The organism is Ectopseudomonas guguanensis, from assembly GCF_900104265.1.
GTDB classification, from domain to species: Bacteria; Pseudomonadota; Gammaproteobacteria; order Pseudomonadales; family Pseudomonadaceae; genus Aquipseudomonas; species Aquipseudomonas guguanensis.
In genome coordinates this window covers 265,484-321,997 of record NZ_FNJJ01000003.1, presented here as the reverse complement: position 1 = coordinate 321,997, position 56,514 = coordinate 265,484, and the positions used below count along the sequence as shown (strand labels likewise).

General features: G+C 64.6%; 53 protein-coding genes (2 of these 53 only partly in view). 17 read left to right on the top strand and 36 right to left on the bottom strand.

Features of this window, described 5'->3' with window-relative positions; genetic code table 11:
• A protein-coding gene (gene mnmH / locus BLS61_RS06275; protein ID WP_090428894.1) for a tRNA 2-selenouridine(34) synthase MnmH crosses the window boundary here: on the bottom strand, window positions 1-182 show its 5' end (the start). The gene continues 940 nt to the left of window position 1, outside the view; the window shows 182 of its 1,122 coding nt (coding positions 1-182); its start codon is at window positions 180-182; its stop codon lies beyond the left edge, outside the window.
• Window positions 182-1,216 carry a selenide, water dikinase SelD gene (selD, locus tag BLS61_RS06270; RefSeq protein WP_090428889.1) on the bottom strand — a complete coding sequence of 345 codons (1,035 nt, stop codon included), beginning with the start codon at window positions 1,214-1,216 and terminating at the stop codon, window positions 182-184. The genes mnmH and selD overlap by 1 nt, the downstream gene beginning before the upstream one ends.
• A 102-nt stretch (window positions 1,217-1,318) precedes the next feature.
• On the opposite strand from selD, the gene BLS61_RS06265 reads away from it, so the two are divergent.
• Window positions 1,319-2,329 (top strand): patatin-like phospholipase family protein, encoded by a 1,011-nt coding sequence (locus tag BLS61_RS06265; RefSeq protein ID WP_090428885.1) that lies wholly within the window; start codon window positions 1,319-1,321, stop codon window positions 2,327-2,329.
• Window positions 2,330-2,335: 6 nt separating this feature from the next.
• Here the strand turns inward: BLS61_RS06265 and BLS61_RS06260 are convergent, their stop codons facing one another.
• The 11 genes from BLS61_RS06260 to BLS61_RS06210 all read right to left on the bottom strand — a co-directional run bounded on the left by BLS61_RS06260 (window position 2,336) and on the right by BLS61_RS06210 (window position 12,102).
• Window positions 2,336-3,424 carry an AI-2E family transporter gene (locus BLS61_RS06260; RefSeq protein WP_090428883.1) on the bottom strand — a complete coding sequence of 363 codons (1,089 nt, stop codon included), beginning with the start codon at window positions 3,422-3,424 and terminating at the stop codon, window positions 2,336-2,338.
• 74 nt (window positions 3,425-3,498) lie between these two features.
• Window positions 3,499-4,302, bottom strand: coding sequence for a DUF4892 domain-containing protein (locus BLS61_RS06255; RefSeq protein WP_090428880.1), 804 nt, complete (start codon window positions 4,300-4,302; stop codon window positions 3,499-3,501).
• A 139-nt stretch (window positions 4,303-4,441) separates the two neighbouring features.
• Window positions 4,442-5,305, bottom strand: a complete 864-nt coding sequence (locus BLS61_RS06250; RefSeq protein WP_090428877.1) for an alpha/beta hydrolase — start codon at window positions 5,303-5,305, stop codon at window positions 4,442-4,444.
• Complete coding sequence (locus BLS61_RS06245) at window positions 5,302-6,105, bottom strand: alpha/beta fold hydrolase (protein WP_090428874.1); 804 nt, start codon at window positions 6,103-6,105, stop codon at window positions 5,302-5,304. Before BLS61_RS06245 ends, BLS61_RS06250 begins: the two co-directional genes overlap by 4 nt.
• Window positions 6,106-6,204: 99 nt before the next feature.
• Complete coding sequence (locus BLS61_RS06240) at window positions 6,205-6,837, bottom strand: LysE family translocator (RefSeq protein WP_090428871.1); 633 nt, start codon at window positions 6,835-6,837, stop codon at window positions 6,205-6,207.
• Window positions 6,838-6,880: 43 nt separating this feature from the next.
• The gene (locus BLS61_RS06235) at window positions 6,881-7,684 is read right to left on the bottom strand and encodes an AraC family transcriptional regulator (protein WP_090428868.1); all 804 of its coding nucleotides are present in this window, start codon (window positions 7,682-7,684) and stop codon (window positions 6,881-6,883) included.
• 190 nt (window positions 7,685-7,874) lie between these two features.
• A complete protein-coding gene (locus tag BLS61_RS06230) occupies window positions 7,875-8,318 on the bottom strand; it encodes a hotdog fold thioesterase (RefSeq protein WP_090428864.1) in 444 nt (147 codons plus the stop codon).
• Between the two features lie 56 nt (window positions 8,319-8,374).
• Window positions 8,375-10,042 carry an AMP-binding protein gene (locus BLS61_RS06225; protein ID WP_090428861.1) on the bottom strand — a complete coding sequence of 556 codons (1,668 nt, stop codon included), beginning with the start codon at window positions 10,040-10,042 and terminating at the stop codon, window positions 8,375-8,377.
• 206 nt (window positions 10,043-10,248) lie between these two features.
• Entirely contained in the window at window positions 10,249-10,707 is a 459-nt protein-coding gene (gene sixA, locus BLS61_RS06220) for a phosphohistidine phosphatase SixA (protein WP_090428858.1), read from the bottom strand.
• Complete coding sequence (locus BLS61_RS06215; protein ID WP_090428855.1) at window positions 10,704-11,051, bottom strand: DUF4389 domain-containing protein; 348 nt, start codon at window positions 11,049-11,051, stop codon at window positions 10,704-10,706. The genes sixA and BLS61_RS06215 overlap by 4 nt, the downstream gene beginning before the upstream one ends.
• Window positions 11,052-11,079: 28 nt before the next feature.
• Entirely contained in the window at window positions 11,080-12,102 is a 1,023-nt protein-coding gene (locus BLS61_RS06210) for an NAD(P)H-dependent glycerol-3-phosphate dehydrogenase (RefSeq protein WP_090428853.1), read from the bottom strand.
• A gap of 304 nt (window positions 12,103-12,406) precedes the next feature.
• On the opposite strand from BLS61_RS06210, the gene BLS61_RS06205 reads away from it, so the two are divergent.
• The 3 genes from BLS61_RS06205 to fabB all read left to right on the top strand — a co-directional run bounded on the left by BLS61_RS06205 (window position 12,407) and on the right by fabB (window position 16,433).
• Complete coding sequence (locus BLS61_RS06205; RefSeq protein ID WP_208598779.1) at window positions 12,407-14,278, top strand: response regulator; 1,872 nt, start codon at window positions 12,407-12,409, stop codon at window positions 14,276-14,278.
• Between the two features lie 407 nt (window positions 14,279-14,685).
• Window positions 14,686-15,201, top strand: a complete 516-nt coding sequence (gene fabA, locus BLS61_RS06200; protein WP_090428845.1) for a 3-hydroxyacyl-[acyl-carrier-protein] dehydratase FabA — start codon at window positions 14,686-14,688, stop codon at window positions 15,199-15,201.
• Between the two features lie 11 nt (window positions 15,202-15,212).
• Window positions 15,213-16,433, top strand: coding sequence for a beta-ketoacyl-ACP synthase I (gene fabB, locus BLS61_RS06195; protein ID WP_090428842.1), 1,221 nt, complete (start codon window positions 15,213-15,215; stop codon window positions 16,431-16,433).
• Window positions 16,434-16,491: 58 nt separating this feature from the next.
• On the opposite strand, the gene BLS61_RS06190 is transcribed toward fabB, so the two are convergent.
• The 5 genes from BLS61_RS06190 to BLS61_RS06170 all read right to left on the bottom strand — a co-directional run bounded on the left by BLS61_RS06190 (window position 16,492) and on the right by BLS61_RS06170 (window position 22,468).
• Window positions 16,492-18,120 carry a methyl-accepting chemotaxis protein gene (locus BLS61_RS06190; RefSeq protein ID WP_090428838.1) on the bottom strand — a complete coding sequence of 543 codons (1,629 nt, stop codon included), beginning with the start codon at window positions 18,118-18,120 and terminating at the stop codon, window positions 16,492-16,494.
• 636 nt (window positions 18,121-18,756) lie between these two features.
• Window positions 18,757-19,107: a hypothetical protein gene (locus tag BLS61_RS06185; protein ID WP_090428836.1), complete on the bottom strand. Its 351-nt coding sequence runs from the start codon at window positions 19,105-19,107 to the stop codon at window positions 18,757-18,759.
• Window positions 19,104-19,778: a phosphatase domain-containing protein gene (locus BLS61_RS06180; protein WP_090428833.1), complete on the bottom strand. Its 675-nt coding sequence runs from the start codon at window positions 19,776-19,778 to the stop codon at window positions 19,104-19,106. Before BLS61_RS06180 ends, BLS61_RS06185 begins: the two co-directional genes overlap by 4 nt.
• Window positions 19,775-20,500 carry a phosphatase PAP2 family protein gene (locus tag BLS61_RS06175; RefSeq protein ID WP_090428830.1) on the bottom strand — a complete coding sequence of 242 codons (726 nt, stop codon included), beginning with the start codon at window positions 20,498-20,500 and terminating at the stop codon, window positions 19,775-19,777. The genes BLS61_RS06180 and BLS61_RS06175 overlap by 4 nt, the downstream gene beginning before the upstream one ends.
• Before the next feature lie 9 nt (window positions 20,501-20,509).
• Window positions 20,510-22,468 (bottom strand): LTA synthase family protein, encoded by a 1,959-nt coding sequence (locus BLS61_RS06170; protein ID WP_090428827.1) that lies wholly within the window; start codon window positions 22,466-22,468, stop codon window positions 20,510-20,512.
• Window positions 22,469-22,571: 103 nt separating this feature from the next.
• Here BLS61_RS06170 and BLS61_RS06165 point away from each other — a divergent pair, with 103 nt between their 5' ends.
• The 5 genes from BLS61_RS06165 (at window position 22,572) to BLS61_RS06145 (ending at window position 26,373) form a co-directional block, all read left to right on the top strand.
• The gene (locus BLS61_RS06165; protein ID WP_090428824.1) at window positions 22,572-23,255 is read left to right on the top strand and encodes a response regulator transcription factor; all 684 of its coding nucleotides are present in this window, start codon (window positions 22,572-22,574) and stop codon (window positions 23,253-23,255) included.
• Entirely contained in the window at window positions 23,245-24,513 is a 1,269-nt protein-coding gene (locus BLS61_RS06160; protein WP_090428821.1) for a sensor histidine kinase, read from the top strand. Before BLS61_RS06165 ends, BLS61_RS06160 begins: the two co-directional genes overlap by 11 nt.
• Before the next feature lie 81 nt (window positions 24,514-24,594).
• Window positions 24,595-25,284 (top strand): class I SAM-dependent methyltransferase, encoded by a 690-nt coding sequence (locus BLS61_RS06155; RefSeq protein WP_090428819.1) that lies wholly within the window; start codon window positions 24,595-24,597, stop codon window positions 25,282-25,284.
• 1 nt (window position 25,285) lies between these two features.
• A complete protein-coding gene (locus BLS61_RS06150) occupies window positions 25,286-25,990 on the top strand; it encodes a lipopolysaccharide kinase InaA family protein (RefSeq protein ID WP_012018777.1) in 705 nt (234 codons plus the stop codon).
• A complete protein-coding gene (locus BLS61_RS06145) occupies window positions 25,987-26,373 on the top strand; it encodes a diacylglycerol kinase (protein ID WP_012018778.1) in 387 nt (128 codons plus the stop codon). The genes BLS61_RS06150 and BLS61_RS06145 overlap by 4 nt, the downstream gene beginning before the upstream one ends.
• Here the strand turns inward: BLS61_RS06145 and BLS61_RS06140 are convergent, their stop codons facing one another.
• Both BLS61_RS06140 and BLS61_RS06135 read right to left on the bottom strand, forming a co-directional pair.
• Window positions 26,374-26,838 (bottom strand): DUF3859 domain-containing protein, encoded by a 465-nt coding sequence (locus tag BLS61_RS06140; RefSeq protein WP_090428816.1) that lies wholly within the window; start codon window positions 26,836-26,838, stop codon window positions 26,374-26,376.
• A 66-nt stretch (window positions 26,839-26,904) separates the two neighbouring features.
• Window positions 26,905-27,888: an amidohydrolase family protein gene (locus tag BLS61_RS06135; protein WP_244157915.1), complete on the bottom strand. Its 984-nt coding sequence runs from the start codon at window positions 27,886-27,888 to the stop codon at window positions 26,905-26,907.
• A gap of 259 nt (window positions 27,889-28,147) precedes the next feature.
• Between BLS61_RS06135 and BLS61_RS06130 the strand changes: the two genes are divergently transcribed.
• From BLS61_RS06130 to BLS61_RS06105, 6 genes are all read left to right on the top strand, one after another.
• Window positions 28,148-29,542, top strand: coding sequence for a methyl-accepting chemotaxis protein (locus BLS61_RS06130; protein ID WP_090428813.1), 1,395 nt, complete (start codon window positions 28,148-28,150; stop codon window positions 29,540-29,542).
• 59 nt (window positions 29,543-29,601) lie between these two features.
• Window positions 29,602-30,003 carry an OsmC family protein gene (locus BLS61_RS06125; protein WP_090428811.1) on the top strand — a complete coding sequence of 134 codons (402 nt, stop codon included), beginning with the start codon at window positions 29,602-29,604 and terminating at the stop codon, window positions 30,001-30,003.
• On the top strand, window positions 30,000-30,860 hold the full coding sequence (locus tag BLS61_RS06120) for a pirin family protein (RefSeq protein WP_090428808.1): 861 nt from the start codon (window positions 30,000-30,002) through the stop codon (window positions 30,858-30,860). The genes BLS61_RS06125 and BLS61_RS06120 overlap by 4 nt, the downstream gene beginning before the upstream one ends.
• 245 nt (window positions 30,861-31,105) lie before the next feature.
• Window positions 31,106-31,654 (top strand): sigma-70 family RNA polymerase sigma factor, encoded by a 549-nt coding sequence (locus BLS61_RS06115; protein ID WP_090428803.1) that lies wholly within the window; start codon window positions 31,106-31,108, stop codon window positions 31,652-31,654.
• Entirely contained in the window at window positions 31,651-32,364 is a 714-nt protein-coding gene (locus BLS61_RS06110; RefSeq protein ID WP_090428799.1) for an anti-sigma factor, read from the top strand. The genes BLS61_RS06115 and BLS61_RS06110 overlap by 4 nt, the downstream gene beginning before the upstream one ends.
• Window positions 32,365-32,529: 165 nt before the next feature.
• On the top strand, window positions 32,530-33,309 hold the full coding sequence (locus BLS61_RS06105; protein WP_090428796.1) for a DUF4394 domain-containing protein: 780 nt from the start codon (window positions 32,530-32,532) through the stop codon (window positions 33,307-33,309).
• A 64-nt stretch (window positions 33,310-33,373) separates the two neighbouring features.
• On the opposite strand, the gene BLS61_RS06100 is transcribed toward BLS61_RS06105, so the two are convergent.
• From BLS61_RS06100 to BLS61_RS06070, 7 genes are all read right to left on the bottom strand, one after another.
• Window positions 33,374-34,162: a dienelactone hydrolase family protein gene (locus tag BLS61_RS06100; RefSeq protein ID WP_090428793.1), complete on the bottom strand. Its 789-nt coding sequence runs from the start codon at window positions 34,160-34,162 to the stop codon at window positions 33,374-33,376.
• 95 nt (window positions 34,163-34,257) lie between these two features.
• Complete coding sequence (locus tag BLS61_RS06095) at window positions 34,258-35,262, bottom strand: HD-GYP domain-containing protein (protein WP_090428789.1); 1,005 nt, start codon at window positions 35,260-35,262, stop codon at window positions 34,258-34,260.
• Window positions 35,259-38,951 carry a PAS domain S-box protein gene (locus tag BLS61_RS06090; protein ID WP_090428787.1) on the bottom strand — a complete coding sequence of 1,231 codons (3,693 nt, stop codon included), beginning with the start codon at window positions 38,949-38,951 and terminating at the stop codon, window positions 35,259-35,261. The genes BLS61_RS06095 and BLS61_RS06090 overlap by 4 nt, the downstream gene beginning before the upstream one ends.
• A gap of 136 nt (window positions 38,952-39,087) precedes the next feature.
• Entirely contained in the window at window positions 39,088-40,992 is a 1,905-nt protein-coding gene (gene htpG / locus BLS61_RS06085; RefSeq protein ID WP_090428784.1) for a molecular chaperone HtpG, read from the bottom strand.
• A gap of 229 nt (window positions 40,993-41,221) precedes the next feature.
• Complete coding sequence (locus tag BLS61_RS06080) at window positions 41,222-42,469, bottom strand: MFS transporter (RefSeq protein WP_090428781.1); 1,248 nt, start codon at window positions 42,467-42,469, stop codon at window positions 41,222-41,224.
• A gap of 61 nt (window positions 42,470-42,530) precedes the next feature.
• A complete protein-coding gene (locus BLS61_RS06075; RefSeq protein WP_090428778.1) occupies window positions 42,531-42,977 on the bottom strand; it encodes a PaaI family thioesterase in 447 nt (148 codons plus the stop codon).
• The gene (locus BLS61_RS06070; RefSeq protein ID WP_090428775.1) at window positions 42,974-43,453 is read right to left on the bottom strand and encodes a PaaI family thioesterase; all 480 of its coding nucleotides are present in this window, start codon (window positions 43,451-43,453) and stop codon (window positions 42,974-42,976) included. The genes BLS61_RS06075 and BLS61_RS06070 overlap by 4 nt, the downstream gene beginning before the upstream one ends.
• 147 nt (window positions 43,454-43,600) lie before the next feature.
• On the opposite strand from BLS61_RS06070, the gene BLS61_RS06065 reads away from it, so the two are divergent.
• Together BLS61_RS06065 and BLS61_RS06060 are read left to right on the top strand one after the other, a co-directional pair.
• Window positions 43,601-43,876 carry a hypothetical protein gene (locus tag BLS61_RS06065; RefSeq protein ID WP_090428771.1) on the top strand — a complete coding sequence of 92 codons (276 nt, stop codon included), beginning with the start codon at window positions 43,601-43,603 and terminating at the stop codon, window positions 43,874-43,876.
• A 141-nt stretch (window positions 43,877-44,017) separates the two neighbouring features.
• A complete protein-coding gene (locus BLS61_RS06060) occupies window positions 44,018-44,308 on the top strand; it encodes a hypothetical protein (protein WP_090428768.1) in 291 nt (96 codons plus the stop codon).
• A 61-nt stretch (window positions 44,309-44,369) separates the two neighbouring features.
• Here BLS61_RS06060 and BLS61_RS06055 read toward each other — a convergent pair whose 3' ends face one another.
• From BLS61_RS06055 to BLS61_RS06015, 9 genes are all read right to left on the bottom strand, one after another.
• Window positions 44,370-44,762 carry an MAPEG family protein gene (locus tag BLS61_RS06055; protein ID WP_090428765.1) on the bottom strand — a complete coding sequence of 131 codons (393 nt, stop codon included), beginning with the start codon at window positions 44,760-44,762 and terminating at the stop codon, window positions 44,370-44,372.
• Entirely contained in the window at window positions 44,759-45,493 is a 735-nt protein-coding gene (locus BLS61_RS06050; protein WP_090428762.1) for a DUF599 domain-containing protein, read from the bottom strand. The genes BLS61_RS06055 and BLS61_RS06050 overlap by 4 nt, the downstream gene beginning before the upstream one ends.
• Window positions 45,494-45,598: 105 nt before the next feature.
• A complete protein-coding gene (gene brnQ / locus BLS61_RS06045; protein WP_090428760.1) occupies window positions 45,599-46,912 on the bottom strand; it encodes a branched-chain amino acid transport system II carrier protein in 1,314 nt (437 codons plus the stop codon).
• Between the two features lie 622 nt (window positions 46,913-47,534).
• Window positions 47,535-48,422, bottom strand: coding sequence for a succinate--CoA ligase subunit alpha (gene sucD, locus BLS61_RS06040; protein ID WP_090428757.1), 888 nt, complete (start codon window positions 48,420-48,422; stop codon window positions 47,535-47,537).
• Window positions 48,422-49,588 (bottom strand): ADP-forming succinate--CoA ligase subunit beta, encoded by a 1,167-nt coding sequence (gene sucC / locus BLS61_RS06035; RefSeq protein ID WP_003240844.1) that lies wholly within the window; start codon window positions 49,586-49,588, stop codon window positions 48,422-48,424. Before sucC ends, sucD begins: the two co-directional genes overlap by 1 nt.
• Window positions 49,589-49,972: 384 nt before the next feature.
• Window positions 49,973-51,409 (bottom strand): dihydrolipoyl dehydrogenase, encoded by a 1,437-nt coding sequence (lpdA, locus tag BLS61_RS06030; RefSeq protein WP_090428754.1) that lies wholly within the window; start codon window positions 51,407-51,409, stop codon window positions 49,973-49,975.
• Between the two features lie 66 nt (window positions 51,410-51,475).
• Entirely contained in the window at window positions 51,476-52,705 is a 1,230-nt protein-coding gene (gene odhB, locus BLS61_RS06025) for a 2-oxoglutarate dehydrogenase complex dihydrolipoyllysine-residue succinyltransferase (protein WP_090428751.1), read from the bottom strand.
• A 64-nt stretch (window positions 52,706-52,769) separates the two neighbouring features.
• Window positions 52,770-55,601, bottom strand: a complete 2,832-nt coding sequence (locus BLS61_RS06020) for a 2-oxoglutarate dehydrogenase E1 component (protein ID WP_090428747.1) — start codon at window positions 55,599-55,601, stop codon at window positions 52,770-52,772.
• A gap of 249 nt (window positions 55,602-55,850) precedes the next feature.
• Window positions 55,851-56,514, bottom strand: partial view of a succinate dehydrogenase iron-sulfur subunit gene (locus BLS61_RS06015; RefSeq protein ID WP_003240848.1) — the 3' portion only. It continues 44 nt past the right edge of the window; 664 of the gene's 708 nt are visible here — the last part of the coding sequence; its start codon lies beyond the right edge, outside the window; the stop codon is at window positions 55,851-55,853.

Here is a 56,514-nt window from a genome sequence, read left to right as displayed (position 1 = left end):
GCCGCCTGCTGGCCGTGCTGCTTGTAGCAGGTGCCGATCTTCTGCCGCTCGATGTCGGTCATCAGCGGCAGGTTGGTCACGCCGGGGAAGGCGCCCTTGAGAAATTCCACCGGTGCCCGGGTATCCATCATCGCCCGGTCGTTGAGGAAAAGATCGCGGTAATCGGTGCAGTCGTTGCGCATCAGAGCACCTCGACCGCGTAGCGCTGTCGCTCGACCATTGCGCCGATGGGCGCCAGGTTCAGCCCCAGCTCGGCAGCCACGGCGAGGAACTCGGCCTCGCCTTCCGGCGCCACCGCTATCAGCAGGCCGCCGCTGGTCTGCGGGTCGCACAGCAGCAGCTTGGCCAGCTCCGGCAGCGGCGCGATCTTCTCGCCATAGCTGTCGAAGTTGCGCAAGGTGCCGCCGGGTACGCAGCCCTGCTCCAGGTAATGCTCGACGCTGTCCAGACGCGGCACGCGAGCGAACTCCACGCGCGCGCTGAGGCCGCTGCCATCGGCCATCTCCACCAGGTGGCCGAGCAGGCCGAAACCGGTCACGTCGGTCATCGCCCGCACGCCGGCCAGCTTGCCGAAGCGGCTGCCGGGTTTGTTCAGGGTGCACATCCAGTCACGCGCCAGGCCGACGTCCTCGCCGCGCAGCTTGGCCTTCTTCTCCGCGGTGGTGAGGATGCCGATGCCCAGCGGCTTGGTCAGGTAGAGCTTGCAGCCGGCCGTGGCGGTGTCGTTGCGTTTCATGTTGGCTTTGCTCACCAGGCCGGTGACCGCCAGGCCGAAGATCGGCTCGGGCGCGTCGATGGAATGGCCGCCGGCCAGCGGGATGCCGGCCTCGTCGCATACCGCACGGCCGCCGCGAATCACCTCGCGGGCCACTTCCGGCGCCAGTACGTTGACCGGCCAGCCGAGGATGGCGATGGCCATCAGCGGGTCGCCGCCCATGGCGTAGATGTCGCTGATGGCATTGGTGGCAGCGATACGGCCGAAATCGTAGGGATCATCGACGATGGGCATGAAGAAGTCGGTGGTGGAAACCACCCCGCGTTCCTCGTCGATGGCATAGACCGCCGCGTCGTCGCGCGAGGCGTTGCCCACCCACAGCCGCGGATCGAGGTTCTGCGCGCCGCTGCCGGCGAGGATCACTTCCAGCACCTTGGGGGAAATCTTGCAGCCGCAACCGGCGCCATGGCTGTACTGGGTCAAACGGATTGGCTCGCTCATGTCTCTCTCTTGCATCGACCACTGGCGGCGGATTCTAGCAAAGACCGCCTTGGCGCAGCGCCTTTGCGCGAGTAAGGTCGATGCATCGGGGGGGATTTTCCTATGAGCAAGAGAGTGGCGCTGGTGCTGGGCTCGGGGGGCGCGCGCGGCTACGCCCATATCGGCGTGATCGAGGAGCTGCAGGCGCGCGGCTATGAAATCGGCTGTATCGCCGGCTGCTCCATGGGTGCGGTGGTTGGCGGCATCTTCGCCGCCGGCAAGCTGCGTGAATACCGGGAATGGATAGAAAGTCTGGATTACCTGGACGTGCTGCGGCTGCTCGACGTCAGCTTCCGCCTCGGCGCCATACGCGGCGAGCGGGTGTTCGGGCGGATCCAGGAGATCGTCGGTGAAGTGGATATCGAGAACCTCAGCATCCCCTTCACCGCCGTTGCCACCGATCTGACCAACCAGCAGGAGATCTGGTTTCAGGAAGGCTGCCTGCACCAGGCGATGCGCGCCTCGGCGGCGATTCCCAGCCTGTTCACCCCGGTCGTTCAGGGCAAGCGCATGCTGGTCGACGGCGGCCTGCTAAACCCGCTGCCGATCGTACCGGTGGTGTCCAGCCACTGCGATCTGATCATCGCGGTCAACCTCAACGCCACCAACCAGAATCACTACCAGCTGCCGGTCATCGAGCGCCCTGCCGCGCTCAAGGGCCGCATCGACCAGCTGATGACGTCGCTCGGCTCGCGCCTGCCAAGCTTTCGCCGCAAGAGCGAGGACGAAACGCTGCTGCTGGCCGACGCGCAGCGCGTCGCCGATGAACTCAGCCCGGCGGCGGCGCCCAGCCGCAAGGCCGGCGACGAGGCAGCGCCGAAGTCTGCCAGCGGCTCGCGTGTTGCCGAGCTCAGCGGGCCGGCGTCACTGCTGGAACTGGTCAACCAGAGCTTCGAGGTGATGCAGACCTCGCTGGCCCAGTACAAGATCGCCGGTTACCCGCCGGACGTACTGATCAACGTACCCAAGCGCGCCTGCCGCTTCTTCGAGTTCTACAAGGCGCCGGAGCTGATCATGCTGGGCCGGCAGATCGCCCGCGACACCCTGGACAAGTACGAAAGCGAACGCGGCTGAGCAGCCTCAGCCGCGCGCCTGCTCGCCCGGCAAGGGCTTGTCCACCACCTGTTCGGCCGGCGGCGCCTTGTCCGCCACCCAGTCGCTGAGCAGGCTGTAGGCCACCGCCAGGAGTGTCGGGCCAAGGAACAGGCCCATGAAACCGAACGCCAGCAGGCCGCCGAACACGCCCAGCAGTACCACCACCAGCGGCAGGTTGCCGCCGCGACTGATCAGGTAAGGCTTGAGAATGTTGTCCACGCCACTGATGACGAACATGCCCCAGACGCCGAGGAACAGGGCGAAACCGTAGTCGCCCTGCCACACCAGCCAGGCGGTGGCGGGAATCCACACCAGCGGCGGCCCCATCGGAACCAGGCTGAGGACGAAGGTGAGGATGCCCAGCACTATCGCCCCCGGCACCCCGGCGATCCAGAAACCGATCAGCGCCAGCAGGCCCTGGGCGGCGGCGGTGCCGATCACACCGTTGACCACCCGCTGTACGGTGCCGGCCACCAGTTCCAGATAGTGGTCGGCGCGCTCACCGATCAGGCGCTCCAGCAGGCCGTGGACGAACACCGCCAGACGCGGGCCGTCACGGTAGAAGAAGAACACCAGTACCAGGCTCAGGGCCAGCTCCAGCATGCCGCCCCCGAGCTGCGCGCTGCGCGCCAGCAGCCAGTTGCCGACCTGGCCGAGATAGGGCCTGAGGGAGGCGAAGAAGGCTGCGCCCTGCTGGTCGATGGTCAGCCACAGCGCAGCCAGGCGCTCGCCCACCAGTGGCAGGCCGGCCAGCCAGGCCGGCGGTGGCGGCAAGCCTTCGACCTGCAGGTCCTTGATCAGCGCGTTGGCGTCCTTGATGTGGTCGGCCAGGTTGAAGCCCAGCCAGATCAGTGGGGTGGCCACCAGGATTATCCAGCCGCAGGTGAGAATGCCCGCCGCCAGTGACAGCCGGCCATTGAGCAACTGGGTCAGCAGACGCATCAGCGGCCAGCTGGCGAAAGCCAGCACCGCAGCCCAGAACAGCGCCGACCAGAACGGTGCCAGCACCCAGAGGCTGGCCGCGAGCAGACCGAGCAGAAGAATCTGCACCAGCAGACGATCATTAGTGGCCACGAATCGAAACTCCCTTCGCCAGAACGACAAAGCGCCCATGATGGGCGCTCTGAATAACCGCTTCGTATCACAGCTTAGCGCAATAGACGCACCGTCAGCGCTTCGTCCGAGCCTTCAGCCAGTTCCAGACGCGCTTCGCGCACGCGCTGCTCGATCAGCGCCCCACGCCAGTCCTGCGCCTGGCTGCCGGCGAGGCTGACACGCAGGGTGCTGTCGAGGTTCAGGCTGCGTGCCAGCACCTCCACCCAGGCGCTGTCGGCCTTGGCCTCGCCGGGCAGCCTCAGCTGGCCATCGGTACGCAGTTGCCGCAGCAGGGTCGCAGGCGTAGGCAGAAGTTCGCCCAGCGGCGTGCCGGCATCCAGTTGCTCGGCGTGCAGATAGGCGCGGCGGTTGCCGCGGGTGATGCTGTACAGGGCCAGCAGGCTCTCGTGATTCGGCTCGGCCAGGCGCAGCAGCGCGTAGGCCTGCTGATCGTCCGAGCCGTACAGCGTGGCATTGCCGAACACCGCGTTGGCCCACAGGTTGCTGGCACCACACTCACGTCCCTGGCACCAGTACAGCAGCTCGGCCCCCTGCTCCAGCAGCGCCTCGCGCGAAGCGTTGAATACCTGGTCGGCGCTGTGGGTGCGCGGCAGCTCGTAGGTCACCGCGCTGTGCTGGCCCTGCACGAGAATTTCACGCTCGTAACGCAAACGCCCGCTGATGCGGCGGATCGAACCCTGCGGATAGATGCGCTCGACGTCGGGCGCCTCCTTGAACGCAACGATCTGGCTGGCAGGAAAACGTGGCAGAACCTCGAGATCGCGGCTGCCAGGAAGATCGGCCGCCAGCACGGCGCCGCTGCAGAGGGTGGCCAGCGCTGCGCCAAACAGCTTCATGCGCCCCATCATCGAAACGGACCCTGTTGCGGGAAAATGGCGGGCGGGCTTGCGAAGCGGTGGGTGACGACGTTGAACGGGTCGATCATGCGATCCTCCATGGCAGACCGCCACACCTTTCCCCACGGCCGCTGGCAAGTCAAGGCGAGCGCAGGAATGGATTGAAACAATCCGCTACGAGCTGCGCACCGGTTTCGTCGTCCAGGTGCAGGTGGTGCCCGCCCGGCAGGCGGTGCACCTCGAAGGGCAGGTCCTGCAACAGCGCCCGTACGGCCGGTTGCGCGCCCATCATGCCCTGCTCTGCCAGCACCAGACTGACCGGGCATTGCAGCGCGCGCACGAAGGCCTGGGCATGTGCCCAGCTCAGGCGCAGGGGCGAAGGCAGCGTCAGGCGGCTGTCGGTACGCCAGGTGTAGCCGCCAGGCACGGGCATCAGTCCACGCTGGGCCAGCAGTTCGGCCGCTTCGCGGCTGACCGCGCCGACGCCCTTCATGCGCGCCTCGACCGCGCGCGCCATCTCGGCATACACCGGCTTGCGCTTGTCGCTCAGCGCCTGCCTGGCCCGCAGCGCCTCGCCGAGCTTGGCCGGTGCCTGCTCGGCTTCGCCGGTATAGGGCACCAGGCCGTCGATCAGCGCCAGGCGGGCGATCCGCTCGGGCATCGCGGCTGCCAACAGCACCGCGGTGATCGCGCCCATGGAATGCCCCAGGATGGAAAATCGCTGCCAGCCAAACTGCTCGGCGACCTGCAGCACATCGAAGGCGTAGTCCCACAACGCATAACCGGCGCCGGCGGCACGATGATCGGAGTGGCCATGGCCGGCAAAGTCCAGGGCGACGATGCGCAGCCCCTGCAGCTTGGGCGCCAGGCGCGCGAAGCTGGCCGCATTGTCCAGCCAGCCATGCAGGGCCAGTACCGGCAAACCGTCCTCCGGCCCGTACAGATGAGCCGCCAGCTCGATATGCGGCAGACTCAGGCGGACTTCCTCGAACCCCGTGCTCATGCGCTTTTCTCCTGGCTGGAGGCCCAACGGGTGAACAGCTGACGCAGCAGCTCGGCGGTCGCCTGGGGGCGTTCCAGCGGAAACATGTGGCCACCCGGCAGATGGTGATATTCGGCGCGCGGCATGCGACGAAGCAGGCGGGCGTGATGCGGCAGCACCACGCGACTGTGGCGCCCGCGCACCATGGCCAGCGGCACCGCCAGCTGCTGCGGCCGCCCCGGCGCGGTATGCGGCACGCTGCGATAGATGCTGATTTCGGTGGCCGGATCGAATTTCAGTCGCAGCCCCTGCTCGGCCATCTGCAGGCCATGACTGACATAGGCATCCAGGCATTCGGGATCGAAACGGCGGAACAGGCTCTTGCCGGCGAAGTAATCGCGCGCCTCGGCCAGATCGTTGAACGCCTCGCGCCGGCCCAGGGTACGCCCGGCCGGCGTGATGCGATCGATGAAGCCGAAGCGCTTGGCGGCGCGGATCACCATGCGGTCGGCCAGGGTCAGCACCGGCGAGTCGAGCATCACCACGCCGCGGTACAGCTCGGGGCGGAGCAAGGCCGCGTGGTAGTGCAGCACGCCGCCGAGGGAATGGCCGACACCCCAGACCGGCTCGGCGCCGCCTTCCAGGTGGTGGATCAGCTCATCGACCAGGTTCGACCAGTTGTCATTGACCGGAAAACGCGGGTCGTGGCCATGCTGCTCCAGGTGCTGCACCTGAAAATCCGGCGCCAGCGCCGCGAACAGCTTACCGTAGGTGGCCGAAGGAAAGCCGTTGGCATGGGCGAAGAAGATCGGCTGCGGCATGCATCGAACTCGAAAAGGCGAACATCCCGCGATTTTCCGGCAGCCGTCGGCAGGCGGCAATGACCGTAATTGCCATTGATGGCGGCGCAATGGTCAGGCCTATGACACAAGCCGGCCGACGATGCTCAGCGCCACCAGCAGAAACACCAGGCCGCAGACGAAGTCGATGGTCGGCGCTACCTGCAACAGCCGCTGACGCATCAGCGGGCGGCTCAGGGTCATGCCGAGCAGGCCGAACCAGAACAGACTGAGGCCGAACAACAGCGCCGCACAGGCGACCTTGCCGGGTAGCGACATATCGGCCGGCACCAGGCTGCTGAGCAGGGCCAGGAAGAACACCAGCGCCTTGGGGTTGCCCAGATTGGTCAATACGCCGCGCAGCCAGGGCCCGAACAGCGAAGGCGTCAACTCGCCATCCAGACGCCCGGGGCCGGCACTACCGCGCCACCAGCCCCGCACCGCGCCGATACCCAGCCAGCCCAGATAGAGCGCACCGCCGACCTGCACCAGATCGAACAGCCACTGGGTACGGCTGAGCAGCAAGGCCACGCCGCTGAGCACCAGGGTGCCGTGCAGGAGGATGCCGCAGGCCAGGCCCAGCGCGCTGAGCAGACCCGCCCGCTGCCCTTGGTGCAGGGCGGTACGCACCACCAGCGCCACATCGGGGCCGGGACTGATAAGGGCCACCGCGAATACGGCAGCCAGCGACAGCAAGACGGACGTCTCCTGCATGGTGATCTCCAGGAAAGGGACAAGGATGGACGGTGCGGCTGAATCAGCCCTGGCGCAGGCGCGCCGGCGGCAGGCCGTAGGTGCGGCGGAACAGCCGCGAGAAATGCGCCTGGTCATAGAACCCCAGGCGCAGCGCGATCTCGCTCAGCGGCTCGCCTGCCAGCACCAGCGGCAACGCCCGCTGCAGGCGCAGCTGGGTGAGCCATTGATGCGGCGGCAGGCCGGTGTGCTGGCGAAAACGCCGCAGCGCCTGCCAAGGGCTCATGGCGCAGAACGCAGCGATCTCCTCCAACGTGGGCGGATCGTCCAGGCGACTTTCCAGCCAGTCGCGCAGGCGCTGCCAGGTGCGCTGGTCGAAGACGCGATGCGGCTCGCTGACGCGCAAGGTCGAGCCCATCTCCAGCAACTGGGCCAGCGCCTGCCACAGCGCCTCTTCCTGCGCCAGCGGCGAGCCTTCCAGCATCGCCGCATGAAAACGCTGCAGGCGCTGCGACAGCAGCGGATGGCGCAGGCTGCTGGTGGTCAGCCTCGGTGCGCCCTGACGCCCGTCGCTCAGGGAACGACTGGCCTCGTCCAGCCAGAAGGGATCGAAGGCCATCACCCGGATGCGATAGCCCTGCCCCTCCAGGCAGGCGCCGTCATGAATACCCTCCGGGGCCATCAGCAGCACGTCCCCTGCCCCGACATGCCGGCGCTCACCGCCATAGACGTAGCGATGCTGCCCCTGGATCAGCAGGCCGACGTGGTATTCCAGGTGGAAGTGCCGGGGAAAGGCGAAGCGGCTGTACTGCGCGTCGATCAGGCGAACGCCGGGCAGGCTGCTCTGGATGTGAGTGATCTGGTCCATGGCGCGTACTGTAGCGCCATGGACCGGGCAAATCTTGGATGAAATTGCAGATCTTATAGCCTGGTCAAAGGCTAGCGAGCTAGCGCCAGGCAAGGCGAAACCAGGCGAAAAAGCGCAGTTTACAAGCTGTAAATGAGTATTATTAGGCTGGTTTCAACGCAGTATGGCCGACGCGCAGCAGCCTTTGCTCTCAAAGCTTCGGCGGCTGCTCGCCCAACGGCACTATGGCCATGGTCAACCGCGAGATGCAGCTGGGCTTGCCGTCATCACCACACAGGCGAATATCCCAGACGTGCGTGGTACGCCCCAGGTGCACCGGCCGCGCCACCGCATGCACACGCCCGCTGCGCAGGCCACGCAAGTGGTTGGCGTTGACCTCGAGGCCGACGCAGTAAAAGCGACTGCTGTCGATGCACAGGTAGCTGGCGGTGGAGCCCAGCGTTTCCGCCAGCACCACCGAGGCGCCGCCATGCAGCAGGCCGTAAGGCTGGTGAGTGCGCGAGTCGATCACCATGCTGGCGCTGAGCGATTCGTCGTCGAAGGCTTCGAAACGGATGTCCAACACCTCGCCGATGCTGTCCTTGAGGGTGGCGTTGAGCGCCTCGATGTCGGGGGTGCGTTGCCAGAGAGCCATTGGATCTTTCCTTGTGCGGAGGGAAACCGGGGCCGGCAGTGCCGGCCCGACGCTGCTCAATCGTGCCAGAGCACCACTTCGCTGCGCTGCTGCCATTCGGCGAAACGCTCGCCGTAGGTGCCTTCGATCACGGCGCGCTTGATCTTCAGCGTGGGTGTGAGGAAGCCGTTCTCCACCGCCCAGACCTCCCGAACCAGCACCAGCCCCTGCAGGCGCTCATGTTGATCGAGGCGGTCATTGACCTGTGCCACCAGCGCCTTGAGGCTGTTCTCCAGCTCGGCACGACCGTCGTTGGCCGCCTCCTGGCGCCCCACTTCAGACAGCACGCACAGGGCGATCGGCTGCGGCAGGCCGTCACCCACCACGCACACCTGCTCGATACGCGAATGCTCGCCGATGCGGTTCTCGATCGGCGCCGGTGCCACGTACTTGCCCTTGCTGGTCTTGAAGATTTCCTTGATCCGTCCGGTCAGACGCAAGTTGCCCTCTGCATCCTGCTCGCCCTTGTCGCCAGTGCGCAGGAAGCCGTCGTCGGTCAGCGCCTCGGCGGTCTTGACCGGGTCCTTGTAGTAACCCTGCATGGTCGCGCCGCTGCGTACCTGGACTTCGCCATCCTCGGCGATACGCACCTCGACACCGGGGTTGTTCTGGCCGATCCAGCCCTGCTTGAACCTGCCGGGCCGGCAGACGTGGGAGTAGCCGCAGTTCTCGGTCATGCCGTAGACCTCCTGGATCTCCATGCCCAGGCGGCGATACCAGTTAAGCAACGCCTCGGGCACCGGAGCGGCGCCGGACAACGCATAGCGAATGGCATCCAGCCCGAGGCCGGCGAGCACCTTGCGGCCGACGATGCGGCCGATGATCGGCAGCCTGAGCAGGCGGTCGAGCTTGTGCGCCGGCATCTTGCCGTACACCCCCATCTGGAACTTGGTCCAGATCCGCGGCACGCCGAACATCACCGTCGGCCGTGCGCGTTTGAGGTCATCGAGGAAGGTGTCCAGGCTTTCGGCGAAGAAGATCGTCTGCCCGGCGTAGATAGAGGCCAGCTCGACGAACATGCGCTCGGCCACGTGGCACAGCGGCAGGTAGGAAATGAGCCGGTCATCCTCGCCCACACCGAACAGCTTGATGGCGTTGCTGGCGGCAAAACCGAAATTGGAGAAATTGTGCATCACGCCCTTGGGCGTACCGGTGGTACCGGAGGTGTAGATGATGGTGGCCAACTGGTTGGCCGCCGGCTTGGGATCATCCTGAATCGGCGCGCAGCGCTGCAGGTCGTCCCAGCTGTAGTCGAAGCTGCCTTGCGGATGCAAGGGCAGGCTGACGGTCGGCAGCCCCTCGGGCAGCCCCGGCGCCATGGCCTGCCAGTCGTCGAGCTTGCCGATGAAGGCCAGCGCCGCCTCGGAGTGCTCCAGCACCTGACGCATGGAGTCGGCGGTCAGGTTGGGATACAGCGGCACCGACACGTGGCCGGCCATCCAGATCGCCAGGTCGGCGATGATCCAGTGCGCGCAGTTCTTCGAGACGATGGCGATGCGGCTGCCCTGCGGCAATTCGCGGCTGCGCAGCCAGCTGGCGGCGCGGCGCGCCTGCTCCCCCACGTCGCCCCAGCTCAGCTCCAGCAGCCTTCCACCGCCCAGGGGTTGCACCATGTAGCGTTTGTTCGGGTGCCTTGCTTCACGTTCGTAGAACAGCTCGAGCGGCAAACGGATTGCATCAGCCACAGGGCTTCCTCCTTTGTTGTTTTTGTAGGAATCAACCAAGCACTTGCTTGGTCGACTATTCCACGCAGACAAAAGAGGCGCAAGTTAAGAAATGTTTCTGGTTCGGGCTGCAGCCTGCAGGCTGGTCAGTATGAGGCCCTGGTGCAAGCGTCAACCTTGCGATCCTGCCTGCAGCTTGCAGCCTGTGGCCTGTGGCCTGCGGCCGCTCAACGCGGATGGATCAGCGCCAGCAGCTCCATCAGCCCGGCGGCGGGTATGTCGCCTTCCAGCTCGGCCAGGCTGGCGGTGCGCATGGGCAGCGGCTCCTGGCGATGACCATGCACCAGCAGCCCGCCCAGCGCACCGATCAGCGGCTGATGGCTGACCAGCAGCACCTCGGCACCAGCGCGCTCGTCGAGGTACTTGAGTACCTCGCGCGGGTCGCTGTCCGGTGTCAGCCAGGGCACGGTGCTTATCTTGCCGGCGAAGCCCAGCGCATCACGCACCAGATCGGCCGTCTGCTGGGCACGCACGTAAGGGCTGGCGACGATCGCGGTCAGGGGCCGGCCGGCAAGCTGCGCGGCGGCCTGCTGCACTTCCTGACGACCATGGGCGGTCAGCTCGCGGGCGGCATCGCTCGCAGCCTGCGGCTCGGCCTGACCGTGGCGCAGCAGCCATAGCCTCACAGCTTCGGCTCCTCGTCACGCACCGGGTGCGGCGCCGGCGGGATGCTGTGGGCGGTTTCGCCTTCCGGAGCGCGAGGCGTCGGCCAGTCGGCGAACGGCCAGGGTTTTTCATCGGTGTTGAAGGTGCCGAAACGGCCGATCTGCGCCAGGTACTGGCTGAGACTGTCGCCGAAACCCAGCAGGCCGGCATTCGGTGCGCCATAGAACAGGCGATAGCCCAGCTGCAGCAAGACCACGGCACCGAGCAGCAGCTCGGCCAGTTGCCAGACGATGACGAAGATCACCATCCACAGAATGCGCAGCAGAATCGACTCGCGCTCCAGTTCCTGCTTTTCATCGCTCATGACTCACGCTCCTTGATTGGCTGCCGGCTCAGAAACCGGCAGTGGGGATGAAATCGACGTCGGTCTTGGGTTCGCCACGCATCAGCAGCTCGATCACCTGAGCCAGCGTACGCCCCTCGAACAGCACGGCATGCAGACCGGCGACCAGCGGCATGTAGACCTCCAGTTCTTCGGCGCGCGCCTTGAGCACCTTCAGGGTATTGACCCCTTCGGCGACCTCGCCCAGGCGTTGTACCGCCTCATCCAGGCTGAGGCCCTGGCCCAGGGCGTAACCGACCTGATAATTGCGGCTCTTGGGTGACGAACAGGTGACGATCAGGTCGCCGACCCCGGCCAGGCCGAGGAAGGTCATCGGGTTGGCGCCGAGCTTGACCGCGAAGCGGGTCATTTCCGCCAGGGCGCGGGTGATCAGCATGCTCTTGGTGTTCTCGCCCATGCCCAGCGCGGCCGCCATGCCGGACATGATGGCGTAGACGTTCTTCAGCGCGCCGCCGAGCTCGACGCCGAAGCGGTCGGCACTGGCATAGACGCGGAAGGTTCGCCCGTGCAGCGCCTGCTGCACGCGCAAACACAGTTCTTCGTCCTCACTGGCAATCACCGTGGCGGTCAGCGCATGGTCGGCCACTTCCTTGGCGAGATTAGGCCCGGACAGCACACCGATGCGCGCATCGGGTGCGATTTCCTCGAGAATCTGGCTCATCAGCTTGAAGGTCCTGGCTTCGATGCCCTTGGTGGTGCTCACCAGCATCTTGCTCGCCAGGAGCCCGGCCACGGGCTGCAGGGCATCGCGCAATGCGCTGGAAGGCAGCGCCACCAGTACCAGTTCGGCCTGTTGCAGTGCGGCGCCGAGGTCGCTGGTCGGTTCGATGCCCGGATGCAGCTTGACGCCCTTCAGATAACGCGGATTCTCGCCGCTCTGGCGCATCTGCTCGGCCTGTTCGGGATCGCGCATCCATTGCAGGACGCGCTGGCCGTTCTCCGCCAGCAGGTTGGCCAGGGCGGTGCCGAAACTGCCGCCGCCGAGGACGGCAATGGGTTGAAGCTGTGTCATAGGTCTTCCGGATAAGGCCATGCGTGATGGCGGTCTGCGGTCATTATACGGAGCCGAGAGTGCCCGGCCAGGGCAAAAGTTCAGTGGCCGAGCGCGGGGCAAACGAGAATTACCGCAGAGTGCGCACGCCTGGCACTGGCAAAGCGCGACGGGTCGGTTAACATGCCGGATCGACGTTAATTGCCAAGGACGATTCGTGCCCACAGGCAGCCCCTTGCCCCCGCCCTGCCCCTCTCGCCAGCAGGCAGCAGAGCCGCAGCCCGCCAGGGACGGTACAACCACTGGCCAGCGCCGTGGCTGGAACATTCATACCCGCACCCAGCTGATCAGCGTCGGCCCGGCCCTGCTGCTGACGTTGCTGCTGACCGGTTTTCTCACCTTCACCCGCCTGCAGGACCTGCGCCAGGAGCAGGGTCATACCGGTCAATTGATCGCCAACCAGCTCGCGCCCGCCACCCAGTACGGCGTGCTCAATGACAATCTGAACACCCTGGAAAGCCTGCTACGGGCCACCTTGAGCACTCCCGACGTGCGCTTTGCCGAGGTGCGCGACCGCGACGACAACATCCTGGTCTACGTCGAACGCCCCAAGGAGCAAGGCCAGAGCACCCCGCAGGTGGAGGTGTTTCAGGCACCGATTCACTTGCAAGGTCCGCCAGGCCGTGAATGGCCATTGCCGCCGGGCAGGTCACTCGGCGACGGCTACCTGGGCCGGGTGATCGTGGGCATATCCAATGACACCTTCAGCACCCGCCAGCAGGAAATCCTGATGAAGGCCGGGGTTCTCTCGCTGTTCGCCCTGCTGCTGACCTTCCTCCTTGCCCGCCGCCTGGCCAGGCAGCTCGCTCAGCCGCTCAGTGCCATGGGTCAGGCCCTCGAACGCATCCAGGGCGGCGACTATCGTCCCGCGCTGATCGAGCGCGGCAACGACGAGCTGACCGATCTGGCCCGGCATATCAACAACCTGGCCTGCGCGCTCGAGCAAAGCGGCCGCGAACAACAGCAGGCGATCGCCGAGCTGATCCAGGCCCGCGAGGAGTCCGAACAGGCCAACCGCGCCAAGTCGGATTTCCTGGCCATGATGAGCCATGAGCTGCGCACCCCGATGAACGGCGTGCTGGGCATGCTGCAGTTGCTGGAAACCACCGCGCTGAACGACGAGCAGAGCGAGTACGCGGCCCTGGCCACCGAGTCCACCGAGCACCTGCTCAAGGTGATCAACGACATTCTCGACTTCTCGCGAATCGAACGCGGCGCACTGGAACTGGAGGCCATCGCCTTCAACCTGCTGGAGCTGTTGCAGGGTTCCATCCAGGTGTTCCAGCACAGCGCCCAGCAGCGCGGCCTGCAGTTGCAGCTGGACACCCAGCCTGGCCTGGAGCATCTGGAAGTACGCGGCGACCCCACGCGCATCCGGCAGATTCTGGTCAACCTGATCGGCAACGCGCTGAAGTTCACCGAAGAAGGCCATATCCGCGTGCAGACCCACTGGCAACCGCTGGACGACCAGGTGCTGTGGTTCACCTGCGCCGTGCACGACAGTGGCATCGGCATCGACGGCGAACGCCTGGAGCACATGTTCGATGCCTTCCAGCAGGCTGACACTTCCATTTCCCGGCGCTACGGCGGCACCGGCCTGGGCCTGCCGATCGCGCGCACCCTGGCCGAACGCATGGGCGGCACGCTGCGCGCGGAAAGCCAGCTGGGCGCGGGCTCGGTCTTCACCCTGGAAATTCCCCTGCCGTTTCGCCACTGCAGCGAACAGGCGCCGAGCGATGACAGCCAGCCCCTGAGCAGCGGCGACGGCCAGGCCGTGCTGCTGGTCGAAGACAATCCGGTCAACCAGACGGTGATCGAGGCCATGCTGCGCAGCCTGGGCTATCAGGTCAGCCTGGTCGGCGACGGCCAGCAGGCCGTGCAAAGCTGCGCGCAGCAGGACTATGCCGCGATCCTTATGGACTGCAGGCTGCCGCTGATGGATGGCTACGAAGCGACGCGGCAGATCCGCCAGCTCGAGCACGGCAGCCGGGTACCGATCATCGCCCTGACCGCCAATGCCCTGCAGGGCGATCGCGAAGCCTGCCTGCAAGCGGGAATGAACGATTACCTGGCAAAACCATTCAAACGAGCAGACCTGCAACGCATTCTGCTGCGCTGGTTGCCAGCCCGACCATAGGTGAGTGGCCGCCGTGACAAGCCCGAGTTACAAGGGTAATGCTGTTCACTTAAGGTTGTACGCGTGTGGCTCCCCTCTCCCATTTATGGGAGAGGGGCTGGGGGAGAGGGCTGAAAACACCACAAACTGCCGGTTTTCCCCTCTCCCTAACCCTCTCCCCAAAGGGGCGAGGGGACTAATCGCGTACGGTCATTTCTTAGGCAAACAGCATTACGAGTTACAAGGGGAAACCGCTGTGCCTGTGACAATGCCAGTACAGCAGAGTACAACTGTACTCACTGCTCTGTGACTTTCACCACAACGCAACAGTCTATGACTAGGCTGCCGGCAGACGCCCCCTATTTCAGGCGCGCCGGCCAGGACGATTCGCCCAGCCTTAAAAGCATGGGGACAATTGAGGAGCTCGCATGACAAAACAAAACGCCTACTCTCGGGAAGATCTGCTCGCCTGCGGCCGCGGCGAACTGTTCGGCCCCGGGAACGCGCAACTGCCCGCCCCGAACATGCTGATGATCGATCGCATCGTTCATATCAGCGAGACCGGCGGCAAGCACGGCAAGGGCGAAATCGTCGCTGAGCTCGACATCAACCCGGACCTGTGGTTCTTCGGCTGCCACTTCGAGGGCGACCCGGTGATGCCAGGCTGCCTCGGCCTCGACGCCATGTGGCAGCTGGTTGGCTTCTACCTCGGCTGGCAGGGCAACCCGGGCCGCGGTCGCGCCCTGGGCAGCGGCGAAGTGAAATTCTTCGGTCAGGTGCTGCCGACCGCCAAGAAGGTCACCTACAACATCCACATCAAGCGCACCATCAACCGCTCGCTGATCCTCGGCATCGCCGATGGCAGCGTCAGCGTCGACGGCCGCGAGATCTACAGTGCCGAAGGCCTGCGCGTTGGCCTGTTCACCTCTACCGACAGTTTCTGAAGGACTTGCACATGCGTCGTGTCGTGATTACCGGTCTGGGCATCGTTTCCTGCCTGGGCAATGACAAAGAAGCCGTTGCCAACAGCCTCCGCGCGGGCAAATCCGGCATCCGTTTCAACCCGTCGTACGCCGAAATGGGCCTGCGCAGCCATGTCTCCGGTTCGGTCAACCTGAACCTGGAAGAACTGATCGACCGCAAGCTGTTCCGCTTCATGGGCGACGCTGCGGCCTACGCCTACCTGGCGATGGAGCAGGCGATCAAGGATTCCGGCCTCAGTGAAGAGCAGATTTCCAACCCGCGTACCGGCCTGATCGCCGGCTCCGGTGGCGCCTCCACCTTCAACCAGATGGAAGCCATCGACACCCTGCGCGAGAAAGGCGTCAAGCGCGTCGGTCCGTACCGCGTGACCCGCACCATGGGCAGCACCGTATCGGCCTGCCTGGCCACCCCGTTCAAGATCAAGGGCGTCAACTTCTCCATCTCCTCGGCCTGCGCCACCAGCGCACACTGCATCGGCCAGGCCATGGAACAGATCCAGCTGGGCAAGCAGGACGTGGTCTTCGCCGGCGGCGGCGAAGAGGAGCACTGGAGCCAGAGCTGCCTGTTCGACGCCATGGGCGCCCTCTCCACCCAGTACAACGACACCCCGGAAAAGGCTTCGCGCGCCTACGACGCCAAGCGTGACGGCTTCGTCATCGCCGGCGGTGGCGGCATGGTGGTGGTCGAGGAGCTGGAACACGCCCTGGCCCGCGGCGCCAAGATCTACGCGGAAATCGTCGGTTACGGCGCCACCAGCGACGGCTACGACATGGTCGCCCCGAGTGGCGAAGGCGCGGTGCGCTGCATGCAGCAGGCGCTGGCCACCGTCGACACGCCGATCGACTACCTGAACACCCACGGCACCTCCACCCCGGTCGGCGACGTCGCCGAGATCCGCGGCGTCCGTGAAGTGTTCGGTGACAAGGCCCCGGCCATCAGCTCGACCAAGAGCCTGTCCGGCCACAGCCTCGGCGCTGCCGGCGTGCAGGAAGCGATCTACTGCATGCTGATGATGGAAGGCAACTTCATCGCCGGCTCGGCCAACATCGACGAGCTCGACCCGGAAGTGGCCGACATGCCGATCCAGCTCAAGACGGTGGAGAACGCCAAGCTCGATACCGTGATGAGCAACAGCTTCGGCTTTGGCGGCACCAACGCCACCCTGGTGCTCAAGCGCTGGGCCGGCAAGTAATCGCTGCTGCGGTAAAGAAAACGGCGCCCTCGGGCGCCGTTTTCGTTTGCGGCCTGCCTCAGACCTTGAAGCGCGCCACCAGGTTGTTCAGATCCACCGCCAGCCGCGACAGTTCCTGGCTCGCCGCGCTGGTCTGGTTGGCACCGGCCGAGGTCTGCAGCGACAGATCGCGGATATTGACCAGATTGCGGTCCACTTCCCTCGCCACCTGGGCCTGTTCTTCCGAGGCGCTGGCAATCACCAGGTTGCGCTCGTTGATCGAAGAGATCGCCTGGGTGATCTGCTCCAGCGCCACCCCGGCTGCCTGGGCCACCTCAAGGGTGGAGCGGGCGCGCGTGTTGCTGCTTTGCATGGAACCGACCGCCTGATCGGTGCCGCTCTGGATGGCGCCGATCATCTGTTCGATTTCCTGGGTGGACTGCTGCGTGCGATGCGCGAGTGCGCGCACCTCATCGGCCACTACCGCGAAGCCGCGCCCTGCATCACCGGCACGCGCCGCCTCGATCGCGGCATTGAGCGCCAGCAGGTTGGTCTGCTCGGCGATGGCGCGGATCACGTCCAGCACCTTGCTGATCTCCCGAACCCGCTCGGCCAGCTTCTCGACCTCCTGCGCGGTGCCGTTGACGTCCTCGGCCAGTTGCCCGATGGAGCTGACGGTCTGACGTACCTGCTCGCGGCCCTGCAGCGCGGTGGCATTGGATTCGCGCGAAGCCTCGGAGGTGCTCACGGCGTTGCGCGCCACCTCCTCGACGGCCGCGGTCATCTCGTTGACCGCGGTGGCGGCCTGCTCGATCTCGGTATTCTGCTGGTGCAGACCTCGGGTCGAATCCTCGGTCACCGCATGCAGCTCCTCGGACGCCGAGGCCAGCTGGTTGGACGAGTCGGCGATGCTCTGGATGGTGCCACGCAGGCTCTGCTGCATGGTCTTCAGCGCGGCCAGCAGGCGCGCGGGCTCGTCACGACCGACCACCGTTATGTCCTTGGTCAGATCACCGACCGCTACCACTTCGGCGATGCGCACGGCCTCGGCCAGGGGCGTGACGATACTGCGAGTGATCAGCAGCGCCAGGGCCACCGTCAGCACGGCCACCAGAACGAGAAGACCAATCACCGTGCGCAGGGAGCTGGTATAGATATCCTCAGCATCATGCGCCGCTGACTCGACACCGCTCTGGTTCAACCGGGCCAGATCATCGAGCAGCTTGGCGACCGCGTCTGCCGTCTGGTTCAGCACGCCTGTACCGAAACGCGCCACGGCGCCGTCGTAGTCCCCGTTCTGGGCGAGTTTCAATACCTCTTCGCGCTCTGCCAGATAGCGCATCTGCGCCGCATACAATTCATCGAACAGCGCCCTCTCCTCTCGGCTGGATATCAGCTTCTCGTAGGCTTTTTCAGCGCTGATTATTTCATCTAGAAGCCCCTTCGCCCGCACAAGCGTTTGTTGGGTCGTTTCAGGATTTCTGTCTACCAATATCCGCAGCGTCAGGGCACGCAAACGAAGAATGGATTTGGAAATATCGTCAAGGGCGACGATGCTAGGCACCCAATTGGTTTCGATCTCTGCGGCCGATTTTCTCATCCCGGAAAGTTGAACCAGGCTGACCGCACCGAGCACTACTACGAGAATCACGATCAGTCCGAAGGCGAGCCCTGCTCGCAATGCGATGGGAAGGTTACGCAGTGACATCCGTCTACCTCTTATGCGCGCGATTAATGAGATGCGATTGGCCGATGCCAATAACCAGGAGACGGCGCCTGTCTCTTTTCTCGATTTAGCTGCAGGCAAAGATTCCCAAGCCCATCAGACAACTAGACGAAATATGCTTAAAACCTTAGGAGAAAAGGCACTTGGCACAATCCAAAAACACATCAAGAAAAACTTTCGCCATCCGATCGGAGGCTCGCACGAGCTCAGACCAACCGACTAGTTATTGCCCGCGCCCGTGCGTTGGGCACGGCGTTCGCTAGCAATTCGTCCGAATGCCGTACCGTTCCAAGAACTTGCTTGCACCACCGCCTCACGCCAAACGGGCCAAGCCGTTCTCAACAGGCTTAATCATAGTAGGCGCCACATGCTTTAGCCGGGGCCCGATACCTTTATCCTGAAAAAGATAAAAACAGCAGAAGCCAGATAGACTGGAAGTAAGAATGGAACTAGTCTTGAACGCCGACTTTGAAATGCATGTGACCTTTCAGGTTAACCCCCTATAACCGTTAGTCGCATGACAAGTAAGCAGACTGACTCCTACAGCGCTGAAGAGCGTCCAGATTGCACTCGACTCCATGATGCCGCGCAACACTCGACATGGGTCGTTCCTCTGAACTATCGAGTCAAGGCCCTGGCCATTGCCTGATCGACATGGTGACGCCATTGGCGATCACGTCTTTTCTGATCGGCGCTTTCCCAACGCGTATCGTCCTGCTGCGAGGACTCGCACTGAGAAAAGCCGTCGTCCCAACCCTGGTGATAGAGCGGATCGCTCAAATAGCACGCTACATCCTTGGCGTACCGACCGAGCGGGCCTGCGGCCGAGCGGCCGCTGCTGCAGCCGGCCTCGAAACCGTCGACGAAGGTCGGCGGATAGTTCGCCGCCAGCATCTCTTCGCGCAGGCTCTGGCAGCCGCCAAGTGCCAGCACGAGCACGCCGCAGACAGCCAGGTGCGAGCGGCTCATGGCTCGACCATGCCCAGCAGACGCTCCCTGAGCGCACACAAGGCCCACGTGCTGGTGCTGCAGGCCCCACTGGCCAGCGCCAGGCGCAACGCCGGTATGTCGGCCTCGCGCAGGTAACGCTCGGCATCGGCCATGCGCTCCTGGCCGCCAAAGCCGCCGCCGCGCATTTCCGCCAGCGCCTGCTCCTTGCTCCAGTTCTGGTAGATAACCCGGTACATGGCGGCCATCAGCCCGGTGCGGTTCTGCCCGTGCTTGCAGTGAATCAGAACGCGGCCACGGCTTTGCGCCTGGCGAATGCTGCGCAGCGCTTCGATGACGTCGGCATCGTCGATACGGTCGGTACGCAGCGGCAGATGCACCTGCACAACCCTGGGATCCTTCAGCCATTGCTCATCGCCGCGCTGGTAAAAGTTGATCACCGTGGCGATGCCCAGCGCCTGCAATGCTGGCCAGTCCCTGGCACTCGGCAAGGCGCTGCGATAGAGATCAGGCGCCATGCGATAGAGGTTGATGCGGCGGTCAAGCGGCTGCGCCCAGTGGACCGGACGCACGTCCTGCACAACTGCCGCAGTGGTAGCGCCCCAGGCCATGCTCAGCGGCAGCGCCAGTAGCGCAGCGAAAAACACCAGTGCGGCCAGCGTCAGGCGCAGGCTCTGCAGAAATCCGTTCATCGGCAGGCTTCTCCCCATTCCAGCGGATTGCCTGACGGCTGTTCGGCAGGCGCGCGATAGAGCAGCCCGCGGTAGGTCAGCAGGCAGATTGTCCAGTCGATCAGCAGCGTCCAGAGGTTGTGCGAAAGAAAATGCGCGCCCTGCAGCATACGCCCCAGGGAAAACAGCGCGCCGAGGGTCAACGCGACTACCAGCGCGATGCGCGCCGCACGCGGCCTGTGGTCACGCAGCACGAAGAACAGCGCCAGCAGCGAGAAGCCCGCCGAGGCATGCCCGCCCGGCCAGCAGCGGCCGGGATTGCTGGTCGGCGCGCGCTCGGCCAGCAGCGGCGTGAATAGCTCCTGGCCGCCGAACTCGCTCAGGCTCCAGGGGCAATGCATGCCGGTCAGCGTTTTCAGCGGGGTGACCACCGAGGTCGACAGGCCCAGCGCCAGCACCAGGTAGCCGAGCTGGCGGCGCCAGGCGCGCAAGCGCGTCGGCAGCAGGCTGAGCACGAAGCCGGCGATGGCCAGCACACCGAGCAGGATCAGCGCCTGCTTGGCGCGGTCATGCAGGATGTCTTCGAGCCAGAAGCTGCTGCGCCCGATAAAACCTTGTCCGGGTTCGTAGAACAGCCGCGCCAGGGCAAAATCCACCGGGCTGGGGTCGAAGGCCAGCAGCAGTGCCATCAGCAGTAGCGGTATGCCGAGCGCCAGACGAAAGTCGAAATAACGAGAGGCCATGTCCGCTCCTCAACGCTGGCTGAGCTGCTGGTCTGGCTGTTCATCGGGACGCCAGGCGATCAGATGATGGCTGAAGGCATGACTGGCGACCTGGTAGTAGGCGATGTCACGTCGCAGCAGCGGGTCGGCGCCATCGCTGCGCGACTCATGGCTCAGCCCCAGGGCGTCGTCGTGGCGGCGCATGCCGCGGCGCGGGCTGAGGATCGCCAGGTCCTTGCCGTCGAACAGCCCCAGGTGCTGGTAGTTGCCCAGCAGCGCACGGCCTGCGGGATGATCCGCGCGCAGCAGGTTGCGGCCGAAGAAGGTGGAGACGTAATCCAGATTGAGCAGGCCGAGCAGCGTCGGCGCCACGTCGATCTGGCTGGCCACATCGCTGTACTCGGCCGGCTCGATGTAGCTGGGGGCATAGATGAATAAGGGGATGTGGTAGTTGGCCACCGGCAGATCCTCACGCCCGGCACTGCCGGCGGTATGGTCGGCGACGAAGACGAATAGCGTCTGATCGAACCAGGGCTTGCTGCGCGCCTCGGCGAGGAACTGGCCGATGGCGTAATCGGTGTACTTCACCGCCCCTTCGCGCCCGTCGCCGGAGGCAATGTCGATGCGCCCGTCCGGGTAGGTGTAGGGACGGTGGTTGGAGGTGGTCATCAGTTGCAGGAGGAACGGCTTGCCGGCGGCGTGATCGGTATCGGCCACCTTGATCGCCTGGCGATAGAGGTCCTCGTCGGCCATGCCCCAGGCGTTCTGGAAGCTCATCTCGGCCTCGTCGACGCTGCTCTGGTCGACGACGCGATAACCGTTGCCGCCGAAGAAGGCGTTCATGTTGTCGAAATAGCCGCGGCCGCCGTAGACGAACACGCTGTCGTAGCCCTGGGCGCTCAGTTGCTGGCCCAGGCTGGCATAACCGGACTCACGGCCGATGCGCTTGACGATGGAGCGCCCCGGTGTCGGCGGTACCGACAGCGTCAGCGCCTCCAGGCCGCGGTCGGTGCGCGTGCCGGTGGCGTAGAAGTTGGTGAACACCAGGGCGTGCTTGCGCAGCTCGTCGAGGTTCGGGGTCAGCCCGCGGGTGTCGCCGAAACTGCCCAGGTACTTGGCACTCAGGCTCTCGATGGTCACCAGCACCACATTGAGCTTGCGCGGCGAGCCGGGGTTGTCGATCAGCCGGCGGATGTCCTGCGGATCGCTGCCGATGAAACGGGCATTGGGCTCGGCCACCTCGGCGCGCAGCTGCGCAGCCACCAGCGTATCAGGCAAGGTGGCATAGAACTGCTGGTAATCCAGCTCGTTGTTACGGAATGCGGCGAAGAACTGGTAGGGGCCGTTGCTGGCCAGCTCGCGCTGGTAGGTGTTGCCGCCCAGGCCACGCGGCGCGTCCTGCCCCACCAGGCCACTGCACAGGCCGGCCAGCAACGCCAGCATGACCAGCGTACAGACAGCCTGCAGCGCGGGCAGGCGCGGTGCCTCCAGTGCGGCCCGCAGCGGCCGCCGCAGCGCAAGCGTCAGGCCTATGGCCAGGGCCGCCAGCAGGGCCAGCAAGGGATAGATCGGATAGGACTCGAGAATGTTGTCCACCACCTCCTTGGAATAGACGAGGTAGTCCACGGCGATGAAGTTGAAGCGCACGCCGAACTCGTCCCAGAACAACCACTCGGCCACTGCGGTGAATAACATCGCGAACAGGCTGACGGCCACCAGGGCGACCAGCAGGCGTCGATGCCAGCGGCGCTGCCACAACCAGGCCGGACACAGCAGCAGGTACAGCGCCAGCGGCAGCGCGGCGTACACCAGGAAGCTGAGGTCGTAGATCAGGCCGACGCCGTACAGGCCAAGCAGCGTCGGCAGCGTCACGCCGGCATCGCCCAGGTGCCCGAGCAGCAATAGGCTGCGGGTGAGGAAGAACACCGCCAGCCAGGCCAGCAGAATGATCGACAGATAACGAAGTTGCGCGTAATGGAGCATTGGCATCGTATGATCCTTCCAGGATGAACGAGCCGCAGTCTGCGAGGCCAGCCGTGAGCCTCTCGTCAAAGCCGTGTGAAAAAATCGTCAAACCCAGGAATAAACCGCGATGCGCATTCTGGTCATCGAAGACAACCGAGACATTCTCGCCAACGTGCTCGACTACCTGCAGCTCAAGGGTTTTTCCGTCGATTGCGCGCAGGACGGCCTGAGCGGCCTGCACCTGGCCAGCAGCGGTCATTACGACCTGATCGTGCTGGACATCATGCTGCCCGGCATCGACGGCTATCAGGTATGCAAGCGCCTGCGCGAGGACGGCCGCAGCGAGGTGCCGATCCTGATGCTGACCGCGCGCGATGCCCTGGACGATCGCCTGAAAGGACTCAATGCCGGTGCCGACGATTACCTGATCAAGCCCTTCGCCCTGTCCGAGCTGGTGGCGCGCATCGAGGCGATCCTGCGCCGCAGCCGCGGCAGCCGCAAACGCCAGCTGCAGGTCGCCGACCTCAGCTACGACCTCGATACCCTGCACGTCAGCCGTGCTGGCCAAGCGCTCAAGCTTAACCCGCTGGGCCTCAAGCTGCTGGCCATCCTCATGCAGCGCAGCCCGGCCGTGGTGCGCCGTGAGGCGCTGGAAGAAGCGCTGTGGGGCGACGACTGCCCGGACAGCGACAGCCTGCGCAGCCACATTCACCAGTTGCGCCAGGTGCTCGACAAACCCTTCCCCAGGCCTTTGCTACACACCATTCACGGCGTCGGTTATCGCCTGGCGGAGAGCACCGATGCTGTCTAAGCAGCCGTTCGAGCGGCGCATACTGATCGCTTTCATACTCATGACCACAGTGGTCAGTGGGCTGTTCTCACTGAGCATCGTCGCGGTGGTGCATTTCATTGAAGAGCACTTGGTTTCGATGCAAATGGAGCGCGAATTAAGTGGTGTGCTCTCACAGGATATGAAAACCGGTTCTGCTCCAAGGCTCGATAGCAGTACGCGATTCTTTTCGTCCCAGTTCCCGGAGTACGCGATACCAGATGTGTATCAACACCTTCCTGAGGGCTTCAATGAAATCGTGAACGGCGAAGACGCTTTCTACGTATATGTAGAAGAGAGCAACGGCCATACCCATGTGCTCGAGCAAGAGCAGGATGAATTCGAAGCCCGAGAAAACGCTCTGTTCAACGTGGTGCTGGCCGGCTTTCTGCTCACCGTGGTCGCGGCCTGGGGCCTGGGCCTGATCACCGCACGCAAGATCATGGCGCCCGTCAGCCGCCTGGCCCAGCAGGTCCGCCACCGCGATCAGTTGCACCCGCTGGCGCCGCCCCTGGCGCCGGACTACCCCGACGATGAAGTCGGCCAGTTGGCCGCCGCCTTCGACAGCACCCTGGGCCAGGTGCGCCAGTCCCTGGAGCGCGAGCGTCTGTTCACCAGCGATGTCAGCCATGAGCTGCGCACGCCACTGATGGTCATCGCCACCTCCTGCGAACTGCTCGGCGAGGCGCCATTGAGCCCGCGCGAGAAGGAACAGGTGGCGCGCATTGCCCGCGCCAGCGAGGAAATGCGCGAACTGGTGCAGACCTTCCTGCAACTGGCGCGGGACAAGAGCAACGAGGCGGCCTTCAGCGGCGACCGCAGCCTGGCGGCCATCGCCCATGAGCAGGCCGGCCGCTGGGGCGTGCTGATGAAGGAAAAGGGGCTGGACTTCCAGCTGATCGAGGACGGCCAGGACACTGGCCAGTACAACGCCACCTTCCTCGCTACGGTGATGGGCAACCTGCTGCGCAATGCCCTGCACTACACCGAACACGGCGAGGTGCGCCTGATTCTCGAATCCGGCGCCTTTCGCATCGAGGACAGCGGTGCCGGCATTCCTGCCGAGCAGCACGAGCGCATCTTTCAGCCGTTCGTGCGTGGCACCCAGGCTCGCGGCGAGGGCCTCGGCCTTGGCCTGTCGCTGGTCAAGCGCATCTGCGCCAAACAGGGCTGGCAGGTCAGCCTGGAGAGTGAGCCGGGCCATACGTGCTTTCGCGTGACACTCAACAATGGCGCTTGACGAAATTTTCACGTCCCTTTGACGGGACCTTGATGCGCGGCTCTCTAAGGTGGCGAACGTAACCATCAAGGGACGTTCGTCATGCCCAAGCCCAGCCCCATCGAACTGGATTTTTCCCGCAAGTACGATTTCGAGCACGCCCAGCAATACCTGCACAAGCACCAGGACGGCCTGTTTCGGCGCCTGTCGCACTGGCGCGACGTACAGGTGGCGCGCCGCGCCCTACAGCTGGCCGATGAGCCCAACCTGGTACTCGACCTGCCCTGCGGCGCCGGGCGCTTCTGGCCACTGCTCTGCGAGCAGCCGAACCGGGTGATCTTCGCTGCCGACAACTCCGTCGACATGCTCGCCACCGCTCGCGCCGCGCAGCCGCCCGAGGTGGTGGCGCGGGTCAACAGCTTCCGCACCTCGGCTTTCGCTATCGACCTGGGCGATAACGCGGTGGACTGCATCTTCTGTATCCGCCTGCTGCACCATATCGAGTCGGCCGAACACCGCCTGGCCATTCTCCGCGAGTTCCACCGCGTCAGCCGCGACACGCTGATCGTCTCGCTGTGGGTCGACGGCAACTACAAGGCCTGGAAGCGTCGCCGCCTGGAGGCCCGGCGCGCCGCTCAGGGCCGCGGGGCGCAGAACCTGAACCGCTTCGTGGTGCCCCGCAAGACGGTGGAGGCGGAGTTTAGTCAGGCCGGCTTCACCATACTCGGCCACCTGGACTTCCTGCCCGGCTATGCCATGTGGCGCACCTACGTGCTGCGCAAGGGGGCCTGAAATGGGGATTCTCAGCGAACAAGCACTGGCCGCCCTGCCCTCGACCGAATTCGATCGCTGGTGGCACAGCCCCGGTCAGTGGGTCGAGCCGGCCAACCAGCGGCGCGGCGGCGAGAGCGGCGTACGCCTGCTGCAGCACTGGGACGGCAGCCGGCCGCTGCTGTACTGCAAACGCCAGAACGGCCACACCTACCGCTCGCTGCGCCATCCATTGGGCCGGCCGACGATTCTGCGTGAGCTGCAGGCCTATCGCGCCCTCGCCCGCCTCGGCATTCGTACACCGAACATCGTCTACTGCGCAGCGCGCAAACAGGCCGGGCAGTGGCAGGCGCTGCTGGTTACCGAGGCGCTGCCGGGTTTCGTCAGCCTGGAGCAGTGGTACGGCGAGCCCCATGCGCCGCAGCTCAACCAGGTCATGCTGCAACGCCTGGCGGTGACACTTGCACGTCTGCACCTGGGCGGCTGGCAACACGGCTGCTGTTATGCCAAGCATCTGTTCGTCAAGGTTCGTAGCGACGGCGACGTGGATATCGCCCTGCTGGATCTGGAGAAAAGCCGGCGACGTTGGCGCGTCGCCAGCGCCTCGCGCCGCGACCTGGGCCAATTGGATCGACACCGTGGCGCCATGCCAGATGCCGACATGGCTTACCTGCGTCAGGTTTACCAGCAGGCTCTGAACGATCCCTGGGGCGGGCTGCCGCGATGAATGACAGTTCCGATCTGGACGCCCTGTCCTTCAAGGGGCGCCGCGGCCTGGCGCGCATCCTCGATGCCACCGGGTATTCGCTGGCCGGGCTGCGTGCGGCCTATCAGGGTGAAGCCGCGTTCCGTCAGCTGGTCTGGCTGAATCTGGTGCTGCTGCCGCTGGCCGGGCTGGTCGATGTCAGCCGCGCCGAACGTGCGTTGCTGGTAATAGTGCCGCTGCTGGCACTGGTGGTGGAACTGCTCAATTCCGCCATCGAGGCGGTGGTCGACCGCATCTCGCTAAACCTGCACCCGCTGTCCAAGCAGGCCAAGGACATGGGCAGCGCGGCGCAGATGGTCGCGCTGCTGATGATCGCCCTGACCTGGGCGATCATCCTGCTCTGATCAGCGCACCACGAAGCGCTGTTCGGCCAGCTTGCGGTCGCCCTGATAGACGATGAAGTGCCATTCGCCGGGCACCACCTCGTGGTGTTCGGTGAATTCGAAGGCCATCACGTCCTGCGGCGCGCCGACCACCAGCTTCTGCTGCACCTCGAACTTATCGTGGCGCTGGCCGTCCGGCGTGACCACGCCGGGCGTGAGGTAAAGCAGGGTCAGCGGGGTATCGCCCTCGCGCTTGCCGGCCAGGCTGTAGCGCATGCCGAACTTGGTGCCGAGCTTGGCGGGAATCTGATCGGTACGCTGGATGTCCTGGTTGCTGCGGGTCAGCACGCGCTCGCCGGGCTGAAAGTCCTGGTACTGGCTGCTGAAGATGCCGTATTCCACCGGCCCATCTACGCGAACCTCGGCCTGACTCAGGCCTGCCCAGGCGAATAGACCGGCCATGATGGCCACTCGGGTGTAATGCATGGTGCGCTCCTCGTTGAGATGGGCGCGAGCCTATGACACCCGAGTGACAACCTGATGACAGCCCTGCTATCGATCCAGCTCGGCCTGCACCCGGCGCGGCAGGACGGACAGGAAGTTGTCGCGCGCCACCTTGTGCGCCACCTCCTCGGGCAATGCATCGAGGAAGGGATCGAAGCCCTTCATGTATTCACCCAGGCTGGCGAAGCGCCCGACCACGTCCGAACCCAGCATGAAACGCTCCGGGTAACTGCTGACCAGTTGCACCCATTTCTCGTCGGGCTTGCCATTCTCGTCCAGCAGATAGGGGCGCAGCATGGTCCAGGACAGGTCGATGTAGAGGTTGGGGTACTGGTCGAGCATGCGCTCCAGGGTCGCCAGCAGATAATCGAGCTTCTCCTGGTGACGATGGATCTCGGCGCTGGTGCCGGCATGCGCCCAGATGAACCGCACATGCGGATGGTTGCGCAGCGGCGCCTCGATTTCCTCGAGGTAGATGGGTTCGCGCTCGCGCTTGGAAGTGATGTTCGAGTGCAGCATCACCGGCAGGTCATATTCGGCGGCCAGGTGATATACCCGCGCCAGGGCTTCGTTGTTGGCCCTCGGGGCACGGCCGTGGATCAGCGCGGTCAGGTCGTCATGGCGGGTGAAGACCTCGCCGATGCCCTGCCACAGGCCGGGGTCCAGCTCGAGCATGCGGCGAATATGGGCGTCGGCGTTCTTGTCGTTGGGGTTGAAGCCGGACAGAAAGGGATGGAAGCGCTTGCGCTGCTCGGCCGGCAGACGCTTGTAGGCGGCGGCGATGAACACGTCGGTGGCGCTGTACCAATAGGCGTTGGCATCGTCGCCGGCGTAATAGCGCGGGCGCTTGGGCTCGTCCTCGTCCCACTTCTTGGCCACCGGTATGCCGGAGAACATCACGTGATCGACATTGTTCTGCGCCATCTTCTCCAGCAACTCGTCCATGCCGGCGCTTTCCTGAAAGAAGTCGACGTAGTGCAGATGGGCGTCGCTGTAGCGATATTCACGGGCCTGCACGCTGCAGGCGAGCATTGCGCTTAGGGCCAGCAGCCAGGGTATTGGGCGGCGATTGGGCAAGGCGAGTCCTCCTGACGGTACGAGCAGCATAGACCGCAAGCCAGGCGCGCAAGTTCGGACGCTTGCAGCGCCTCGTCATGGAACGAAGCTATCGCCACTGCACCAGGTTCGCTCACCGCCGCCCGGCATCCGCAGACGCGGCGCAGCGAAATCGCCGAGCCAATGATGGCACCTGGCTTGCAACGCTCGATGCACATCATCGAGGAGAATCACCATGTTGCAGATGCTGCGCAAGCCAGCCGGCAAAGCCCAGGACGAGGCTGCATTGGAGGCGCTGTTTCACGACCACGATCTGACCACCCGCCTGCCCGAGCACTACCAATGGATGGTGCGCCTGAACGCGTTCAGCGCCGGCCTGCAGCAGCGCATTCGCGCCAGCCTCGGCGCTGCCGTCGGCATCGCTGCGCACGCGCCGCAGCTGGCACGTATCGCCGCGGCCAACCAGCAGAGCGGCCAGGCCCTGGCACAATCCTCGGAGTTGATCGCCAGCGCCAGCGAGCAGGTCACCACCACACTGGATGCCGAGCTGGTACCCGGTGCCGGCGAAGTGGCGCGGCTGTCCGCCGAGGTTTCGGCGACCCTGCATCAATGCCAGCAGAGCGGCCAGGCCGTGCTGCGCCAGGTCGAAGTCATCGACGCCAGCGAAGCGCAACTGGCCCAGGTGATCGCGCAGCTGGCCGGACAACTGGACGAGGTGAGCAAGGTCATCGGCGTGATCGCCAGCATCTCCCAGCAGACCAATCTACTCGCGCTGAACGCCGCCATCGAGGCCGCGCGTGCCGGCGAACATGGCCGCGGCTTCGCCGTGGTCGCCGAAGAGGTACGCCGCCTGGCCGGCCACACCACCAACGCCACCGACCAGGTCAGCAGCATCATCGAGCGCTTTCGTACAGGCATGCAGCAGCTCGGCGATGCCGGCCGGCAGATGCACCAGGCGGTGGCCGACGGCCGCAGCGGCATTCTCGCCGTCAGCGATGGCCTGGGCAGCACGCGCCAGGCCATGGACCGCCTCGACGCCCAGGTCGGCCAGATCGCCGCCGGCACCGAGCAGATCGGCCAGGCCGTGCGCTCGATCAACGGCGACGTGCAGAGCATCGCCCAGGTCGCCGGCGAACTGCTTGGCAAGGCCGGGCAGGTGCTGCATCACAGCCAGGCGGTGCGCGAGGATGGTGACCGTCTGCTCGCCGGGCTCGGCGACTTCCGCCTGGAGATTCACGCCGCCGTGCGCGCCAGCGTCGAGCAACTGGCGACGCGCCCCGAACTGGCCGGCGACGTGGCGGCAGCCGAGCGCCTGCTCGGCGAAACGCTGGCACGTGACAGTCGTTTCGAGCTGTTCTACCTGGTCGACAACCGCGGCGTGCAGCTTTCCGAGAACATCTTCGCCGCCGACCTGGCCTATGCCCAGGACGCCAGCTGTCGCGGCCGCGACTGGAGCCAGCGGCCCTGGTTCCGCGCCGTGGCAGAGCGGATGGAAAGTCATATCACCCAGGTCTACCGCTCCTCGGCCACAGACGACTTCTGCTTTACCGTGTCGGTGCCCATCGTCGACGAGCGTGGTCAACTGCTGCGCGTACTGGGCGCCGACGTGAGGCTCTCGGCGCTGGTGTGATCGGTGCCGGCTGGGCTAGGCTGGCCGGAGTCGATTGGTCACACCTCAAGGAAAGCGCCATGATCCGCATTCACAACAACAAGGGCCTGCAGCAGCAGATCGAAATCGGCTCGCACCAGCTCATCGGCGACGTCTCGCCCGCGCTGGGCGGCGATGGCGCCGGCCCGGAACCGCACGATCTGTTCGATGCCGCCCTCGGCACCTGCAAGGCCCTGACCCTGCTGCTGTATGCACGCCAGCGCGGCCTGCCGCTGGAAGGTATCGACGTGCACGTCGAACGTGACGACAGCGAGGAGCGCCAGGGCAACTACCGCCTGATCGTCGACCTGGCGCTCCAGGGGCCACTGGACGAGGCGCAGCGCCAGCAACTGTTGCGCGTGGCGGACAAATGCCCGATTCACAAGCTGATGACCAGCACCGACATCCAGGTCGAAACCCGCCTGGCGGGAGCCCCGGCATGAGCGAGCTGCAGCTGATCCGCCCGCGCGCCGAGGACATTTCCGGCCAACCGATCCTGCGCCCCCTGCCATCGGCACGCTTTCGCAGCATCGGCCCCTTCGTGTTCTTCGATCACATGCTGGAGCAGGACTACCCCGCCGGCAGCGGCCTGAACATCGCCCAGCATCCGCATATCGGCCTGTCCACCCTCACCTACCTGTTCGAGGGCCAGCTGCAGCACAAGGACAGCCTGGGCTCCGATCAGCTGGTCGGCCCCGGCGACGTCAGCTGGATGACCGCAGGGCGCGCGGTGGCCCACGTCGAGCGCACGCCGCCCGAACAGCTCGGGCAGCACAAGCGGGCCCACGGCCTGCAGGTCTGGCTGGCGCTGCCGGAGGCCGAAGAACAGTGCGAGCCGGCCTACAGCTTCCACCCTGCCGCATCGCTGCCACGCAGCGAGGCCATGGGCGTGCAGATCACCCTGATCGCCGGCAGTGGCTTGTGTCTCGAATCGCCGGTACCGGTACGTTCGCCGACGCTCTACGCCGAGCTGCGCCTGAGCGCCGGCGCCAGCCTGCTGATCCCGGACGAGTACAGCGAGCGTGCCCTGTATCTGATCGACGGCGAAGCCGAACTCGATGGCGAAACCCTGCCCCGCCACACCATGGCGGTGATCCCAGCGGGTGAAACGCCACTGCTCAGCGCCTGCGGCGAATGCCACCTGGCGCTGATCGGCGGCGAACCCATCGGCCCGCGGCGAATGAACTGGAACTTCGTCGCCAGCACCCCCGAACTGATCGACCAGGCCCGCCAGCGCTGGGCCGCAGGCGACTGGCCGCAGGTCCCCGGCGAAACCACGCGCATCGAACTGCCGCGCTGAAACCGCCCCTCGAACAGGCGCCAGGCGGCGCCTGTCACAGCAAAGGACTGCCATCTTGCTTTCGTACCGCACCCTCTCCAGCGATCCGGAAAAGGCTTACCTGATCGAGGACGATGTCTACCAGTTGCTGGTTCCCCTCCGAACGGCGATCGCCCCCCACCGATTTTTTTGTTACGCCTGCGTGATCCAGCCCGTGCGCTCGCGGGTATAAGCTGCATGCGGATTTCTCAGGCCACCGGATAACCATGGCAGATCGCGACTTCGATTACGAAAGCACCCTGGAAGCCTGTGCGCGCGGCGACGAGCGCGCCTTCCAGGCGCTCTACCGGCAGGAGGCCGGGCAACTGCTTGGCCTGGCCATCAGCATGCTGGGTCGCCGCGATTTGGCCGAGGACTGTCTGCACGATGCCTTCGTGCGCATCTGGCAGCACGCCACGCGCTATCGACGCGATCTGGGCAGCGGTCGCGCCTGGGTGCACAGCATCCTGCGCTACCGAGTACTGAATGCTCTGCGCAGTGGCCACCGGCATGCCGAGGTGGACGATGACTTCATCGAACGCGTGCTCGACGACAGCCCGCAGGCCGAGGCGCAGGCGCTGGAGCAATCCGAGCAACGCCTGTTGCGTCGCTGCTTGCGGCGCCTGGAAAGGCCACGCCGCCATCCGATCCTGCTGGCCTTCTACCGTGGCCTGACCCACGAGCAGATCGCCCGCCGCCTGAGCACACCGCTGGGCACCATCAAGGGCCGTATCCGCGCCGGCCTGCGCGCGCTGCAGGAGTGTCTGCAAGCATGATTCCGCATGACCCCGAAGAACGCCGCGCCCTGATCGGCGAATACCTGCTCGGCCTGCTCGACGAACCTGAAGCCGCCGAAGTGCGCCAGTTGCTCGAAGAGGATGAGAAGGCCGCCCGCATGGCCCTGGACTGGGAGCGCCACTTTCTCGAACTGAGCGACCGGTTGCCGGCACAGGCCCCCTCCCCGGCACTCTGGATGCGTATCCGCCGTAGCCTGGGCCTGCAGGATGAGCCACGCCCGGGCGCCCTGGCCAACTGGTGGAACAGCCTGCCGGCCTGGCGCCTGACCGCCGCCACACTGGCCATTGCCCTGCTGGTCGCCGTGCTGCTGCCGATCCTGCGCAGCCCGGACAGCGTGGGCGAACGCTACACCGTGGTGCTGCAGCAGCCCGGCGAAGCGGCCCAGCCAGGCTGGGTCATCCAGGTTGGCAGCGATGGCACGCTGCTGCTCGATCCGCTGGTCGCCGACCAGGTGCCGGAAGGCCGCGCCCTGCAGTTCTGGACGCTGGTCGATCCGGCCGAAGGCCCGCGCTCGCTGGGCCTGGTCGAGGCCGGAAAGCCGCTGCGCCTGCCTGCCGAGCAGATCGGCGCGGTGCAGGCGGGCCAGCTGTTCGAGCTGACGCTGGAGCCGGCGGGCGGCTCGCCCTACGACCGCCCCAGTGGCCCGGTGCTCTATATCGGTCGCGCCGTGCTGGCCAGCGCCAATTGATAGCGCTTGCCGGCCGCTCGGCCGGCAAGCCGCTTGAAAAAATTTTCAAGCGCCGACATCCAACTGCGTTTCTCGCGGGTATAGCTGACAGGTGTTTCGTCGAGGCACCTGCGAAGCCGGCCAGCCGGTTTCGTCTCGATGCTGAAACCTTCACGAGGAACTTACATGAAACGCATCACTACCCTCTGCACCGCCAGCCTGCTGACGCTGGGCGCAGGTACCGTCAGTGCCACCGAACTGCTCGCACTGAGCGCCGACGGCACGCTGTACAAGGTCGATGTCACCAGCCTCAAGGTCACCGCCAGCATGGCGGTCAGCGGCGCCAGCGACCTGCGCGGCCTGGACGTACGCCCGGCCAGCGGTCAGCTCTATGCCTTGAGCGGCACCGATCAGCTCTACACCCTGGACGCAGCAAGCGGTATGGCCACTGCAGGTGGCAAGCTGCAAACTGCGCTGTCTGGCAGCGGCCAGGCGGTGGTCGATTTCAACCCGGTGGCCGATCGCCTGCGCCTGCTCGGCGCGGACGGCACCAGCCTGCGGGTGAATGTCGATACCGGTGAAGTGGCGGTGGACGGCAAATTGGCCTATGCCGCCGACGGCCCTTACGCCGGCCAGCAGCCCAGGGTGGTCGCCGGTGCCTACACCAATGCCTATGCCGGCACGCAAAGCACGGCGCTGTACAACATCGACCTGGCCAGCGCCAGCCTGATGCTGCAGAACCCGCCAAACGACGGCGTGCAGCAACTGGTCGGCAAGGTCGCCGATGGCCTCGAGGCAGCCGCCATGGATATCGCCAGCGATGGCCAGGGCGGCAACACCGCCTACCTGCTGACCGGCAAGACCCTGCACCAGCTCGATCTGGCCAGCGGCAAGCCCACGACCCTGGGCGAGGTGGCCGACCTGCCGGACGGCATCATCGACATCACCGTGCTGCCGGCGCAGTGAGCATGAAAAAGGCTGCGCTCGATGAGCGCAGCCTTTCGTTCAGGCCCTGGCCGCAATCCACCTTTCACTGCTTGGCGAAGACCTCGTCGAACAGATCGTTCATCGCCTTGAAGGCCCGCGCCGCCACCACCGGGTGGTACTCGTTGCGCCCCGGCACGTTGGCCTTGGGGTTGGTGAACGAGTGCACCGCGCCGCCATAGCTGACCAGTTGCCAGTCGGTCCTGGCCGCCTTCATCTCGGCGATGAAGCCGTCGACCTGCTCCTGCGGCACGGCCGGGTCATCGGCCCCGTGCAGCACCAGCACCGGCGCCTTGATGTTCTTGGCATCGGCGGGGTTGGGCGTGTCCAGATTGCCGTGGAAGGACACGAAGCCTTTCAGCGGCGCGCCCGAGCGGGCCAGCTCCAGCACCGTGCCGCCGCCGAAGCAGAAGCCGATGGCGCCCAATTTGTCGAGATCCAGCGCCACCTCGCCGCTCTGCGCCTTGAGCACCTCGACCGCGGCCTGGGCGCGCTTGCGCATCAGCGGGCGATCGGCGCGTACCTTGCCGGCCGCGGCGCCGGCCTCTTCAGCGTTGCTCGGGCGGATCGACTTGCCGTACATGTCGGCGACGAACACCACGTACTTGTCGCCCGCCGCACGCGCGGCCTTGGCCACGGTGTCCTCGTTCACCCCCATCCAGTTGGGTACGGCGAGCAGCCCGGGACGCGGCGTGGTCACCGCATCGTCGTACACCAGCACGCCTTCGAAGGCTTCGCCATCGATCTCGTAGGCAATCGTCTTGGTCACGACGGCCGCATCGGCCAGGCCGGCGAAAGCGGCGCACAACAGGGGAACCAGTGTCTTCTTCTGCATGATGAGGCCTGCCCTTGGCAATGGTAGGCCCCTAACAATAGCCGCGCCGTGAGTAATGACCAAGTCGATGGGGCGCAGGTTTTAGACAGGACGTTTCAAGCCTCGGGCTGTTCGGCCCAGCGCTCCCTGATGCGCAGGATTTCCGGCAGGCAGCCGATGAACAGCTCGACCAGGCGCGGATCGAAGTGACGCCCGCTTTGCTCACGCAGAAAGTCCACCGCCTGCTCCACCGGCCAGGCCGGCTTGTAGGGGCGCACGCTGGTCAGCGCGTCGAACACGTCGGCGATGGCCACGATGCGGCCCTCCAGGGGAATGTCCTCGCCGCGCAGGCCGTTGGGGTAGCCGCTGCCGTCCCATTTCTCGTGGTGCGACAGGGCGATGCGCTGCGCGGTGCGCAGCAGACCGGAACTGTGCTCGCCGATGATCCGCGCACCGATCTCGACATGCTGGCGCATCACCTGCCATTCCTCATCGTCGAGCTTGCCGGGCTTGCGCAGCACGGCATCGGGAATGCCGATCTTGCCGACATCATGCATCGGTGCGGCGTTGAGCAGTTCCTCGGCAGCGCTTTCGCTGAAGCCCGCAGCGAGCGCCAGGACCTTGGAAAAATGGCTCATGCGAATCACGTGCAGGCCGGTCTCGTTGTCCTTGTACTCGGCGGCCATGCCCAGGCGCTGAACGATCTGCAGGCGGGTCTGCCTGAGTTCGTCGACGCGCACCAGCGACAGGTGGGTTCGCACGCGAGCGCGCACGATGGGCGGGCTGACGGGCTTGGTGATGTAGTCCACCGCACCGACTTCGAAGCCGCGCGCCTCGTCATCGACATCACCGAGCGCGGTGACGAAGATCACCGGAATCGCCTGCAGCAGCGGGTTGGCCTTGAGCGCCTCGCAGACTTCGTAGCCGGTCATGCCCGGCATCATCACATCCAGCAGGATCAGATCCGGCAGCTCGCGTTCGGCCATTTCCAGGGCACGGGCGCCTTCCTTGGCGAACAGCAGACGATAGTCGTCCTGCAGGACATGGCGCAGCACCTGGAGGTTGGTGGGTTCGTCGTCGACCAGCAGCAACAGCGGGCGAGTATCGGCAGCCAGGGTCATGATCGGGTGGTTTCCTCATCCTGCAGTTGCAGCAACAGCCGATCGAGCAGCGACAGTGCCTGATCGAAATCGAAGTCATCCAGCGCCTGGCGCAGTTCGCCCAGAACGCCGCGGTACGCCGTAGCGCCGGCGGCATGCTCCATGGCGGCCAGGGCTTCCTCGTCGAGGCCACCGCGGCGCAGGGCGTGGCGCAGCTGGCTCGCCTGTTCACGCAAGCAGGCCGCATCGATGGCCGCCACTGGCGCCTCAGAGCACAGCGGCGGCACCTGCGGCACCACCTCCCGGACCGTCTGTAGGGCCTGTTCGAGCTCGCCGAGCAGGCCCTGCAGCGTGCGCTCGTCCTGTGTCTCGAACGCCTGCTCGATCGAGCGCCCCAGGCTGGCGAGCGCGCTCATGGCCAGGTTGCCGGCTGCGCCATGCAGGCGATGCGCAAGCGCCTTGCCCCCCTCCCAGTCGCGCGCGGCGAGGAACTCGGCGAGGCGCACGGCCAGGTCATGCTGCTCCCCGATGTAGGTATTGATCGCCTGCGCCATGCGCAAGGGGCCACCCCACAGGCTGCTGCCGCGGACCCAGTCGAACAGGCTCTCGTCGGCAACACGGGTGGCACTGACCACTGCACTGGGGACATCGGTCAAGCCAAGCAGGCGCGCGATTTCCCAGAGCAGCGCATTGATATCCAGCGGTTTCGAGGCGAAGCCGTTCATCCCCGAATCCAGCGCGGCCTGGCGGTCCTGATCGAGCACGCTGGCGGTCAGGGCGATGATGGGGATCGGCTCGCGCGCCTCGGCCGCTTCCAGCTGGCGAATCCGCCGCGAGGCCTCCAGGCCATCGACGCCCGGCATCTGCACGTCCATCAGAATCAGGTCGAAACGTTCCTCGGTGAATGCCTGCACCGCCCCTTCACCATCGGCGACGCCGCGCACGCGATGGCCGAAATGCTCCAGGGTCAGCTGCAACAGCTCGAGATTCTGCGCCACATCATCGGCGGCCAGGATGTTCAATTGCCCCAGTTCCGGCAGCACGGCGCGTTGCTGCGAAGCCAGCCGCTTGCCGGCACGCAGCGGCAGCTCGACGCTGAAGCAGCTGCCCTGCCCTTCGCGGCTTTCCACTTTCAGACGCCCGCCCATCAGCTCGACCAGCTGCCGCGAGATGGTGGTACCCAGGCCGGTGCCGCCAAAGCGCCGGCTCATGGAGGCGTCGGCCTGGGCGAAGGGCTCGAAGATCTTTTCCAGGCGATCGGCGGCGATGCCGATACCCGTATCCTGAACGGCCAGGCGCATGGCCCCCGGCTCGCCCGTCACCTTCAGGCGAACCTCGCCGTGCAAGGTGAACTTGACCGCATTGCCCAGCAGGTTGGTCAGCACCTGCTGCAGCCGCAGCGGGTCGCCACAGAAGAACTCGGCGACCGTCGCCGGGTACTCCAGATGCAGCTGCAGGCCCTTGCTCTCGGCCGCCAGACGCTGGCTCGCCACCACCTGCTCGCACAGCTCGCGCAGGGAGAAATCCAGCTGTTCCAGCTCGATGGCGCCACGGTCGAGCTTGGCCGTATCGAGAATGTCGTTGAGCAGCCCCAGCAGCGAGCGCGACGAATGCTGCACGGTACTCAGGTGACGGCGCTGGTCTGCAGAGAGCGGCGTCTCCAGCAGCAGATGGGTGAAGCCGATGATGGCGTTCATCGGCGTACGGATCTCGTGGCTCATGTTGGCCAGGAAGCTGCTGCGCGCGGCGGCGGCGGCCTCGGCGCGATCACGAGCGGCACGCAGATCCTGCTCCATCACCCGGCGAGGCGTTAGGTCGGTGGCCAGCTTGACCACCTTGAACGGCTTGCCGTCGGTGTCGAGAATCGGGTTGTAGCTGGCCTGAATCCAGACCTCCCGACCACCCTTGCCGATACGCCGGTATTCGCCCGTACGGAAATGCCCCGCGCGCAGTTCGGCCCACACCTGGCGATAGGCATCGCTGGCGACCAGTTCGGGGTCGCAGAACATCGAATGGTGATGGCCGATCACTTCTGCGCGCTCGTAACCGAACAGCGCCAGCGCGTTGTCGTTGATATCGAGGATCAAACCATCGAGGTCGTACTCGACCAGCGCCATGGCCTTGCTGATCGCCGTCACCTTGCCTTCGTACTCGGCGTTACGCCGCTTGGTGTCGGTCTGATCGATCAGAACGCCGTCGATCCAGTGCGGCACGCCACGCTCATCGCAAACGGCGCTGCCACTCTCCCAGATCCAGTGCTCCCTGCCCGAGCGGTCGAACAAGCGATACTCGACCGTGTAGTTGCGCCCCTGCTCGATGGCCCGTTGCACCTCGTCCACGACTCGCGGGTAGTCGTCGGGGTGATACAGGTCGGCGATCGAGCAGCGGCGACTGATGAAGTCCTCCGCGCTCCAGCCCGTCAGGGGCTGCACCGCGTCGCTGATGAAGATGATGCTCCAGTCGCGATCCAGCATGCAGCGGAACGACACGCCGGGAATGTTGCTGATCAGCGAGCGGTACTGCTGCTCGCTTTCACGCAGGGCCTTCTCCATGGCCTGCCTTTCACTGATATCGGCGACGAACACCACGAACAGCGGTCGACTGCCGGCATGGGTGACGCCAACGCTGATGCGCACCGGTTTCTCTTCACCGTCGCGGGTCAGGCAGAGCAGTTCCTGCTCGCCAGCCGGCATGTTCAGGCGCCCGGTTCTCAGGTAGTCGGCCAGCAGCGCCTCCATCCGCTGGACATGGCGGGCCGGCAGCAGCGTGCGCATGTGCATGCCGACCACCTCCTGCGGGGCCCAGCCGAGCAGTCGCGACACCGCGCGGTTGGCCGAACGCAGGGTGCCGGTGTGATCGACGGTGATGATGGCGTCCAGCGCGGTATCGAAGATCGAACGCAGATGCTGCTCGCTGGCCTTGAGCTGCTGACTCATGCGCCGGTAGCGCAGCAGGGTATTGGCGGCCACCACGAAGACCGTCAGTGCGACGGTCAGCAGGGTGATGGCGATGGCGATATAGCCGCTGTCGACCACTGCCATCGGCACCTGCGACTCGGGGGTGCCGACGAAGCGCGCCGCCGCCATGCCGGTGTAATGCATGCCGCTGATGGCCAGGCCCATCACCAGAGCACTGAGCAACAGCGCCCAGGTTGTCGGCAAGCGCCCCTCTAGACCGAAACGCACCCACAGCGCCAGGATGGCCAGAGCCACCGCGACGAAGATCGACAGGGCGAACATCCAGGGGTCGTAGCGCAGCAGTGGCGCCATCTGCATCGCCGCCATGCCGCTGTAATGCATGGCGCCGATACCGGCACCGACCAGCACACCGCCGACGCACAGCTGCTTCAGGCTCAGGTCACGCCGCGCCAGAAGACTGAGGGCGACCCAGGAGGCGGCCAGGCTCGGCAACATCGAAAGCAGGGTAATGCCCAGGTCGTAACGTACTGCCGCGCACAGCTCGAAGGCGAGCATGCCAAGAAAGTGCATGGACCAGATGCCGCCGCCGAGGGCGAGCGAGCCGGTGACGATGGTGATTTGGCGAGCAACGGGATGTGTGTTGTCGCGGGCTTCACCGGCCAGCTGCAGGGCCATGCCGGCGGCGAACACGGCGATGGCCAACGACAGCAGCACCAACTTGGGGTCGTAGCGACTGAGTACGAGGACAGCAGGATCCGCACCCATCAGGAAGAACAACTCGAGAATCGACATACAACCCCAGTACGCGGACAGACGGCCGGCGAATTGCCAGCATCTGAAACGACGAGGCCACGCTTGTCAATCAAAGCCGATCAATCGCACCCATAGAAAAGCCCGCCGAAGCGGGCTTGTTCCATCGCCAGGTCGATCAGGCGGAGAGTTCCACCAGCAGCTTGTTCAGGCGCTGCACATAGGCAGCCGGGTCCTTCAGGCTGTCGCCGGCGGCCAGCGCGGCCTGATCGAAGAGGATGTGCGTCAGGTCGACGAAACGGTCCTCGTCGGCCTCGGCATCCAGGCGCTCGATCAGCGGGTGGCTCGGGTTGAACTCGAAGATCGGCTTGGACTCGGGTACCTTCTGCCCGCTGGCCTCGAGAATCTGGCGCATCTGCAGACCCAGGTCCTGCTCGCCGATGGCGAGGATCGCCGGCGAGTCGGTCAGACGATGCGACACGCGCACCTCCTTGACCTGCTCGCCCAGCGCGCCTTTCAGACGCTCGATCAGCCCTTCCTTGGCCTTGGCGACTTCTTCCTGGGCCTTCTTGTCCTCTTCCGAGTCCAGCTTGCCCAGGTCCAGGTCGCCACGGGCCACGTCGACGAACTGCTTGCCGTCGAACTCGGTCAGGTAGCTCATCAGCCACTCGTCGATGCGATCGGTGAGCAGCAGCACTTCGATGCCCTTCTTGCGGAAGACTTCCAGGTGCGGGCTGTTCTTGATCTGCGCGTAGGACTCGCCGGTGAGGTAGTAGATCTTGTCCTGACCTTCCTTGACCCGGCCGAGGTAGTCGGCCAGCGAAACCGACTGCTCGTCGCTCTCGCCTGCGGTGGAAGCGAAGCGCAGCAGGCTGGCGATCTTCTCCTTGTTGGCGAAGTCTTCCGCCGGGCCTTCCTTGAGCACCTGGCCGAAGGCCTTCCAGAACGCCTTGTATTCTTCGGGCTTGTCCTTGGCCAGCTTCTCCAGCATGTCCAGTACGCGCTTGGTCAGCGCCGACTTCATCGAATCGATCACCGGGTCCTTCTGCAGAATCTCGCGGGAAACGTTCAGCGACAGGTCGTTGGAATCCACCACACCCTTGATGAAGCGCAGGTACAGCGGCAGGAACTCGTCGGCCTGGTCCATGATGAACACGCGCTGCACGTAGAGCTTGAGCCCCTTGGGCGCTTCGCGATGGTACAGGTCGAACGGTGCACGGCCCGGCACGTAGAGCAGCGAGGTGTACTCCAGCTTGCCCTCGACCTTGTTGTGACTCCAGGTCAGCGGGTTCTCGAAGTCATGGGCGACGTGCTTGTAGAACTCCTGGTATTCCTCGTCCTTGACCTCGGCACGCGGGCGGGTCCACAGGGCACTGGCGCGGTTGACGGTTTCCCACTCGGGCTCGGCCGGCTTGTCCTTCTCCTCACCGTAGTGCTCTTTCGGCAGTTCGATGGGCAGCGCGATATGGTCGGAGTACTTCTTGACGATGTTGCGCAGGCGCCAGCCGTCGGCGAACTCTTCTTCACCGCTTTTCAGGTGCAGGACGATGCGGGTGCCGCGCTCGGCCTTGTCGATGGTGGCGACCTCGAACTCGCCCTCGCCCTTGCTCGACCAGTGCACGCCCTCGGCAGCCGACAGGCCGGCACGACGGGTGAAGACGTCCACCTTGTCGGCGACGATGAAGGCCGAGTAGAAGCCCACACCGAACTGACCGATCAGGTGCGAATCCTTCTTCTGGTCGCCGGAGAGGTTCTTGAGGAAGTCGGCGGTGCCGGACTTGGCGATGGTGCCCAGGTGCGCGATGACTTCATCGCGGCTCATGCCGATGCCGTTGTCTTCGAGGGTGACGGTCTTGGCGTCCTTGTCGAAGCTCAGGCGAATTTTCAGCTCGGCGCCGCCTTCGAGCAGCTCGGGCTTGGCCAGCGCCTCGAAGCGCAGCTTGTCGGCGGCGTCGGAGGCGTTGGAGATCAACTCGCGCAGGAAGATTTCCTTGTTCGAGTACAGCGAATGGATCATCAGGTGCAGCAGCTGCTTCACCTCGGTCTGGAAGCCCAGGGTCTCTTTTTGAGTTTCCACACTCATGGTCGTCTAACTCCACATGCAGGACTATGCCGCGCGAGCGGCGGATGTCCTGCAGATGGGGGCAGTATGATCAATTTCAAGGGCTTAACAGGCTGTTGAAAAACTATCTGCGTTGCCATTGCTGCGTTAAAAACAGGCTCAAAATGCTCATTTACAACTTGTAAACTCCGCTTTCTCGCCTGTTTTTGTCTTGCACTGGCTGCCTCGCCTACGTTTTTTCAACGGCCTCTCAGGGTTCGAGCAGCTCCAGACGGCCGATTTCTTCCGGTTTGAAACTGAAGCTGGCCTGCCCGCCGCCACTGCCCATCTGCTGGGCCAGGCGGATGCTGCCGTCGGCATCAATGCCGACGAAACGCCCCTCTACCGTGCCGCCGCTGGCGCGGCTCAGGCGCATGCTGAGGTTGCGATACTGCTCGGGGTTGCGCTGCAGACGTGCCAGGCTGAAGCGCTGGCGACGATCGGCCGGACGACTCAGACGCTCCTCGACCGGGACCGCCTCGCGCTGCGGCGTAGCCTGGACGGTAGCAATGGCGGGCAATACCGGGAAGCGATCTCCTTCCACGGCCCAACCCTGTTCGGCGCGCTTGTGCAAACGCACCGGCAGACGCTCCAGACGCCCGTCCACCTGCGCGTCGACCTGCAACTCCAGGGTATCGCCCTCGAAGGTGAACACCGGCAGTTTCAGCTCGCGCACCTGCCGCGTGGCGAAGCGTCGCTGCAGGTAGTCCTGCAGCACATGGGCGATGGTGTCACGGGAGTCGAAACGCGTATCGACCCGACCATCGACATAGCGCAGGCGGTCGCGGTACAGCTCGACGCGGCCGCTGAGGCTGGTCTTGAAACGCGGCGGCAGGACCAGATGGAAGTCGCCCGCCAGACGATTGGGCGCCTGCGGTTGCAGGTCCAGATGCAGGGTGTAGCCACGGCTGAGACGACGCGCCTCGGGCAGGTCCTGCTCCGGCAACAACCAGCTCAGTTCCACCTCCGGCAGCTGGCCTTCGTCCTGCGGCAGCACGTCGACGCGCACCGGCCCATCCACCGCTTGCGGCAGGCGAATGCTCAGTTCGCGCAGGGCGAAGAAATCCAGGCCTTCGCGCAGTACCAGCACGCCGTCGATCAGTTCGCCCTGCTGCGGGCGAAAGGGTTGGCCATTGAGCTGACCGGCCAGCTCGATGCTCAGCTCGGCTGGCTCCTGCACCTCGGGCCTGAGCCAGTCGAGGCGCACGATGGCCGCCAGGCGCTCGGCGTCCTTGCTGGCCAGCAGCGTCAACCCCACCACCAGGGGGATGACGCCGAGCCCGACCAGCGTGACGGCACTGCGTGCCCGCGCCCAGTGACGCATGATGTACAACAGCGTGATCGGCGGTATCAGGCTGCCCCAGCCCCACAACAGGCTGGTGGCGAAAGCGCGCATCACCAGCCAGACCAGACCGGCCAGCATCAACAGCAGGCCACCAATAATCAGCAACGCATCCATCTACAGAATCCTTGTCATTGTCTCGCTGCGCTGCCGGGCCGCTCGGGTTGCCGGGCGAAACTCAGGGCTCATCGACCTTGAAATGGGCACGGGCGGTGGCGATCGGCTCGGTCTGCGTGGTTTGCCAGGCGGTGATCGCCACATTGGCCACCCGGCGCCCCTGACGCCAGACCTGGCATTGCGCGTAGGTGTCACGATAATGGCCGGCGCGCAGGTAATCTATCGAGAAGTCGATGATTTTCGGCAAATGTGGAATACCCATGAACATCAGCAGATGCAGCATTGCCGAATGCTCCATGAAACCGGCGATGACCCCGCCGTGCAGTGCCGGCAGCACCGGGTTCCCGATACAGTCGCGGTTGGCCGGCAGGCGAAACACCATGTCGTCACCCAGACGCAGGCACTCGATGCCGAGCAGCTTGGCGTAAGGGATCAGGTTGATCAGCGGGTCGTAGTCGTTCTGCTGGTGCGCGCGGGCCACCAGTTGTTCCAGGTTCAGGTCGCTCATGCCGCACCGCCCTGCTGAATGTTCTGCTTGAGCTCAGCGTCGCCCTGCGCTGCCTTGCCCATGCGCATGAAGGCGCCAACCACATGGGCGATCGGCTGCGCCGGGTCGTCCTGATAGGCGTAGCCGCGGGTGAAGATGACATGGGGCGTGACCCGGTAGCACTCGGCGAAACCGAACACGTCCTTGCCCGGCTCGGCCGGGTGCATGTAATCGATGCGCAAATCCAGGGTCGGGCAGATTTCGAACTCCGGCAGCACGCAGACGGTGGAGATACCGCAGGTAGTGTCCATCAGCGTGGTGATGGCACCACCGTGGATCACCCCGCTATCGGGGTTGCCGACGATATGCTGGCTGTAGGGCAGACGCAGGGTCAGGCCTTCGGCGCTGGCCGTGTGCACCTGCAGGCCGAGCACCTGGCAATGACGCAGGGCCGACAGAAAGCGCTGAGCGCGCTCCAAAATGGGGGAAGTGCTCATCCTCGTACCTCGTGATGGCGACGCAAGGGCGCGCATGATAGCGCCACGCGGCCGCTGCGGCACGGCTTGCCAGGCGCAACCACAATGAACTTATGGCGCCCTGCTCTTTCGAAAAAATGTCGAGGCATTTTTTTCAAGGAGAACCACATGCAGAAAACACTCGCTTATGCCGTCTTGCTAGCCGCCACGCTGGGCCTCGCCGCCTGCGACAAGCCCTCCGAGAATGCCGCGCAGGACGCCCGCGAAGCGCAGTCCGAAGCACGCGAATCGATGAACGAAGCTGCCGAGGAGCGCAACGAAGCGGCTCAGGAGCGCGCCGAGGAAAATCGCGAAGAAACCTTCGAACAGCTGCCGCCGCCCGAAACCCAACCGACCGATCCGGCGACCCAACCTGCGGCCCCGGCCGGCCAAACCAATCAGTAACACCTGTTGACTCGCCGCCCAGCCCGCATCCCGATGCGGGCCGGGTTTTTGCGCATCTCGGAACTTCGCTTCGCTTGTTCGCTCCAAGTGGCACGGATGAAGCTACACGCCATCATCCGCATCACACATGGAGATGTAACCGTGCAAAAACCATTTACCTATGCCCTGCTGCTCGCGGCCATGCTAGGCCTGGCGGCCTGTGAACAATCCCCCGAAGACAAGCTGGAGTCCGCCAAAGAGTCCGTTTCCGAGGCGGCCGAGTCCATGGGTGAGGCAGCCGAACAAGCCGGTGAAGCCATCGAACAGAAAGCCGATGAAGTGATGGGCACCGAGCCCACCACCGGCGAGAAGATCGAAGAGGCCGCCGACGATGCCGCCGACGCGATCGAGAACGCCGGCGACGAGATCAGTGACGCGGTCGAAGGCCGCTAAGCCCCTTCACAGAAACGACAAGGCCCGCTTCGAGCGGGCCTTGTCGTTTAGCAACGGCCGATTACAGCGCCGGGCTGAGCATCAGCAGCAGGCTGCAGGCCAGGCCCACGATCCACACCAGGCTGCGCTGCCAGTGCAGGTCCCACCAGTAGAACAGCAGATACAGCACGCGGCTGATGACGAAGGTGATGGCCAGTGCATCGATCAGAAATCCATGGGTCTGCGTCGTATGTGCCATCAGCACACCGACCGCGAACAGCGGAAATGCCTCGAAGCTGTTCAGATGCGCGGCCAGCGCACGGGCGCCGAAGCCGGTCAGACGCGCCTGCTGCGCGCGCGGATGATGATTGTCGTAGCGACCGCCGCCCTCCTCGGCCATGGCCTTGGCCAGCGGCGCCTTGGCAATGAAGATCAGCAGGGCGCTGATGAAGACGCACCAGAACGGAATGCTCATTCACTCTTCTCCTTGGCCACCTCGGCGGCCGGCGTTGGGGTATAGACCATCACTTCCAGCACGTCCGAGTGGAATTCTCGGCGATACAGCACCAGGACCACACCGGCGGTGACCAGCATGAAGAACCAGGGATTGATGAACCAGGCCAGGGTCGCCATGCCGAAATAATAGGCGCGCAGGCCGAAGTTGAACTGGTTGGCGGCCATCGAGATCACCCGCGCCGTACGCTCGGCGAAGGCCTTGCGCTCCTGCTCGGTCACATGCCGCTCGCCCACCATCGGCGCCGAGCCCACCAGCACGGCGGCGAAGTTGTACTGGCGCATGCACCAGCTGAAGGTGAAGAAGGCGTAGACGAAAATCATGCCCAGGCACAGCAGCTTGATCTCCGACAGGCCGCGGCTGGCCTGCTGCACGAAGGGAATGTCGGCCAGTAGCGACAGGGCGCGGTCGGAGGCACCCAGCACGGTGAGGATACCGGCCAGGATGATCAGCGTGCTGGAGGCGAAGAAGGAGGCGTTGCGTTCGAGGTTGCCGATCACGTTGGCGTCGGCGATGCGGTTGTCACGCAGCAGCATGCGGCGCATCCAGTCTTCTCGGTACAGATGCAGGACGCTGGCCAGACAGGGAGTGGTTTGCGCCTTGACCGAGGCGTAGCGGGTGTAGCCACCCCAGCAGACGACGAACCAGAGTGCGGCCAGGAAATGAGACAGGTACGGATAGCTGTTGAGCATGCCAACTCCTTGTAGGACTGCCGCGAATTATAGCCAGGCCACCCGCTTCCTTGTTCCACAAAAAAGGCCGCCTTGTGGGCGGCCTTGCTGCATTACGAGCGCGACTCAGGCGGTTGCGCCCTGGCGCAGGCCGATGATGCGATCCAGCGCCACGGCCAGCACCAGCGTCACCGCCACCGGCAACAGCCAGCCCAGGCTCTGACCGGCCAGCGGCAGCTGCCCAAACCAGGCGGGAACCTTGTCCGCCCAGGGGGTCGCGGCCACACCGTCAGCCACGCCGAAGACCAGCGTAACGGCCATCACCGGCACGAAAACCAGCGACTGGGACACCCACAGGCGATTGGCCAGGCTCAGGGCGACCAGCACGATGGCCAGCGGATACAGACCGACCAGCACCGGGATGGAGAAGCTGATCAGCTGGGTCAGGCCCTGGTTGGCCACCACCAGGCTGAACAGACCGAAGGCGATCACCACGCTACGATAGGAGACCGGCAGCAGCTTGCTGAAGAACTCGCCGCAAGCGGTCAGCAGGCCGACCGCGGTGGTCAGGCACGCCAGGGTGATGACCACGGCCAGCAACAGGCTGCCGGTGGTGCCGAAGGTGTTCTGGACGTAGGTGGTCAGCACCTGCACGCCATTCTGCGCGTCACCGGCGATGCCCTGGCTGGTGGCACCGAGGTAGAACAGCGCCAGGTACACCAGCGACAGGCCGATGGCGGCGATGATGCCGGCGATCACCGAATAACGGGTCACCAGGCCGGCGTCGCTGACGCCGCGATCACGAATGGCACTGGCGATGACGATACCGAAGACCAGCGCGCCCAGGGTATCCATGGTCAGGTAACCCTGCAGGAAGCCTTGTACCAGCGGCGTCTCGCGATAGCTCTCGGCAACCGTGCCGATCTCGCCAGCCGGTGCGAACAGGGCCGCACCGCCCAGCACCAGCAGCGCCGCCAGCAGTACCGGGGTGATGAACTTGCCGATGCGGTCGACCAGCTGTCCCGGATTGAGCGAGAGAAAGAGCACGGCCGCGAAATACACCAGGGTATAAAGCAGCAGCGGCGCGCCTTCGTTACCGGTGAACGGCGCGATGCCCATCTCGAACGACACCACGGCGGTACGCGGCGTGGCGAACAGCGGGCCGATGGCCAGGTACACCGCCACCGCGAGGATGGCGCCAGCGATCCTGCCCAGCGGCGCGGTGAGCAGGTCCATACCACCGCCGACACGGGCCAGTGCGACCACCGTCAGCAGCGGCAGGCCGACGCCGGTCAGGAGAAAGCCCAGTGCCGCCGGCAGCAGGTTCTCCCCCGCCGCCAGGCCCGCGCTGGGCGGGAAAATGATGTTGCCGGCGCCGAGGAACAGCGCAAATGTCATGAAGCCGAGGGCCAGGAGGTCCGAGCCTTGCAAACGAGTCATAAAGGGAAATACCACGAGCAGGAAATCAAAGAGTTGCGGGGGGTTTCCTTGAGGGATCGGGGAAACGTCGCCCGAGCGTTTGGCTCGAACCACTGCAGGCATCGCCAGGCGCTTGTGGCGCCACGGACACGGTAAGGCGCGGATACTAACGAAAACTGCCGGATAGCAGCACAGTTGGCGGACGAGCTGTCGAACTGGCGTAACTGGCTGTCGCATGCTCGACAGTCGCGTGGCTCAGGCGGTAACTGCCCTGCCCGCCCCGGGCTTGCGCGTATAAGCGGATGGAAGGATTCTCCTTCGTTCGCGATTTGCCGCGAACTTCGCCGATGGAGCCAGCCTGTGGGGCGTCTCGGCCCCTGTGCATGTGCCATCTGGTGCGCACGGCTCACCCTACGAACGTCGGCGCTGTGCTCTGCCATCTGGTGCGCACGGCGCACCCTACGAACGTCGGCACTGTGCTCTGCCATCCGGTGCGCACGGCGCACCCTACCAACGTCGGCACTGTGCTCTGTCATCTGGTGCGCGCGGCGCACCCTACGGACCGGCGACACAGAAACGTGAGTACTCCGCAGACAACAAAAAGGCCACCCGAAGGTGGCCTTTCTGCGAGGGTCAGAAACGCTTAGGCGTTCTTGACTTCCCAACCGGTCAGCTCGGCCAGGGCCTTGCCGATGTCAGCCAGGGAACGCACGGTTTTCACACCAGCGTCCTGCAGCGCAGCGAACTTCTCGTCTGCAGTGCCCTTGCCGCCGGAGATGATGGCGCCAGCGTGGCCCATGCGCTTGCCGGGAGGAGCGGTCACACCAGCGATGTAGGAAACCACCGGCTTGGTGACGTTGGCCTTGATGAAGGCAGCCGCTTCTTCCTCGGCCGAACCGCCGATCTCACCGATCATGACGATCGCTTCGGTCTTCGGATCTTCCTGGAACAGCTTCAGGATGTCGATGAAGTTGGAGCCCGGGATCGGGTCACCGCCGATGCCCACGCAGGTGGACTGGCCGAAACCGGCATCGGTGGTCTGCTTCACGGCTTCATAGGTCAGGGTGCCGGAACGCGACACGATACCCACCTTGCCCGGCAGGTGGATGTGACCCGGCATGATGCCGATCTTGCACTCGCCGGGAGTGATCACGCCCGGGCAGTTCGGGCCGATCAGACGTACGCCCAGCTCGTCGCACTTGACCTTGGCTTCCAGCATGTCGATGGTCGGGATGCCTTCGGTGATGCAGACGATCAGCTTGATGCCGCCGTTGGCCGCTTCCAGGATCGAGTCCTTGCAGAACGGAGCCGGAACGTAGATTACCGACGCTTCGGCGCCAGTGGCTTCCACGGCTTCCTTGACGGTGTTGAACACCGGCAGGCCCAGGTGGGTGGTGCCACCCTTGCCCGGAGTGACGCCGCCGACCATCTTGGTGCCGTAGGCGATGGCTTGTTCGCTGTGGAAGGTGCCCTGCGAGCCGGTGAAGCCCTGGCAGATGACCTTGGTGTCTTTGTTGATCAGGATGCTCATTACTTACCCTCCGCGGCCTTGACGACCTGCTGGGCAGCGTCGGTCAGGCTGGTTGCCGCGATGATGTTCAGACCGCTGTCAGCCAGGACCTTGGCGCCCAGCTCGGCGTTGTTACCTTCCAGGCGGACGACCACCGGGATCTTCACGCCGACTTCCTTCACGGCGCCGATGATGCCTTCGGCAATCATGTCGCAACGAACGATACCGCCGAAGATGTTCACCAGAACGGCTTTGACGTTGTCATCGGAGAGGATGATCTTGAACGCTTCGGTCACGCGCTCTTTGGTCGCGCCACCACCTACGTCGAGGAAGTTGGCCGGCTGACCGCCGTGCAGGTTGACGATGTCCATGGTACCCATGGCCAGGCCGGCACCGTTGACCATGCAACCGATGTTGCCTTCCAGCGCAACGTAGTTCAGCTCCCACTTCTGCGCATGGGCTTCACGCGGATCGTCCTGGGACGGGTCGTGCATGGCGCGCAGCTTGGGCTGACGGTACATGGCGTTGGAGTCGATGTTGATCTTGGCGTCCAGGCAATGCAGGTTGCCGTCAGCCTTGATCACCAGCGGGTTCACCTCCAGCAGAGCCAGGTCGTAGTCCTGGAACAGCTTGGCCAGGCCAACGAAGATGTGGGTGAACTGCTTGACCTGATCGCCTTCCAGGCCCAGCTGGAAAGCCAGCTCGCGGCCCTGGTACGGCTGAGCGCCGACCAGCGGATCGATGGTGGCCTTGAGGATCTTCTCAGGGGTTTCGTGGGCCACTTTCTCGATGTCCACGCCACCTTCGGTGGAAGCCATGAACACGATGCGACGGCTGGAGCGGTCCACGACGGCGCCCAGGTACAGTTCCTTGGCGATGTCGGTGCAGGATTCGACCAGGATTTTGCTGACCGGCTGACCGTTGGCGTCAGTCTGGTAGGTCACCAGACGCTTGCCCAGCCAGTTGGCGGCGAAGGCCTTGGCGTCTTCCTTGCTCTTGACCAGCTTTACGCCACCGGCTTTGCCGCGGCCACCAGCGTGGACCTGAGCCTTGACGACCCACTCGCTGCCGCCGATTTTTTCGCAGGCTTCTGCGGCTTCTTCGGGGGTGTCTACCGCGAAGCCCTTGGATACGGGCAGGCCGTATTCAGCGAACAGCTGCTTACCCTGATACTCGTGAAGATTCATGCTTGTCTACCGTCTTCGTTTAGGTATTGCGCATTCGGCGCTGTACTTGTGATACCGCGCCACCTGTGACTGCCGAAGCAGTCCGCCGGGCTTTCCGCCGCGAGTCGAACTCGACGCGGGCCACCCGACGTGGTTCTGCTTGCAAACACCGCCGCAGCGATGGGGCGATTACGCGACGCCCCGCCTACCACGGCGGCTTACAACAATTTGCGTGGCCGCCCGAGGCGGCCACTTATGACGCCTAGAGCCGGTTTACGATCTGGCGAGCTAGCGATAAACGGTGGCGAAAAGGGCCGAGGAAGCGGAGTTTACATCTGTAAATGAGCATTCCGAGGCCGTTTTCAACGCCGTTTAGCCGACGCGCAGCAGGTCGTATATCGGCTCTTAGCGCTTCTTGCGGTTGGCGATATGGATCGCGCCACCATTCACCGCCAGGGCCGCTTCGTGCAGCGCCTCGGACAGGGTCGGGTGGGAGAAGACCATCATGCCCAGATCTTCGGCGCTGGTGCCGAATTCCATGCCGATCGCGCCCTGCTGCACCAGTTCGGCAGCGCTTGGGCCGATCACGTGAACGCCCAGTACGCGGTCAGTGTTGGCGTCAGCGATGACCTTGACCAGACCACCGGTATCGTTGGCAGCCATGGCGCGGCCGCTGGCAGCGAACGGGAAGGTACCGACATTGACGGCAATGCCTTCGGCCTTCAGCTGCTGCTCGGTCTTGCCGACCCATGCGATTTCCGGGTGAGTGTAGATAACCGACGGGATCAGGTCGTAGTTCATCTGAGCCTTGTGGCCGGCGATGCGCTCGGCGACCATCACGCCCTCTTCCGAGGCCTTGTGAGCCAGCATCATGCCGCGCACCACGTCACCGATGGCGTAGACGCCCGGAACGCTGGTTTCGCACTGGTCGTTGACGAAGATGAAGCCACGCTCATCCAGATCCACGCCGCTGTCGGCAGCCAGCAGATCGGTGGTCACCGGGCGACGGCCAACGGCCACGATCAGCTTGTCGAAGGTCATCTTCTGCTCGCCATTGGCGTCGGTGAAGGTGACGGTAACCTGCTTCTTCTTGACTTCGGTCGCGGTGACGCGAGCGCCCAGGCGGATGTCCAGGCCCTGCTTGGTCAGGGTTTTCTGGGCTTCCTTGGCGATCTGCTCGTCGGCTGCAGCGAGGAACTTGTCCATGGCTTCCAGCACGGTCACTTCGGCGCCCAGGCGGGCCCAGACCGAACCCAGCTCCAGGCCGATAACGCCAGCGCCGATGACGCCCAGCTTCTTCGGTACGCTCTGGAATTCCAGGGCGCCGGTGGAGTCGACGATCACGTCCTGATCGACCGGGGCCGGCGGGATCTCGACCGGCTTGGAGCCGGAAGCGATGATCACGTGAGCAGCTTCGACCACCTGGGTCTTGCCGTCGGTGCCGGTGACTTCGACCTGCTTGCCGGCCAGCAGCTTGCCGTGGCCTTCGAGCAGGGTCACGCCGTTGGCCTTGAACAGGCCGGCAACACCGCCGGTGAGGTTCTTGATGATGGTGTTCTTGCGCGCCACCATGGCCGGTACGTCGATGGTCAAGCCCTTGGCTTCGATACCGTGTACGGCGAAGCCTTCTTTGGCTTCATGGTACTTCCAGGAGCTGTCCAGCAGCGCCTTGGAGGGAATGCAACCGACGTTCAGGCAGGTACCGCCGAGGGCAACCTTGCCGTCCTTGCCCTGGTACTTCTCGATGCAGGCGGTCTTCAGACCGAGCTGCGCTGCTTTGATGGCGGCTACGTAGCCACCAGGGCCGGCACCGATGACTACCACGTCGAATTTCTGGGTCATAACGTATTCCTTCTCGAATAAACCGGACGGCCCTGAAAACAGGGCCGCCGTGGAGGAGACTGGCTTTTAGATTTCCAGCAGCAGGCGAGCCGGGTCTTCAAGCAAGTTCTTGATGGTCACCAGGAAGGTCACGGCTTCCTTACCATCGATCAGGCGGTGGTCGTAAGACAGCGCCAGATACATCATCGGACGGATCACCACCTGACCATTGATGGCCATCGGGCGCTGGATGATGTTGTGCATACCCAGGATCGCGGCCTGCGGCGGGTTGACGATCGGGGTCGACATCATCGAACCGAAGGTACCGCCGTTGGTGATGGTGAAGGTACCGCCAGTCATTTCTTCGATCGACAGCTTGCCGTCGCGTGCCTTCTTGCCGAAGGTGGCGATGCCGCTCTCGATTTCAGCCAGGCTCATCAGCTCGGCGTTGCGCAGCACCGGAACCACCAGGCCACGGTCGCTGGACACGGCGACACCGATGTCGGCATAGCCGTGGTAAACGATGTCGTTGCCGTCGATCGACGCGTTGACGGCCGGGAAGCGCTTCAGCGCCTCGGTGGCGGCCTTGACGAAGAACGACATGAAGCCCAGGCGCACGCCGTTGTGGGACTTCTCGAACAGGTCCTTGTACTTCGAACGCAGGGCCATGACTTCGGTCATGTCCACTTCGTTGAAGGTGGTCAGCATGGCCATGGAGGACTGGGCTTCGACCAGACGCTCGGCGATCTTGGCGCGCAGGCGGGTCATCGGCACGCGCTTCTCGGTGCGGTCGCCAGTGGCAACGACCGGAGCAGCAGCAGCCGGAGCAGCGGCCGGCTTGGCAGCGGCGGCAGGAGCGTTCTTCTTGGCTTCGACGGCAGCGACCACGTCTTCCTTGGTCACGCGGCCACCTTTACCGGTGCCGGCGATGCTGTTCGGGTCGATGCCGTTCTCTTCGGCCAGCTTGCGCGCGGCCGGCGAGAGGATGGCATCGTCGCCAGCGGCGGCAGCCGGAGCGGCAGCCTGAGCCGGAGCGGCGGCAGCGGCCGGGGCGGCAGCCGGAGCAGCGGCGGCAGCGCCACCTTCGGTCAGCTTGCCCAGCAGTTCGTTGGAAAGAACGGTGTCGCCTTCGTTCTTGATGATTTCAGCCAGGACGCCGTCGGCCTCGGCCAGGACTTCGATCACCACCTTGTCGGTTTCGATGTCGACGATCAGCTCGTCGCGCTTGACCGCTTCGCCCGGCTTCTTGTGCCAGGTGGCGACGGTGCCGTCGGCAACCGATTCCGGGAAGGTTGGGGCTTTGATCTCGATAGCCATTGTATGCGTTTCCTTAAATTCGGTTTACCGGTAGGTGGCACCCGCCACCTACCGGATGAAGGCGTTAAACAGTAAAGGCGTCCTGCAGCAGTTTTTCCTGCTGCTCGGCGTGCATCGAGGCGTAACCGCAAGCCGGCGCTGCCGATGCATCGCGGCCGGCGTACTCGAGGAACAGGCCCTTCTTGTGCGCAGTGGCGACGCGACGCATGTGGTGCTGGCTGCAGTACCACGCGCCCTGGTTCATCGGCTCTTCCTGACACCAGACGATGTGCTTGAGGTTCTTGTACGGCGCCAACGCTTCGGCCAGATCCTCTTCCGGGAACGGATAGAGCTGCTCGATACGGATGATGGCGATGTCCTCGCGACCCTCGGCACGACGCTTCTCCAGCAGGTCGTAGTAGACCTTGCCGCTGCACAGGATCATGCGCTCGACCTTTTTCGGGTCCAGCGAATCGATTTCGCCGATCACGGTCTGGAAGGAGCCTTCGGCCAGATCTTCCAGGGTCGAGATGGCCAGCTTGTGACGCAGCAGCGACTTCGGCGTCAGGACCACCAGCGGCTTGCGCAGCGGACGGATCACCTGGCGACGCAGCATGTGGTAGACCTGCGCCGGGGTAGTCGGCACGCACACCTGCATGTTGTGCTCGGCGCACAGTTGCAGGTAACGCTCCAGACGCGCCGAGCTGTGCTCAGGCCCCTGCCCTTCGTAGCCATGCGGCAGCAGAACGGTCAGACCGCAGAGACGGCCCCACTTGGTTTCGCCGCTGGAGATGAACTGGTCGAATACCACCTGGGCGCCGTTGGCGAAGTCACCGAACTGGGCTTCCCAGATCACCAGCGCGTTCGGCGTGGTGGTGGCGTAGCCGTATTCGAAGGCCAGTACGGCTTCCTCGGAGAGGTAGGAGTCGTACAGCTCGAACTTCGGCTGACCTTCGTACAGGTTCTTCAGCGGAACGTAGGTCGAGGCGTCCTTCTGGTTGTGCAGCACCGCATGACGGTGCGAGAAGGTGCCGCGGCCGATGTCCTGACCGGTCATGCGGATCGGATGACCTTCGACCAGCAGCGTGGCGTAGGCCATGGTTTCAGCGAAGCCCCAGTTGATCGGCAAGCCGCCCGCGCCCATCTTCTGACGGTCTTCGAGGATCTTCGCCACCTGACGCTGAACCAGGAAACCTTCCGGGATTTCCAGCAGCTTGGCGGACAGGTCCTGCAGGGTCTTCAGATCGAAACGGGTGTCGTGACGCGCGGTCCAGGCGTGGCCCAGATACGGACGCCAGTCGACGAACAGCTCCTTGTTCGGCTCCTTGACCAGGCTCTTGACCACGTGCTGGCCGTTGTCCAGCGCAGTGCGGTAGTCGTCGATCTTGGCCTGCACATCGTCGCTGCTCTGCACGCCGGCGGCGATCAGGGCATCGGCATACAGCTCACGGGTAGTGCGCTGCTTGGCGATCTGCTGGTACATCAGCGGCTGGGTGCCGTTCGGCTCGTCGGCCTCGTTGTGACCGCGACGGCGGTAGCAGACCAGGTCGATGACCACGTCGCGCTTGTACTGCATGCGGTAGTCGACAGCCAGCTGGGTGACGAACAGCACGGCCTCCGGATCATCGCCGTTCACGTGGAAGATCGGCGCCTGGATCATTTTCGCCACGTCGGTGGCGTATTCGGTCGAGCGCGCATCTTCCGGACGGCTGGTGGTGAAGCCAACCTGGTTGTTGATCACGATGTGGATGGTGCCGCCAGTCTTGTAGCCGCGAGTCTGCGACATCTGGAAGGTTTCCATGACCACACCCTGACCGGCGAACGCCGCGTCACCGTGGATGGAGATCGGCAGCACCTTATCGCCACTGGCATCGTTGCGACGATCCTGGCGGGCTCGCACCGAGCCCTCGACCACCGGGGAAACGATTTCCAGGTGCGAGGGGTTGAACGCCAGCGCCAGGTGCACTTCGCCACCGGGAGTCATGACGTTGGAGGAGAAGCCCTGGTGGTACTTCACGTCACCGGAGGACAGGCCCTCGGTCTTCTTGCCTTCGAACTCGTCGAACAGGTCGCGCGGGTTCTTGCCGAAGGTGTTGACCAGGACGTTCAGGCGGCCACGGTGAGCCATGCCGATGACGATTTCCTTGGTGCCGTAGGACCCCGAACGCTGGATGATTTCGTCCAGCAGCGGGATCAGGCTTTCGCCGCCTTCCAGGCCGAAACGCTTGGTGCCCGGGTACTTGGTGCCCAGATACTTCTCCAGGCCTTCGGCAGCGGTGACGCGCTCGAGCACGTGCGCCTGCACTTCGGCGGAGAACTGCGGACGGCCACGTACGCTTTCCAGACGCTGGGCGAACCAGTTGCGCTGACCGGAATCGACGATGTGGGTGAACTCGGCACCGATGGTGCGACAATATGTCTGCTGCAGCGCATCGCGGATTTCGCGTAGCGTTGCCTCTTCCTTGCCAATGTACAGCTCGCCGGTGCGGAAGGTGGTATCCAGATCCGCGTCGGTCAGGCCGTAGTGATTGATCGACAGGTCAGACGGCGCAGTGCGCACCCACAGACCCAGAGGGTCGAGCTGGGCGGCCTGATGGCCACGCATGCGGTAAGCCTGGATCAGGCGCAGAACTTCCACCTGCTTCTTTTCGTGCTCGCTGCTGACGGCCCCGGCGGAAACCGGCTGGGCGCGACGCGAATTCTTGGCGAGCAGGACGAAATGATCGCGAATGGTCGAATGCGATACGTCCGTTGCAGCGCTGCCGTCGGTCGGCAACTTCTGGAAGTAAGTGCGCCACTCTTCTGGCACAGCGTTGGGATCGTGCAGGTAGAGCTCGTAGAGCTCTTCCACGTAGGCAGCGTTGCCACCGGATAGGTGGGCACTGTCCCACATGCGCTGCATCACGCTTTCTTGCATGCTTGGTCACCCTCGGTAAGGGGACACCACCGGCGTGAATACCGCATGGCTCCAATCAAAGTCATCTTGCTGCGACTCGGATAAAGCCACTTGGGTTCCCGCAGATAGTCCGGGTACCAGCCCGGATGCCCCTGCTGGTCGTCATATTTTTCGAGTATGAGCCGCGGCTTTGTGGGCTGCGGCTCTGGCTTTTGCTGCAATACCGGCCGAAGCCGGTATGCAGGTGTTACAGGTACAGCAACTTGCGAATCAGGTACCGCTCTGCAGCAGCATGTTACGCACGTGACCGATGGCCTTGGTCGGGTTCAGACCCTTGGGGCATACGTTCACGCAGTTCATGATGCCGCGGCAGCGGAACACGCTGAACGGATCGTCCAGCGAAGCCAGACGCTCGGCAGTCTTGGTGTCGCGGCTGTCGGCCAGGAAACGGTAGGCCTGCAGCAACGCGGCGGGACCGAGGAACTTGTCCGGGTTCCACCAGAACGACGGGCAACTGGTCGAGCAGCATGCGCACAGGATGCACTCGTACAGACCGTCGAGCTTCTCGCGCTCTTCCGGCGACTGCAGACGCTCGATGGCCGGAGCCGGCGTATCGTTCTGCAGGAACGGCTGCACCTTCTCGTACTGCTTGTAGAAGATGCTCATGTCGACGACCAGGTCACGAATGACCGGCAGACCCGGCAGCGGACGAATCACCAGTTTGCCACCCTTCAGCCCCGCCGCGGACAGCGGGGTGATGCAGGCCAGGCCGTTCTTGCCGTTGATGTTCATGCCGTCGGAACCGCATACGCCTTCACGGCAGGAGCGACGATAGGAGAAGCCTTCGTCCTGTTCCTTGATCAGCGCCAGCACGTCCAGGACCATGATGTCCTTGCCGCCGGTGTCGATCTGGAAATCCTGCATGAACGGAGCA

Bases quoted from the DNA above. Each gene is read 5' to 3' on its own strand.
- BLS61_RS06075 (WP_090428778.1), bottom strand. From the start codon at position 42,977: ATGAGCGACCTGAACCTGGAACAACTGGTGGCCCGCGCGCACCAGCAG.
- BLS61_RS06055 (WP_090428765.1), bottom strand. From the start codon at position 44,762: ATGAGCATTCCGTTCTGGTGCGTCTTCATCAGCGCCCTGCTGATCTTC.
- BLS61_RS06265 (WP_090428885.1), top strand. From the start codon at position 1,319: ATGAGCAAGAGAGTGGCGCTGGTGCTGGGCTCGGGGGGCGCGCGCGGC.
- BLS61_RS06230 (WP_090428864.1), bottom strand. From the start codon at position 8,318: ATGGCTCTCTGGCAACGCACCCCCGACATCGAGGCGCTCAACGCCACC.
- BLS61_RS06130 (WP_090428813.1), top strand. From the start codon at position 28,148: ATGTTGCAGATGCTGCGCAAGCCAGCCGGCAAAGCCCAGGACGAGGCT.
- BLS61_RS06110 (WP_090428799.1), top strand. From the start codon at position 31,651: ATGATTCCGCATGACCCCGAAGAACGCCGCGCCCTGATCGGCGAATAC.
- BLS61_RS06240 (WP_090428871.1), bottom strand. From the start codon at position 6,837: ATGCAGGAGACGTCCGTCTTGCTGTCGCTGGCTGCCGTATTCGCGGTG.
- brnQ (WP_090428760.1), bottom strand. From the start codon at position 46,912: ATGACTCGTTTGCAAGGCTCGGACCTCCTGGCCCTCGGCTTCATGACA.
- BLS61_RS06115 (WP_090428803.1), top strand. From the start codon at position 31,106: ATGGCAGATCGCGACTTCGATTACGAAAGCACCCTGGAAGCCTGTGCG.
- selD (WP_090428889.1), bottom strand. From the start codon at position 1,216: ATGAGCGAGCCAATCCGTTTGACCCAGTACAGCCATGGCGCCGGTTGC.
- BLS61_RS06050 (WP_090428762.1), bottom strand. From the start codon at position 45,493: ATGCTCAACAGCTATCCGTACCTGTCTCATTTCCTGGCCGCACTCTGG.
- BLS61_RS06215 (WP_090428855.1), bottom strand. From the start codon at position 11,051: ATGAGCGATGAAAAGCAGGAACTGGAGCGCGAGTCGATTCTGCTGCGC.
- BLS61_RS06235 (WP_090428868.1), bottom strand. From the start codon at position 7,684: ATGGACCAGATCACTCACATCCAGAGCAGCCTGCCCGGCGTTCGCCTG.
- htpG (WP_090428784.1), bottom strand. From the start codon at position 40,992: ATGAGTGTGGAAACTCAAAAAGAGACCCTGGGCTTCCAGACCGAGGTG.
- sucC (WP_003240844.1), bottom strand. From the start codon at position 49,588: ATGAATCTTCACGAGTATCAGGGTAAGCAGCTGTTCGCTGAATACGGC.
- BLS61_RS06100 (WP_090428793.1), bottom strand. From the start codon at position 34,162: ATGCAGAAGAAGACACTGGTTCCCCTGTTGTGCGCCGCTTTCGCCGGC.
- BLS61_RS06170 (WP_090428827.1), bottom strand. From the start codon at position 22,468: ATGCCAATGCTCCATTACGCGCAACTTCGTTATCTGTCGATCATTCTG.
- BLS61_RS06140 (WP_090428816.1), bottom strand. From the start codon at position 26,838: ATGCATTACACCCGAGTGGCCATCATGGCCGGTCTATTCGCCTGGGCA.
- BLS61_RS06135 (WP_244157915.1), bottom strand. From the start codon at position 27,888: ATGCTCGCCTGCAGCGTGCAGGCCCGTGAATATCGCTACAGCGACGCC.
- BLS61_RS06065 (WP_090428771.1), top strand. From the start codon at position 43,601: ATGCAGAAAACACTCGCTTATGCCGTCTTGCTAGCCGCCACGCTGGGC.
- BLS61_RS06150 (WP_012018777.1), top strand. From the start codon at position 25,286: ATGGGGATTCTCAGCGAACAAGCACTGGCCGCCCTGCCCTCGACCGAA.
- BLS61_RS06090 (WP_090428787.1), bottom strand. From the start codon at position 38,951: ATGTCGATTCTCGAGTTGTTCTTCCTGATGGGTGCGGATCCTGCTGTC.
- BLS61_RS06255 (WP_090428880.1), bottom strand. From the start codon at position 4,302: ATGAAGCTGTTTGGCGCAGCGCTGGCCACCCTCTGCAGCGGCGCCGTG.
- BLS61_RS06180 (WP_090428833.1), bottom strand. From the start codon at position 19,778: ATGAACGGATTTCTGCAGAGCCTGCGCCTGACGCTGGCCGCACTGGTG.
- BLS61_RS06175 (WP_090428830.1), bottom strand. From the start codon at position 20,500: ATGGCCTCTCGTTATTTCGACTTTCGTCTGGCGCTCGGCATACCGCTA.
- BLS61_RS06210 (WP_090428853.1), bottom strand. From the start codon at position 12,102: ATGACACAGCTTCAACCCATTGCCGTCCTCGGCGGCGGCAGTTTCGGC.
- fabA (WP_090428845.1), top strand. From the start codon at position 14,686: ATGACAAAACAAAACGCCTACTCTCGGGAAGATCTGCTCGCCTGCGGC.
- BLS61_RS06185 (WP_090428836.1), bottom strand. From the start codon at position 19,107: ATGAGCCGCTCGCACCTGGCTGTCTGCGGCGTGCTCGTGCTGGCACTT.
- sucD (WP_090428757.1), bottom strand. From the start codon at position 48,422: ATGAGCATCCTGATCAACAAAGACACCAAGGTCATCTGCCAGGGCTTC.
- BLS61_RS06125 (WP_090428811.1), top strand. From the start codon at position 29,602: ATGATCCGCATTCACAACAACAAGGGCCTGCAGCAGCAGATCGAAATC.
- BLS61_RS06190 (WP_090428838.1), bottom strand. From the start codon at position 18,120: ATGTCACTGCGTAACCTTCCCATCGCATTGCGAGCAGGGCTCGCCTTC.
- BLS61_RS06155 (WP_090428819.1), top strand. From the start codon at position 24,595: ATGCCCAAGCCCAGCCCCATCGAACTGGATTTTTCCCGCAAGTACGAT.
- BLS61_RS06020 (WP_090428747.1), bottom strand. From the start codon at position 55,601: ATGCAAGAAAGCGTGATGCAGCGCATGTGGGACAGTGCCCACCTATCC.
- BLS61_RS06070 (WP_090428775.1), bottom strand. From the start codon at position 43,453: ATGAGCACTTCCCCCATTTTGGAGCGCGCTCAGCGCTTTCTGTCGGCC.
- BLS61_RS06245 (WP_090428874.1), bottom strand. From the start codon at position 6,105: ATGCCGCAGCCGATCTTCTTCGCCCATGCCAACGGCTTTCCTTCGGCC.
- lpdA (WP_090428754.1), bottom strand. From the start codon at position 51,409: ATGACCCAGAAATTCGACGTGGTAGTCATCGGTGCCGGCCCTGGTGGC.
- fabB (WP_090428842.1), top strand. From the start codon at position 15,213: ATGCGTCGTGTCGTGATTACCGGTCTGGGCATCGTTTCCTGCCTGGGC.
- BLS61_RS06105 (WP_090428796.1), top strand. From the start codon at position 32,530: ATGAAACGCATCACTACCCTCTGCACCGCCAGCCTGCTGACGCTGGGC.
- BLS61_RS06165 (WP_090428824.1), top strand. From the start codon at position 22,572: ATGCGCATTCTGGTCATCGAAGACAACCGAGACATTCTCGCCAACGTG.
- BLS61_RS06080 (WP_090428781.1), bottom strand. From the start codon at position 42,469: ATGGATGCGTTGCTGATTATTGGTGGCCTGCTGTTGATGCTGGCCGGT.
- BLS61_RS06160 (WP_090428821.1), top strand. From the start codon at position 23,245: ATGCTGTCTAAGCAGCCGTTCGAGCGGCGCATACTGATCGCTTTCATA.
- BLS61_RS06120 (WP_090428808.1), top strand. From the start codon at position 30,000: ATGAGCGAGCTGCAGCTGATCCGCCCGCGCGCCGAGGACATTTCCGGC.
- BLS61_RS06095 (WP_090428789.1), bottom strand. From the start codon at position 35,262: ATGACCCTGGCTGCCGATACTCGCCCGCTGTTGCTGCTGGTCGACGAC.
- BLS61_RS06145 (WP_012018778.1), top strand. From the start codon at position 25,987: ATGAATGACAGTTCCGATCTGGACGCCCTGTCCTTCAAGGGGCGCCGC.
- BLS61_RS06250 (WP_090428877.1), bottom strand. From the start codon at position 5,305: ATGAGCACGGGGTTCGAGGAAGTCCGCCTGAGTCTGCCGCATATCGAG.
- odhB (WP_090428751.1), bottom strand. From the start codon at position 52,705: ATGGCTATCGAGATCAAAGCCCCAACCTTCCCGGAATCGGTTGCCGAC.